This window comes from Sagittula sp. NFXS13, from assembly GCF_040148795.1.
In the GTDB taxonomy this organism is placed as follows: Bacteria; Pseudomonadota; Alphaproteobacteria; order Rhodobacterales; family Rhodobacteraceae; genus Sagittula; species Sagittula marina.
Genome location: NZ_JAGEMH010000006.1, coordinates 111,328 through 167,754, shown reverse-complemented (window position 1 = coordinate 167,754; position 56,427 = coordinate 111,328). Strand labels below are relative to the sequence as shown.

At 62.0% G+C, this 56,427-nt stretch carries 56 protein-coding genes (2 of these 56 cut by a window edge); 25 read left to right on the top strand and 31 right to left on the bottom strand.

Translation table 11 applies throughout. The features are described 5' to 3' along the window. The 14 genes from J4E08_RS14180 to J4E08_RS14115 form a co-directional block, all read right to left on the bottom strand. A protein-coding gene (locus J4E08_RS14180) for a hybrid sensor histidine kinase/response regulator (protein WP_349539056.1) crosses the window boundary here: on the bottom strand, positions 1-835 show its beginning. It extends 1,418 nt beyond the left edge of the window; the window shows 835 of its 2,253 coding nt (coding positions 1-835); its start codon is at positions 833-835; its stop codon lies off the left edge, out of view. After that, entirely contained in the window at positions 832-1,995 is a 1,164-nt protein-coding gene (locus J4E08_RS14175) for an FIST N-terminal domain-containing protein (RefSeq protein WP_349539055.1), read from the bottom strand. The genes J4E08_RS14180 and J4E08_RS14175 overlap by 4 nt, the downstream gene beginning before the upstream one ends. 15 nt (positions 1,996-2,010) lie before the next feature. Further along, positions 2,011-2,736, bottom strand: a complete 726-nt coding sequence (locus J4E08_RS14170; RefSeq protein ID WP_349539054.1) for a response regulator — start codon at positions 2,734-2,736, stop codon at positions 2,011-2,013. A gap of 107 nt (positions 2,737-2,843) precedes the next feature. Then, on the bottom strand, positions 2,844-3,467 hold the full coding sequence (gene gfa, locus J4E08_RS14165) for an S-(hydroxymethyl)glutathione synthase (protein ID WP_349539053.1): 624 nt from the start codon (positions 3,465-3,467) through the stop codon (positions 2,844-2,846). 91 nt (positions 3,468-3,558) lie between these two features. Continuing rightward, positions 3,559-4,755: a hypothetical protein gene (locus J4E08_RS14160; RefSeq protein ID WP_349539052.1), complete on the bottom strand. Its 1,197-nt coding sequence runs from the start codon at positions 4,753-4,755 to the stop codon at positions 3,559-3,561. Beyond that, complete coding sequence (locus J4E08_RS14155; RefSeq protein WP_349539051.1) at positions 4,752-5,420, bottom strand: hypothetical protein; 669 nt, start codon at positions 5,418-5,420, stop codon at positions 4,752-4,754. Before J4E08_RS14155 ends, J4E08_RS14160 begins: the two co-directional genes overlap by 4 nt. Next, positions 5,417-6,286, bottom strand: a complete 870-nt coding sequence (locus J4E08_RS14150; RefSeq protein ID WP_349539050.1) for a vWA domain-containing protein — start codon at positions 6,284-6,286, stop codon at positions 5,417-5,419. The genes J4E08_RS14155 and J4E08_RS14150 overlap by 4 nt, the downstream gene beginning before the upstream one ends. Continuing rightward, positions 6,283-7,242 carry a VWA domain-containing protein gene (locus J4E08_RS14145; protein ID WP_349539049.1) on the bottom strand — a complete coding sequence of 320 codons (960 nt, stop codon included), beginning with the start codon at positions 7,240-7,242 and terminating at the stop codon, positions 6,283-6,285. The genes J4E08_RS14150 and J4E08_RS14145 overlap by 4 nt, the downstream gene beginning before the upstream one ends. After that, positions 7,235-7,600 carry a hypothetical protein gene (locus J4E08_RS14140; RefSeq protein WP_349539048.1) on the bottom strand — a complete coding sequence of 122 codons (366 nt, stop codon included), beginning with the start codon at positions 7,598-7,600 and terminating at the stop codon, positions 7,235-7,237. Before J4E08_RS14140 ends, J4E08_RS14145 begins: the two co-directional genes overlap by 8 nt. Then, entirely contained in the window at positions 7,597-8,484 is an 888-nt protein-coding gene (locus J4E08_RS14135) for a DUF58 domain-containing protein (RefSeq protein ID WP_349539047.1), read from the bottom strand. Before J4E08_RS14135 ends, J4E08_RS14140 begins: the two co-directional genes overlap by 4 nt. After that, positions 8,481-9,437, bottom strand: a complete 957-nt coding sequence (locus J4E08_RS14130; RefSeq protein ID WP_349539046.1) for an AAA family ATPase — start codon at positions 9,435-9,437, stop codon at positions 8,481-8,483. Before J4E08_RS14130 ends, J4E08_RS14135 begins: the two co-directional genes overlap by 4 nt. 93 nt (positions 9,438-9,530) lie before the next feature. Further along, positions 9,531-10,454: a hypothetical protein gene (locus J4E08_RS14125; RefSeq protein WP_349539045.1), complete on the bottom strand. Its 924-nt coding sequence runs from the start codon at positions 10,452-10,454 to the stop codon at positions 9,531-9,533. Positions 10,455-10,647: 193 nt separating this feature from the next. Continuing rightward, the gene (locus J4E08_RS14120; protein WP_349539044.1) at positions 10,648-11,331 is read right to left on the bottom strand and encodes a response regulator transcription factor; all 684 of its coding nucleotides are present in this window, start codon (positions 11,329-11,331) and stop codon (positions 10,648-10,650) included. A 9-nt stretch (positions 11,332-11,340) separates the two neighbouring features. Beyond that, a complete protein-coding gene (locus J4E08_RS14115; protein ID WP_349539043.1) occupies positions 11,341-12,918 on the bottom strand; it encodes an ATP-binding protein in 1,578 nt (525 codons plus the stop codon). A gap of 154 nt (positions 12,919-13,072) precedes the next feature. Between J4E08_RS14115 and J4E08_RS14110 the strand changes: the two genes are divergently transcribed. From J4E08_RS14110 to J4E08_RS14080, 7 genes are all read left to right on the top strand, one after another. Next, complete coding sequence (locus J4E08_RS14110) at positions 13,073-13,285, top strand: hypothetical protein (protein ID WP_183968617.1); 213 nt, start codon at positions 13,073-13,075, stop codon at positions 13,283-13,285. A 109-nt stretch (positions 13,286-13,394) separates the two neighbouring features. After that, positions 13,395-14,627: a lytic murein transglycosylase gene (locus J4E08_RS14105; RefSeq protein ID WP_349539042.1), complete on the top strand. Its 1,233-nt coding sequence runs from the start codon at positions 13,395-13,397 to the stop codon at positions 14,625-14,627. Positions 14,628-14,793: 166 nt separating this feature from the next. Continuing rightward, the gene (locus tag J4E08_RS14100; RefSeq protein WP_183968613.1) at positions 14,794-15,507 is read left to right on the top strand and encodes an ABC transporter permease; all 714 of its coding nucleotides are present in this window, start codon (positions 14,794-14,796) and stop codon (positions 15,505-15,507) included. Then, positions 15,500-16,240, top strand: coding sequence for an ATP-binding cassette domain-containing protein (locus J4E08_RS14095; RefSeq protein WP_349539041.1), 741 nt, complete (start codon positions 15,500-15,502; stop codon positions 16,238-16,240). Before J4E08_RS14100 ends, J4E08_RS14095 begins: the two co-directional genes overlap by 8 nt. 24 nt (positions 16,241-16,264) lie before the next feature. Next, complete coding sequence (locus J4E08_RS14090; RefSeq protein WP_349539040.1) at positions 16,265-17,086, top strand: ABC transporter substrate-binding protein; 822 nt, start codon at positions 16,265-16,267, stop codon at positions 17,084-17,086. 21 nt (positions 17,087-17,107) lie between these two features. Next, on the top strand, positions 17,108-17,977 hold the full coding sequence (locus J4E08_RS14085) for a substrate-binding domain-containing protein (protein WP_349539039.1): 870 nt from the start codon (positions 17,108-17,110) through the stop codon (positions 17,975-17,977). A gap of 9 nt (positions 17,978-17,986) precedes the next feature. Next, positions 17,987-19,198, top strand: a complete 1,212-nt coding sequence (locus J4E08_RS14080; RefSeq protein ID WP_349539038.1) for an AGE family epimerase/isomerase — start codon at positions 17,987-17,989, stop codon at positions 19,196-19,198. Here J4E08_RS14080 and J4E08_RS14075 read toward each other — a convergent pair. The 10 genes from J4E08_RS14075 to J4E08_RS14030 form a co-directional block, all read right to left on the bottom strand. Then, a complete protein-coding gene (locus J4E08_RS14075) occupies positions 19,195-20,520 on the bottom strand; it encodes a sigma-54-dependent transcriptional regulator (RefSeq protein WP_349539037.1) in 1,326 nt (441 codons plus the stop codon). The two genes, J4E08_RS14080 and J4E08_RS14075, sit on opposite strands and share 4 nt — an antisense overlap. Further along, positions 20,521-20,649 (bottom strand): hypothetical protein, encoded by a 129-nt coding sequence (locus J4E08_RS14070; protein ID WP_281374900.1) that lies wholly within the window; start codon positions 20,647-20,649, stop codon positions 20,521-20,523. After that, the gene (locus tag J4E08_RS14065; RefSeq protein WP_349539101.1) at positions 20,646-21,893 is read right to left on the bottom strand and encodes a c-type cytochrome; all 1,248 of its coding nucleotides are present in this window, start codon (positions 21,891-21,893) and stop codon (positions 20,646-20,648) included. The genes J4E08_RS14070 and J4E08_RS14065 overlap by 4 nt, the downstream gene beginning before the upstream one ends. After that, on the bottom strand, positions 21,893-23,149 hold the full coding sequence (locus J4E08_RS14060; protein WP_502949273.1) for a formate dehydrogenase subunit gamma: 1,257 nt from the start codon (positions 23,147-23,149) through the stop codon (positions 21,893-21,895). The genes J4E08_RS14065 and J4E08_RS14060 overlap by 1 nt, the downstream gene beginning before the upstream one ends. A gap of 120 nt (positions 23,150-23,269) precedes the next feature. After that, the gene (fdh3B, locus tag J4E08_RS14055) at positions 23,270-23,863 is read right to left on the bottom strand and encodes a formate dehydrogenase FDH3 subunit beta (protein WP_349539036.1); all 594 of its coding nucleotides are present in this window, start codon (positions 23,861-23,863) and stop codon (positions 23,270-23,272) included. A 12-nt stretch (positions 23,864-23,875) separates the two neighbouring features. Then, on the bottom strand, positions 23,876-26,914 hold the full coding sequence (locus J4E08_RS14050; RefSeq protein ID WP_349539035.1) for a formate dehydrogenase subunit alpha: 3,039 nt from the start codon (positions 26,912-26,914) through the stop codon (positions 23,876-23,878). 151 nt (positions 26,915-27,065) lie between these two features. After that, positions 27,066-27,248: a twin-arginine translocation signal domain-containing protein gene (locus tag J4E08_RS14045; RefSeq protein WP_183968597.1), complete on the bottom strand. Its 183-nt coding sequence runs from the start codon at positions 27,246-27,248 to the stop codon at positions 27,066-27,068. 103 nt (positions 27,249-27,351) lie between these two features. Continuing rightward, positions 27,352-27,951 carry a TorD/DmsD family molecular chaperone gene (locus J4E08_RS14040; protein WP_349539034.1) on the bottom strand — a complete coding sequence of 200 codons (600 nt, stop codon included), beginning with the start codon at positions 27,949-27,951 and terminating at the stop codon, positions 27,352-27,354. Further along, positions 27,948-28,595: a DUF3306 domain-containing protein gene (locus J4E08_RS14035; protein ID WP_349539033.1), complete on the bottom strand. Its 648-nt coding sequence runs from the start codon at positions 28,593-28,595 to the stop codon at positions 27,948-27,950. The genes J4E08_RS14040 and J4E08_RS14035 overlap by 4 nt, the downstream gene beginning before the upstream one ends. Next, entirely contained in the window at positions 28,592-29,125 is a 534-nt protein-coding gene (locus J4E08_RS14030) for a DUF3305 domain-containing protein (protein WP_349539099.1), read from the bottom strand. The genes J4E08_RS14035 and J4E08_RS14030 overlap by 4 nt, the downstream gene beginning before the upstream one ends. Positions 29,126-29,495: 370 nt before the next feature. Between J4E08_RS14030 and J4E08_RS14025 the strand changes: the two genes are divergently transcribed. Continuing rightward, positions 29,496-31,439 carry a 4Fe-4S binding protein gene (locus J4E08_RS14025; RefSeq protein WP_349539032.1) on the top strand — a complete coding sequence of 648 codons (1,944 nt, stop codon included), beginning with the start codon at positions 29,496-29,498 and terminating at the stop codon, positions 31,437-31,439. On the opposite strand, the gene J4E08_RS14020 is transcribed toward J4E08_RS14025, so the two are convergent. Further along, positions 31,412-32,179 carry a hypothetical protein gene (locus J4E08_RS14020; RefSeq protein WP_349539031.1) on the bottom strand — a complete coding sequence of 256 codons (768 nt, stop codon included), beginning with the start codon at positions 32,177-32,179 and terminating at the stop codon, positions 31,412-31,414. The two genes, J4E08_RS14025 and J4E08_RS14020, sit on opposite strands and share 28 nt — an antisense overlap. A 56-nt stretch (positions 32,180-32,235) precedes the next feature. Between J4E08_RS14020 and J4E08_RS14015 the strand changes: the two genes are divergently transcribed. The 6 genes from J4E08_RS14015 to J4E08_RS13990 are packed head-to-tail and all read left to right on the top strand — an operon-like array spanning position 32,236 to position 37,160. Further along, positions 32,236-32,427, top strand: coding sequence for a DUF6494 family protein (locus J4E08_RS14015; protein ID WP_349539030.1), 192 nt, complete (start codon positions 32,236-32,238; stop codon positions 32,425-32,427). Continuing rightward, positions 32,393-33,484 carry an Mrp/NBP35 family ATP-binding protein gene (locus J4E08_RS14010; protein WP_183968585.1) on the top strand — a complete coding sequence of 364 codons (1,092 nt, stop codon included), beginning with the start codon at positions 32,393-32,395 and terminating at the stop codon, positions 33,482-33,484. The genes J4E08_RS14015 and J4E08_RS14010 overlap by 35 nt, the downstream gene beginning before the upstream one ends. Next, a complete protein-coding gene (locus J4E08_RS14005; RefSeq protein WP_349539029.1) occupies positions 33,481-34,182 on the top strand; it encodes a biotin/lipoate--protein ligase family protein in 702 nt (233 codons plus the stop codon). Before J4E08_RS14010 ends, J4E08_RS14005 begins: the two co-directional genes overlap by 4 nt. Next, positions 34,179-34,658 (top strand): DUF6505 family protein, encoded by a 480-nt coding sequence (locus J4E08_RS14000; RefSeq protein ID WP_183968581.1) that lies wholly within the window; start codon positions 34,179-34,181, stop codon positions 34,656-34,658. Before J4E08_RS14005 ends, J4E08_RS14000 begins: the two co-directional genes overlap by 4 nt. Next, on the top strand, positions 34,655-36,625 hold the full coding sequence (locus J4E08_RS13995) for a sensor histidine kinase (RefSeq protein ID WP_349539028.1): 1,971 nt from the start codon (positions 34,655-34,657) through the stop codon (positions 36,623-36,625). The genes J4E08_RS14000 and J4E08_RS13995 overlap by 4 nt, the downstream gene beginning before the upstream one ends. 28 nt (positions 36,626-36,653) lie before the next feature. Then, positions 36,654-37,160, top strand: a complete 507-nt coding sequence (locus tag J4E08_RS13990) for a DUF2478 domain-containing protein (protein WP_349539027.1) — start codon at positions 36,654-36,656, stop codon at positions 37,158-37,160. Positions 37,161-37,163: 3 nt separating this feature from the next. Here the strand turns inward: J4E08_RS13990 and J4E08_RS13985 are convergent, their stop codons facing one another. After that, positions 37,164-38,672: a malonate--CoA ligase gene (locus J4E08_RS13985; RefSeq protein ID WP_349539026.1), complete on the bottom strand. Its 1,509-nt coding sequence runs from the start codon at positions 38,670-38,672 to the stop codon at positions 37,164-37,166. Beyond that, complete coding sequence (locus J4E08_RS13980; protein ID WP_349539025.1) at positions 38,669-39,925, bottom strand: malonyl-CoA decarboxylase; 1,257 nt, start codon at positions 39,923-39,925, stop codon at positions 38,669-38,671. The genes J4E08_RS13985 and J4E08_RS13980 overlap by 4 nt, the downstream gene beginning before the upstream one ends. 191 nt (positions 39,926-40,116) lie before the next feature. Here J4E08_RS13980 and J4E08_RS13975 point away from each other — a divergent pair, with 191 nt between their 5' ends. The 10 genes from J4E08_RS13975 (at position 40,117) to J4E08_RS13930 (ending at position 51,485) form a co-directional block, all read left to right on the top strand. After that, complete coding sequence (locus J4E08_RS13975) at positions 40,117-41,160, top strand: C4-dicarboxylate TRAP transporter substrate-binding protein (RefSeq protein WP_349539024.1); 1,044 nt, start codon at positions 40,117-40,119, stop codon at positions 41,158-41,160. 72 nt (positions 41,161-41,232) lie between these two features. After that, positions 41,233-41,742 carry a TRAP transporter small permease gene (locus tag J4E08_RS13970; RefSeq protein ID WP_349539023.1) on the top strand — a complete coding sequence of 170 codons (510 nt, stop codon included), beginning with the start codon at positions 41,233-41,235 and terminating at the stop codon, positions 41,740-41,742. After that, the gene (locus tag J4E08_RS13965) at positions 41,742-43,079 is read left to right on the top strand and encodes a TRAP transporter large permease (RefSeq protein WP_349539022.1); all 1,338 of its coding nucleotides are present in this window, start codon (positions 41,742-41,744) and stop codon (positions 43,077-43,079) included. Before J4E08_RS13970 ends, J4E08_RS13965 begins: the two co-directional genes overlap by 1 nt. An 8-nt stretch (positions 43,080-43,087) precedes the next feature. Beyond that, a complete protein-coding gene (locus tag J4E08_RS13960) occupies positions 43,088-43,900 on the top strand; it encodes an IclR family transcriptional regulator (protein ID WP_349539021.1) in 813 nt (270 codons plus the stop codon). A gap of 12 nt (positions 43,901-43,912) precedes the next feature. Next, entirely contained in the window at positions 43,913-45,991 is a 2,079-nt protein-coding gene (locus J4E08_RS13955; RefSeq protein ID WP_349539020.1) for a 3-hydroxyacyl-CoA dehydrogenase NAD-binding domain-containing protein, read from the top strand. After that, a complete protein-coding gene (locus J4E08_RS13950; protein WP_349539019.1) occupies positions 45,988-47,163 on the top strand; it encodes an acetyl-CoA C-acyltransferase in 1,176 nt (391 codons plus the stop codon). The genes J4E08_RS13955 and J4E08_RS13950 overlap by 4 nt, the downstream gene beginning before the upstream one ends. An 11-nt stretch (positions 47,164-47,174) precedes the next feature. Beyond that, positions 47,175-48,371, top strand: coding sequence for an acyl-CoA dehydrogenase family protein (locus tag J4E08_RS13945; protein ID WP_349539018.1), 1,197 nt, complete (start codon positions 47,175-47,177; stop codon positions 48,369-48,371). 3 nt (positions 48,372-48,374) lie between these two features. Beyond that, positions 48,375-49,487 carry an acyl-CoA dehydrogenase family protein gene (locus J4E08_RS13940; RefSeq protein ID WP_349539017.1) on the top strand — a complete coding sequence of 371 codons (1,113 nt, stop codon included), beginning with the start codon at positions 48,375-48,377 and terminating at the stop codon, positions 49,485-49,487. Next, positions 49,484-49,903: a PaaI family thioesterase gene (locus J4E08_RS13935; protein ID WP_349539016.1), complete on the top strand. Its 420-nt coding sequence runs from the start codon at positions 49,484-49,486 to the stop codon at positions 49,901-49,903. The genes J4E08_RS13940 and J4E08_RS13935 overlap by 4 nt, the downstream gene beginning before the upstream one ends. 55 nt (positions 49,904-49,958) lie before the next feature. Then, positions 49,959-51,485, top strand: coding sequence for a class I adenylate-forming enzyme family protein (locus tag J4E08_RS13930; protein WP_349539015.1), 1,527 nt, complete (start codon positions 49,959-49,961; stop codon positions 51,483-51,485). Here J4E08_RS13930 and J4E08_RS13925 read toward each other — a convergent pair. From J4E08_RS13925 to repA, 4 genes are all read right to left on the bottom strand, one after another. After that, positions 51,470-52,078 carry a 2-dehydro-3-deoxy-6-phosphogalactonate aldolase gene (locus J4E08_RS13925; RefSeq protein ID WP_349539014.1) on the bottom strand — a complete coding sequence of 203 codons (609 nt, stop codon included), beginning with the start codon at positions 52,076-52,078 and terminating at the stop codon, positions 51,470-51,472. The genes J4E08_RS13930 and J4E08_RS13925 overlap by 16 nt on opposite strands. A gap of 76 nt (positions 52,079-52,154) precedes the next feature. Then, the gene (locus tag J4E08_RS13920) at positions 52,155-53,252 is read right to left on the bottom strand and encodes a helix-turn-helix domain-containing protein (protein ID WP_349539013.1); all 1,098 of its coding nucleotides are present in this window, start codon (positions 53,250-53,252) and stop codon (positions 52,155-52,157) included. Positions 53,253-53,439: 187 nt separating this feature from the next. Then, positions 53,440-54,396, bottom strand: coding sequence for a plasmid partitioning protein RepB (gene repB / locus J4E08_RS13915; RefSeq protein WP_349539012.1), 957 nt, complete (start codon positions 54,394-54,396; stop codon positions 53,440-53,442). Beyond that, positions 54,396-55,580 (bottom strand): plasmid partitioning protein RepA, encoded by a 1,185-nt coding sequence (repA, locus tag J4E08_RS13910; protein ID WP_183968550.1) that lies wholly within the window; start codon positions 55,578-55,580, stop codon positions 54,396-54,398. The genes repB and repA overlap by 1 nt, the downstream gene beginning before the upstream one ends. Before the next feature lie 552 nt (positions 55,581-56,132). Between repA and J4E08_RS13905 the strand changes: the two genes are divergently transcribed. Next, positions 56,133-56,427, top strand: the 5' end (the start) of a protein-coding gene (locus J4E08_RS13905) for a LysR substrate-binding domain-containing protein (RefSeq protein WP_349539011.1). It continues 593 nt past the right edge of the window; the window shows 295 of its 888 coding nt (coding positions 1-295); it begins with the start codon at positions 56,133-56,135; the stop codon falls past the right edge of the window.

Sequence of the window (56,427 nt, the reverse complement as noted above, 5' to 3'; positions counted from 1 at the left end):
GCTCATGGCGCCAGTCGTCCACCTCGCGCAGTGTATAATCCGCAATGAAACCGCGCACCGTCATCAAATTCAGCAATCGCGTCAGGGTCATACCCTTTTGCAGCGCGGTCATGGGCAGGCCCGTCAGCTGCCGAAACTGATGATTGTGCATCACCAACTGGCCGGTATCCGAAAAACTGCACACGCCGGACGTCATATTGTCAAAGACCGCCTGCAGGTAATCCGCTTGCCGGTCGATCAGATGCTCTTTCTCGGAGCGGTTCTGCCGCACAATGGCGGTGATGTCGGTCAGCAACAGCACCGTATTGTCGAGCGATGTGCGCTGCATCGACAATTGATACCAGCGGTCTTCGGTCAACTCGATCACAGAAGAGGCAGCGGGCACGCCCTCTGTTCCGCTGGCTCGAATTTGCCGGTCGGTGGACACGACGACCCGCGATTGCGCCATCAGATCGTAATATTCTGGCAGTGTCAGTCCCGGCACCACCTGTTGCGCCACATCGGGCAGGAGATGCTGGAACAGGTCGTTGCAGATGTCCAACTGGCCGTCGGTAAACAGCGCAAAGCCCTCGCCCATGACAGCCAGCGCCTCGTCGAGGCTTTTGCGCGTGCGCTCCCCCTCGAACCGGATGCTCTTGAGCTCATCGGCGGCTCGTTCCAGATCGCGGGTTTTTGCTGCGACCTGAGACTGTAATTCGATGGCGGATTGAAATGCGCTGTAAGCGGTCTGGCCGATCTCATTTTGGCGTGTGGCGCGACGCACCAGAGCCTCGATGATGCGGGTCTGTCGCAGCAGTTGCAGCTCAGGCGGTTCCAGCGGGTCAATCAGGTTCAAAACATGCGACTCCGTTTGCGATCATAAAAGGCAACGCCAACGAAAGTCTGGTTCATGTGCAACCCACAGTGCTGTTCACCATAGGTGTTAAAGCCGAGCACACGCCGCCGCCTGAACACGTCCGACACCTGATCACCCAATTGCTTTTGGTCGACCTCAAGCTTGCGCAGAACGCAATCGAAGCCGAGGATGAAATCCGGACGCTGACCAGCGGCGTCCAGCAGATCCAGCTCGGTCTCCAGCGTTTCGATCACGCCCTTCCCCCGGCCCAACACCATGACCAGCCCGTCGTCGATCGCCGCCAGAAAAGACAGCGTATTCTGATCAATGAGGCCGTGAATCGCACGGATATAGTGGTTCTGTTTGTGGCAGACCAACATGGGGTTCTCGGCAAAGACCTGCGGTGTCAGATCCTCGACCGCACAGCCCACGAGCCTTGCATATTCCTTTGCCGCGGGCGCGCCGTTGATCTCAGTGACCAGTCGTTCCTCGGTATTGGCCTCGGTTACAACCAGTTCGTTTCCGTCGGGCAGGAAGTGGTCAAAGGACAGACCTTCGAAATGCAGATCCGTCTCGATCAGCAAAACCAGCGCGGCGTTGTCCTGAAACCTGCCGTTGTGCAGAATCAGCGTGCGCTCAAACACCATCCCATCCGCCGCAGAGCCGCCAAAGACAGGGATATCCTCCAGAACGCTTTCGAGCACGGAGGCCAAAAGATCCTCTTGTTTCGACAGCCCATCTGCAAACACCAGCGCCAGACGGTTCCATCCTGCGGTCCGCGGAAACTTGGCGTTGGCCCGCGTCATGGTGTCGGAAATTCCGGTGATCGAGAGCGGTTTCAACGGCGCAATAAGGGTCGACGCACAGCGGAAGTGATCGCGCCCGAACCCGATCAGCATAAGCGCGTCGGCCTCATATCCATTTGGCGTAATCTGCCCGGCGGTGGTGCAGCCAAACATCGGAACGCTGTCCAGAACCTCGGCAAACACCCGTGCCAAGACATCCGTGTCGTGCCCCGGCGGTATCAGGGCAAGAACAAAACAGGTGTCATGGGTTCTGATGCCCTGCGCGGCCTCGCGCGCGGCGTGTTCCGGGTCCGGCATATTGGACCAGGACACTGCCACATGACGCGGCAGGCCGCTTTCAATCTCGTCTCTCATGGCAATGGCGTCGGATCAGTGACAGAGAAAACTATGAGCTTCGGGCTCTTCTCGGACTCCGGGCGTGCGTACATTTGCTTGCTCTACCATCAATGCGGCCTGTGTCCGGTTGTTCACACCCAGACGGCGCAAAAGCGCTGTGATATGCGCCTTGACCGTGGCTTCGGCCAGTTGCAGTTCATAAGCGATTTGCTTGTTCGGCTTGCCCGCACAGATCAGCTTGATGACCTTCTTCTGCTGCGGCGTCAGCGCCGCCAGCTTGTGATTGATGTCATCGGTCGAGGTTTCAGTGGCACAATACTGCTCGCTCTGTTGGAATTCCACTGGCACGTGTTTCCGGCCACGCACAACTTGGGTCAGCACCTTCTGAAGATCCTCTACAGGCGTGTCCTTGGTCACGAACCCCGAGGCGCCCTCGTCCATCAGGGCATGCACCAAGGCGCGCGAGGTCAAAGAAGAAATCACCAGAACCGGTATTTCCGGCACGCGGGCGCGCAGCGCGACAAAACCAGAAATCCCCTGCACATCCGGAAGTTTGAGGTCGAACATGACGAGATCGGGCAAGAAGCCAGAATCCAACACCCTCAACGCTTCCTTCAGCGACTTCGCCTTTTCGAACCGGCAGTCGGTGAAAACTCCCTCAAGCGCAGATTCCAGTGCATCGCTAAAAAGTGGATGGTCGTCGACAATCAGCACGGATGACACGCGGTCCTCTCGTGCTGCAACCTTGAAGTGTTGCATAGCTGTTCCTCCCTCGGCAGGAGGCTAAAGCAGCTGCGGCATAATGCAACAGCTTCAAGGGAGCACCGGCGCAAATTCACGCATGCCGATTTAACGAAGCAGAGGTTTCAGTTGCTTTTGGCGACGTGCGTGGCAATCGCGTCCATAAGAGGCGGCGACAGACAATCATAAGGTGTCAGGCCAAGCTCTGTCAGACGGCCACGGATCTCTTCCATACGCTCTGGTGGGACACCCGATTCGATAATCGACGAGACAAAGGCTGCAAACGTCGGCGCGGCCCATCCTGATTTGTCCGACAGCTCCGTGTGAACGAAATCAAGCCCGTGAAACGGATGGCCTGTGTTCTCGATCCGGCCATACATATGCACGCCGCACTCTCGGCAGGCATGGCGCTGAATCGCCGCACTGGGATCGACGACGTCAAGTTTGTCGCCGTTTTCGGTGACGGCCACCTGATCGCGGGCGACAACGGCAATCTGGCTGAAGGTCGCGCCAGAGGGCTTCCAGCATTTTGTGCAGCCACAGACGTGATTGTGGGCGGTTTGAGCTCCGACGGAGACCTTGACCGGCTTGCTGGAGCATTTGCAGCTCAACGTGCCACCGGCAAAGCTCGGATTTACCGGCGGGATACCGTTATCAACCTGAGGGTGAATTTTGACATGCGTGTAGCGAGGTGCGCTGGCCGCGGCTTGGTCCGCACCACCACCAAAGAATTTATCGAGCAGTCCCATATCATTCCTCCCAAATGAGTGCCCCGTTGGATCGGGTGCCTCCACGTCAAGGTGCACCGCCACCGGGCCTCGGACAACACAGCAGTAGGTCTTAAGCCCTTTGGCGACGCGCGCTCAGAAAGGCTCGGCAAAAAACGCGTAAATCCTGCCGGCTGGGGCGCACGGCAAAGACGGCGCGATCCAACCCGTCCAGAACGTGGCCCTCTCTGCCCAGTATACCGTCGCGCAGGATCAGCGCGCGTGCAGCGCGGCGCGTGTCGGGCAAGTTATCCGCCCACGCCGCACGTCTCAGCCGCCAGGCCTGCGGGTCAACCAGAGGCACTCGATGATACAGCCGTTGACGGTCAAGCCGCTGACCGCGCAGCCCCCAAATCGCCAGCGCGGCCAACACCCCTGTCCCAAGCAATGCCAAGGGCCAGCCGGGCAACGTGGCAGGCATTTCAGGCTTTGGCACGGGCGGCAGCTCTGCCGCGTCGTAAGCGACCCTCTGAGCAGAGATCACCACCTCCCGCGTCACCCGTTCCCGGGTATCAAAATATGTGAAACGGATCGGCTCCACGACGGCAGAGCGGCCGTTGGTCGGCTGGATCGTCCAGCGCCAGAACGCATGGGTCACCGGCCCCTCTGGCGACAATTCCAGCAGCCGCTTTTCGGGATGTGGGAACACCATACCCGAGGGGGAGGTCAGATCTGGCATGGGGGGTATCATCTCTGGCGTGACACCGAGGGCCTCGATGCGAACGATGCGCAGCACCCCCTCCCCCGGGCTCAGCTGATCCGGCGTGTTGGACCATTGATCCGACACTTTCAGCGATTTCACCGGGAACCACCAATCGCCCGTCGCAAACTCTGGCATCGGTGCAACCTCGATGCTGATAGGCTTGGAGGTGATCGTGTGTTCAAACCAGTCGTCACCCTCGTCGGTCAGCGTCAGGTGATGGGTAAATGCCCCGATTTCCAGAGTCCCCGCCCGTTCTGGATAGAGCGCCATGCGCCGTTCCAACACCTTCACCGCCTGCCCGCGCAGCCGTTCTTCGCGCCAGATGTCGGGGCCAAGCTGCGTCCAGTTGAACCCTTCCAGCTTTGGCTGTTCCAGAGTTTCGCGCGTGATGTGACGGCGATAAACCCCGCGAATGGTCAGCATGACCAGCTCGCGGGCAAAGGGTGTCTGGCCTGTGTCTTCGACCGTCACTGACAGTTGCAGATCGTCCGGGTCGACACTGCGGCTTTGCGCGAGCACGGCCATGGGCGCGAAACATGCCAAAAGTAACATTATCAAAAATCTCATGGTGACACCTCCGGCGGTGACAGACCAAGGGAGATGCGCCTTTTGCGTTCCAGCGCGATCCGTGCGGCGAGGTATTCGCCCGGGACGTCGGACAATTGCTCCAGCCAGCGATCATCGGCCAGCATGAACCGCTCGTCAAAGATGCGACGCACGCCTTGTTGGCCACGTGTGTCCAGTTCCGCCAACCCCAGCATGGTGTTGGTGTTTGTGACCTCGTCGCCACTGCCCGCCCCGCGCGCATTCCCTTGGGCGATTGGGGCCTCGCCAGTGGCTCCGTCCTTGTGCTCAGTCAGCAGGGCCAGCGCCTCCGGATCGATGCCCAGACCAGCGTAATATCCCGCGATCAGATCGAAATTCGCGCGGGCATCCACGTCGCCGCCGTGGATCACAAGGTCGTAGGCCTCCAAGGCCCTCGCATACCGCCCGCCGCGCGCAGCCGCCGTGCCAAGATTATAAAAGGCGCCCGCCTCGGCAAAGCTTGCCTCTGCCTCCTCGAACCGTTCCGCACGATACAGCGCGACGCCGCGCCACTGCGGGTCAGAGAACATCGGCACCGCGAACGAAGGCTGCCCCAAAGCCAGTAGAACGCGCCCGAAGGGAGCAGTGCCGCCAAAGACCAGCATCAAGACAAACGCGCAGACGGTTATGATCGAAAGCACCCTCATCCCGCGCGCCTCCTGAACAGGGTCAAGAGCGGCAGCAGGGCGATGGCCAAAATCCAAGGCCCCATGTCGCGCCAATACAGCAAGGGATAGTCCTGCGCCAACAGTTCAGCACGGCCGTCCGTTGACAGCCAGCGGGCCAGCGGCGCGCCTTCGGTCGGAAGAAAGCTGCGCCCTCCACCCGCCTGCGCCACCGTCGACAGATCTTGTGCGCCCAAGGCCACCACCGACAGCCGGGCTCCGCGTGCCGTGAACCGGTCCGCCATGCGCGCCGCCTCTGGCCCTACGGTGCGGGCAAGCAGGATCACGTCTCCATAGCGAGTCTCGGTCTGCTCCAGCATCCGCAGCGCCATAGCCAAACCAAGGTCGGCACGCTGACCCTCGTCCGGCACCGTCTCAGGCCCGATCAGCGACAGAGTTTGCCCCAATTGTTGCAAATCCCCTGTGACGTCGCTGGCCACATAGGCGTCGCCTGCATAGATCACCAACCCGCCGGGCCGTGTGCCGAGCGCCGCAATCCCCTGACGCCCCAGTGCCTGCACTTGCGGCCATATCGGCCCATCGACCACATCCGGGGTGGCCTCCAGCACAAAGATCGCCGCATCCAGATTGCGAAACGAAACCGTGTCGCGCCGCTCCACCGCCGGACCACCAAGCGCCAGCAGGATCAGCGACGCCGCCAGCCAGATCGCTCCGCCCCGCCGCCGTCCGCTGTGGGACACCCGGCCCATCGCCGCCATCGCGCGCAGCAGGGCCGGGTCGGTGGCGCGCTCCCATCCGCCAAGGCCTCCGGCCTGCCGCGACAGCCACCAGGCAAAGCCCGCGAGCAAAGGCAGCGCCAACAGCCATTCGGGGCGCAACAGGGTCATATCTGCGCCTCTCGCCAGCCCAGCCAAGCCAGCAACAGCGCGGCCAATCCGGCGGGCCAAAGCCACAGTGCGCGCCAGACCTCAGCCGCCAGCCCGTCACTGTCCGTCGCTTCCAGTTGATCAAGCGCCTCGGTCACGGCGAACAGGTCGTCGGTGGTTTTCACACGAAAGCTCTCGCCGCCAGAGATCTCGCTCATGGCCTTCAAGGTGGCAGCATCCACCGCGCCGCGCGCATCTTCGCCAGCGGTTTCAAGGTCTTCTGGCCCAAGCGCGATGGTATGAACCCTAACCCCCATCTGTGCGGCCAGTTGCGCCACACCGCGCGGATTGGTGGCGCCCGCATTGTTTTTGCCGTCCGAGAGCAGAATGACCACGCGGCTGGCCGCCTCAGATTTGGCCATTCGTTTCAATGCCAGCCCCAGCCCGTCAGATATATTCGTGGCCCGCCCGGACACGCCGATCTGCGATTTTTCGATTTGCTGGGCGATCCCCTCGACGTCGTATGTAAAAGGTGCGGCATAGTAGGCTTCAGATCCAAAAACGATCAACGCCACACGGTCCCCGGCGCGCCGACGTGCGAACTCCGCCCCGACCTGCGTGACGGCCTCTAGTCGGGTTACGGTGCGTCCATCAAGATAAAAATCTTCCCGCACCATGGATCCCGAAAGGTCGAGTACAACGGCCATATCCCGGCCTGACACCTTCAGCGCCGGAACCGGCTCCAGCATACGAGGTCCCGACAACGCCAGAACTGCCAAGACCCAGACACCCCAGCGCAGCCAATGCAGATCATGCACGGCGCTGCCCCGCGCGTCGTCGCCCGCCATGAGCGCATCGGCGATGCTGTCGGGCACCTCCAGCGCAGCCCCCCCATTCTGCGCAGCCGGCAGTAAGCGCGCGGCCAACCACGGCAGCGGCAAGAGCAGCAGCGCGAGGGGGAAGGCCAGCTCAGGCATGACGCCGTAACTCCGCTTCGAGCGTTTGCAGGTCTGGCGCGCCGTTTGCTTGGTACAGTGTCGCCTGAAAACTTGCGAAACGCTCCGGCGCATGTGCTTTTAACAGATGCAACAAAGCTGTGCGGCGTGCCGTGTCTTCCGTCGGCAAATCCGCCATAGCCGCTGACAAACCCGTCCGACGTTCGGAGCGTGTCCGGGATGCCAGTCGCCAAAGGCTCACCACGATCAACGCCAATACCCCCGCAATCGTCACAACAGCGGCAATATCCGCCAATCCGCCGCCAACAGCCTCCGCCGGAAGGCGAATGTCGCGCAATCCTGCTTGCAATGTGGCTTCCGCGATGGGTTGTTCGTTCATGGCACGCGATCCGTCGGAAAGGCTGCGGCCAACCGCTGGGCCAGTTGATCTATTGGCCAGGCCGCGTCCAGGCGCAGGGCGGCTTGGCCGGAGATGGTCGAGATGTCTGGCGGTGGGGCGGCCTTGCCGGAGACTGCCACCCGCAACCTTCGGCCATTCGCCAGACGGATGGGGTAGCGCCCGCGCGGCAGTCCCCCGGCCTCTGCGTCCGACAAGCGCAACAGATGCAGATATCGACAGCGAGACAGGTCGGCAAAACGATCATGCAGCGCACCGGGCGCATCAAACCCCGAGGCAATCACCACCTCCGCGCCTCGCGGTGCGATGCGGCCAACAGGGTCCAGCGCGACATCCAACGGCAGTGAGTGAGGGACCTTGAGCGCCTGCGCATGTGCCGTCACCAGCCCTCCGATAACCTCCAACATACCGCGGGCGCGCCCGCGAGGCCGCACCGCCACTGGCGTGCCTCCCGTAAGCGCCAGCAGGCCAACACGCCCGCCTTCCTCAACCGCTTGCCAGCCAAGCAGCACCAATGCCTCCGCCGCCGCGACCGAGCGAAAGGCACGTTTTAGCCCCCACAGCATCGGGGCCCTGAAATCAGCCACAAGCAAGGTCACGCGGTCACGTTCATCCATGAACTGCCGCACATGCAAAACGCCTGTGCGGGCTGTGCTGCCGCGGTCAAGGTGACGCAAATCATCGCCGGGCAGGTAGCTGCGCACATCTGCAATGTCTTGCCCATGCCCTTTGCGTCGCGTGACAAAACCGCCCGGCAGCGCCGCCATCACTGGCTGGCCCCGGACACGCAAGGCCACCTGCCGCAACGCTATCAAAGGATCGGCAGTCAGCGTGACGCCGCGGGTGGTTTGCGCGGGGGCGCTCACAACGGGTCAACCTCCTCGAGGATATCTGCCACGAGGTCGCGCGCACTGCGACCTTCCGCCACCGCTCGCCATGACAGGACCATGCGATGCGCCAGTGCATCGGCGGCCAGCGCCTCCACGTCCTCGGGCAGCGCGTGATCGCGGCCCCGCAAGAACGCCCGCGCCTTTGCCGCAGACGCCAGCGCCAGAGAGCCGCGCGGTGATACCGCGTGGTCCACCTCTGATGCCCGCGTCTCGTCGCGGGTCGCCATGACCAGCCGCACAATGTAGTCGCGCAGTTCCGGCGCTAGGTGCGTGGCCATGGCCCGCTTGCGCGCGGCATTCAGATCGGCCAGCGACAGGCGCGGCGCTTGCAAGGCCGGCGTCTGCCCTTCGGATTCGACCAGATCGAGGATCTTCCGCTCTGTCTGCGCGTCAGGCAAGGCGAGCCGCACGTACAGAAGAAACCGGTCGAGCTGTGCCTCGGGCAAGGGAAACGTGCCGTCCTGTTCAATCGGGTTTTGCGTCGCCACGACCAGAAACGGATCCGGCAGCATATGCGTCGTCGGCCCGGCGGTAACTTGATGTTCGGCCATCGCCTCCAGCAACGCAGATTGCACCTTGGGCGGAGCGCGGTTGATCTCATCCACCAGCACAAGGTTGTGGAACACCGGGCCCGCCACGAACTCGAACTCGCCCGATTGTGGTCGATAGACCGGAGTGCCTGTCAGGTCGGCCGGCATAAGATCCGGCGTGCATTGTATCCGGGCAAAGCTCCCCTCCACCGAGGCCGCCAGCCATTTCACCGCGCGCGTCTTGGCCAATCCCGGAGGTCCCTCTACCAGCAGATGCCCACCGGACAGCAAGGCAACCAGAAGTCGCTCTATCAAAACGTCGTGGCCCACCAGCCCTTGGGACAGATGATCCCAAAGCTGCCGCAGCCCGCCAAGCGCGGTCTCGGTGTGCGTGGTCATGTCTCCTCCCTCCCGCCGATGCGGCGGTCCTCGGAGGTGATCCTAGTCCGAGCACCCGGTAGACACCTATTCAGCCGAAAGTCGCAACTTCGCTCAGGGACGGTAGGGTTGACAGTCCGGGTCCAGCAGCAAGCTTAGATTTGGATCTGCCATCGTGTCCTGCGCCATGAGGTCAAGCCGGTCGAATGCCTCGTCGATAAAAGCCAGGAACCCCGGTTCGGTGGTCTGCTCTACCGGCGCTTCGGCCACCGCGTGCATCATGAAAACATCGAAGGCGCAAAGCCCCGCAGGGTTCGTACTGACAAGTGCCGCCTTAAAGGCCTCCGACCCCCAGGGCAGTCGGTGAATGTTCAGCGGCACCTCTTGCAGCTTCGATTGGAAAACCGGGGGACGCTGCAACATCAGGATATCCATGCCGAACGTAAAGCTCTGGAACAACTCCTCGATCAGGATGGAGCGAAAGAACACCTCTGACAGCGGATCATTCAAAGTCGCGTCTGCCTGTTGCACGAGGAGATGCGTTGCCGACCCGCGCCTGCCGAAAAAGGTCTGGGCCTGCCCCGGTGATCCAGCGGCGTAGCTGCGCCCCTTTGGCAATCCCAGCCCGTAGGCCGCGTTCATCCAGCCGATGTCGCGGCTTAGCGCGCCATTTGGCGGATACCCTGAGTACAATCGCAACACGACGATGCGCCGCGTGCCGCATCCGGTTGCCTCTTCGCCAGCATAGCGCATAGGCACCGGACGCCCGAAGACCCGCCGGGTCAACGCGCTGAAACTGTTCAGAACGGCTTGAGTTCGTGCGTTGGGACGCTCGCCGACGACACACAGGGCCGAACCGGACAGATCACGCCCATTAATTCGCACCGGGATCGACATATCCCGCCGCAACATGGTGGATCGCAGTTGATAGCCCCAGCCGCTGCGCGCAAGGTCGAGGTAAATGGCGCGATCCCCTGCCTTCGCGGGCGCCGCCGACAGAACAAGACAGCTAAAAAGGGCCACAAATATCGCATGCATGGCTCAAGATTAGCGCAGAAGCGCCCCGCGTCCAAAGCGTGCCGCGTATCATGTTTGCGCGCAGGTGATCGGTGGCCAAGGGGAGACTGCCGGTATCCGGCCACCTGCGCGATCAACGAGAGTGTGTTCCATCAATTTGATCGCACCGTGACAGAAAGGGAATTCTTATTTTCTGAGAGGGGCTTCGCGGTCGCTATTCACCCACCAATACGGGCGCGACCCCATCTAGGCAAAAACCGCGGTTGCGGATCGTCTTGATGCCGAAGCCCAAATCCTGCGTTGCCAATTTCTTGCGAATATAGCCGATATAGACATCGACCACATTTTCGCTTCCGGATCCTTCTGCCGCCCAAAGCCGGTCAAAGATCTCGCTGCGAGCCATCGGTTCCGGCGCGGCCTTGCGCAACAGTCTCAACAGATCGGCCTCACGTTCTGTCAGCGCGATTTCCGCTGCTCCACGGCTGACGGTGCGTTTGCGCAGATCGAACTGGGGCGCAATCGGGCGACGGGTTTCGGCCCGACGGGTTTGCACCTTCAGCCGCGCCACAAGTTCGGCAAAGTCGAACGGTTTGATCACATAATCGTCAGCCCCGGCTTCCAACCCTGCGGCGCGATGTTCGACCTCTGACAGGGCCGACAGCATCAGGATGGGCAGGGTCACGCCACGGGCACGGGCCGTGCGGACCACCTCGATCCCACTGTCTTCCCCCAGCATCACATCGACGATGGCGGCGTCGTGATGCTCCTTCACCAGCCGGTCCAGAGCTCGATCGGCACGGTTTTCCGTGAACGTCTCATAGCCCTGCAAAGCCATGCCCCGCGCCAGTGCGCCGGCAATACCCGGATCGTCGTCAACAATGAGAAGCCGCATCTTCATGTCGCTCTTCTATCTCACTACGCGCGGGAGGCGAAGGCGGATTCGCGTGCCCGGCGCGTCAGACAAAGGCGCGGCGACCGGGCTTTCCACGGTAATCTGGCCGCCATGTTCCTCGATGACCCATTTCGCCAACGCCAGACCAAGGCCAAATCCGGCCTGGTTCGGCGCAGCTTGTTCGAAGCGCTGGAAGATACGGGCCTGTTTGTCGGAGGGGATACCCGGCCCGGCGTCTGTCACCGACAGGTCCACGTTTTCCGCAGCCAGATCGCAGGACAGTCGCACCTGGCCGCCCGTCCGCCCGTGGCGAATGGCATTGCGCACCAACCCCACCAACACTTGTCGCAGCCAGTTGCGGTCTGCAAGAACCTCGCCCGGACCGGGTGCAAGATCGAGCACCATCCCGGCAGAGGCACATTCGGCGCGCACTTCCTCGCCGACCTCCTCCAGCAACGCTGACAGGGAGGTCTCCTCCAGTGACAAAGCCAAAGAGCCACTGTCAGACCGCGCGACACGCAAAAGATCGTCGATGCGACGGTTCAACCGTGCGGCGCGGGTCTCAATCGTCTCTAAGACCTCGCTCGCCTCTGGTGCAGTCTGGCGACCCAATTGCGCCTCCATCAAGATCACCGTCAGAGGCGTGCGCAATTCGTGGCTGATGTCGGCAAACAAACGGCGGCGGCTTTCGTCGACGGCTTCCAGGCGCGCATTCGCACTGCGCAATGCTACCGTTCGGTCGTAAATAACTTCGTTCAGGCGGTCCCAATCCGCCTGAACGTCTGCCTGCCGTTCGGCCAGGGCCTGCGCAGCACGATTGGTTTCATCGAACAGCGCGCCGATTTCATCCTTGCGCGTGTCCGGCAGAGCCACGGCAAAATCCTGCGTGCCAATCTGTCGCGCGGCGCCCCGCAGAAGATCCAGCCGCCGAAACTGCGGATGAATAAGCCCGAAATAAAACGCGGCGGCCATGACCAGCGACAGACACGCCATGAATATGGCCGCCCACGTGAACCGGAACCGCAGGCTTTCGATGCCCACCAGAGTTTCGCGCCGGAACAGGGCTTCGCCGTTGATCGCCTCGTTCAGCAAGGGATCAAAACTGTTGGCGAAGTTGTCCACAACAGGGCGCAATTGAGCTGCGTCGCGTCCGTATTGCGACAGGCCGCGCAGACTTTGGTCCAAAGCGGCATGCATCCGTGCCAGTGTCAGCGACTGGGTGGCGTGCCGGGACTGTCGGTCGATGCCCACGGCCCTTGCATCGGTTACGGCGGCTTCCAGATCGTGGTTCAACCGCACAAAAGTGCGCTGGATGCTGTCGACCACAGGCGCCAGACGGTCGGCGCGAACCTCTGCGGGCAAGTCACGCTGAAGCGCTTCGGTCGCCACCACCAGAAAGGTCGACACCTGCGTCGACAGCGTGGCATAGCGCGCCATGCGCGCCTCCGCTGCCAACGCGGCTTCGATCCGTGATCCCACCTGCGCCATTCCGAGCAGAAGTGTCACCGCCGTCAACACCGTGCCAAAGGTCAGCGCCACAGCTCCGGCAGCCAGCCTTGTCCGTAACGAAAAGCCTTTCCGTGGCCTTTTCATATCGCCCCTTTCTCATGCAGTTCTGCAAAAATCGTCCGTTTCTGCATCGCAGCATGGATTTCCCCCAAAGCGCCACACACAAAATTAACTCGACGCTGATTGGTATTTCGACAGACTTAAACTGCGACTAAAGGATGTATTAACGAGGTCCCTCATGATCGAGCTTATCTTTGTCACGTGCTTATTCGGCACTCAGTCTCAGGCCGCTGATTGCATGCAACGCAGCCTGCTGTTCACCGATGTCACCCCGATGGCCTGCATGATGGGCGCACAGCCGCAGCTTGCAAAATGGGTCAACGAGCACCCGGGCGAACGTATCCAAAGCTGGAAATGCAAAGTGGTGAACCTCTCCGAACGGGAAGCCTGAGCATCGTTTCGGAAAAACCCCGCTCATCCCCGCCGCAAAAGGATGACATGTTGGCGCAAGACACTACCCTGCTTCGAACACCACAGATGTCGGAGCCCCTTTTGTGACCTTGCGCACCCTTTTCGTGATCCTTGTTTTCGCACTGTTGCCCTTGTCCGCTGCGGCACAGGATCGGTCCTCTGTGGAACAGCAGTTTCAGGCATGGTTGCGCAACACGGTTTGGCCGGAAGCCGAGCGTAAAGGTGTCTCGCAGCAAACATTCGATCAGGCCTTCGATGGAGTGCATTTGAATTGGCAGCTGCCAGATCTGGTGCCTCCGGGCAGCCCTGCGCAGACGCCGAAACGTCAACGACAGGCGGAATTCGGCAGTCCTGCCAAGTACTTCAATCGTGGGTCTCTGGATGGTGCAACAGTACAGGGCCGTCGCATGATGCGCGCATATGCCGGGGCCTTGGCCGAGGCAGAGCAGACCTACGGCGTGCCAGGACGCATCATCCTGGGCATTTGGGGCCGTGAAAGCGCTTACGGCGCGGCCAAGATTCCACACAATGCGTTCGAAGTCTTGGGCACCAAGGGGTTCATGTCCACGCGTGCATCTTATTTTACCGACGAGCTGATTGCCCTGTTGCAGATCGCCGAGGCCGGCCATGCCCCGTCACAGGCCATGCGCAGCAGTTGGGCCGGCGCGCTCGGACAGCCTCAATTCATGCCGAGCAACTTCCTGAAATATGCCGCCGACGGCAACGGTGACGGTCACGCAGACATCTGGCGGTCCGAGGCGGACACTATCGCCTCCATCGCGCGCTATCTGCGTCAACACGGTTGGCAGACCGATCGCGATTGGGGCTTTGAGGTCAAAGTGCCCGATGCCGTGTCCTGCACGCTCGAAGGTCCGGACCAAGGTCGCCGGATTTCCGATTGGGCGGCGATGGGTGTTGCTCGGGTAAATGGCAGAGCCTTCCCGGAACACGAATCACGCGGCGAAGGCTATCTTCTGATGCCTGCTGGACGGCATGGCCCAGCCTTTATCGTGACGCCAAATTTCTACGTTTTGAAAGATTACAATATGAGCGACCTCTACGCGCTGTTTGTCGGCCACGTGGGCGACCGTATCCAATATGGCTTGGGTGATTTCAGTGCGAAGTGGGGCACCGTCGGGGGACTGTACCGGTCCGATGTGGCCGTGATGCAGCGTACACTTGAGGCCGCGGGCAATGACGTTGGCGGTGCAGACGGATTGGCAGGCTTCAAGACGCGACGGTCCATTGGACGCTGGCAAGAGGCCAACGGACAGCGCGCGACGTGTTTTCCAGACGCGGCCATGAAGGCACAACTGCGCTGATACGCCTTGCAAATAGCTGCATAATTTCCCAGCCACCCGCCACAGCGCGGACAGCATGTCCCCAATCGCCCTCCGCGGCCGCCCCAACGGGACAAGCATTCCCTTGCGATAGCGCTCCTTAAAACGATACCTTGGCATCAGATTGGCCGGGAGGGCTACGGAGAATATGCAGGACTTTGGGGACGCCTTTGGGCTCGCTTTTGGGCTGGTGCTCAACCCCTCCGCCGATCTGATTGAGATCGTCGGTCTGTCCCTGCGTGTCAGCTTGTCGGCCTGCCTGCTGGCCTGTTTGATCGGACTGCCACTCGGCGCTTTGCTGGCGATCACGCGCTTTCCGGGACGGGGCGCGGCTCTGGTCGTCGTGAACGCGCTCATGGGTCTGCCGCCAGTTGTCGTGGGCCTGCTGGTTTACCTCGCCTTGTCACGTGCCGGCCCCCTTGGATTTCTTGGACTTCTCTACACGCCAACAGCAATGATTGTCGCACAGACAATCCTGATCGCGCCCATCGTGGCCGCGCTGTCGCGGCAGGTTTTGGAAACCTTGCACGACGAATATGCAGAACAGTTCCGCTCTCTTTGCCTGACCCGCTGGCAGATCATGCAAGCGTTGCTCTGGGATGGGCGTATGGCGCTGATCACCGTTGCCCTGGCGGGATTTGGCCGCGCCGTGGCAGAGGTCGGCGCGGTGATGATCGTCGGCGGCAACATCGACCATCTGACCCGCGTCATGACCACCGCCATCGCGCTGGAAACGTCCAAGGGCGAGCTCGCGCTGGCGCTGGCGCTGGGACTGGTGCTGATGATCATCGCGCTTGGCGTAAATGCACTGGTGCAGGGCCTGCGGATGCGCGGCGCGGCGCAGGAGGTGGCCCATGCGTGACATGACCTTCCCGGCGAACAAAAGCGCGCAACAGACAGCGCCCGCATTGCGGATGCGGGACGTAAGGCTGTCGCTTGGTGGCCGTCATGTTCTGGACAGCTTGAACCTCTGTATCGACACGCCCGGGGTGACGGCCTTGATGGGCCCGAACGGCACGGGCAAGACACAGACGCTGCGCCTGATGCACGGGTTGATCCGCCCCACCGCCGGCAAAGTGACATGGAATGATACGCCCGCCGAGGCCAAGACCTCCACCCAGGCGCTGGTGTTCCAGAAGCCCGTATTGCTCCGCCGGTCCGTCGCCGCAAACATTGATTTCGTGCTGAAGGCGCGGCGCGGCGACCGCTCTCGCCGTGATGCGCTTTTGGATCATGTCGGACTGCTGGACAAGGCCCGCCAGCCGGCCCGCGCCCTGTCAGGCGGCGAAGCGCAGCGGCTTGCTCTGGCGCGCGCCTTGGCGCTTGACCCGCAGGTGTTGCTTCTGGACGAACCGACTGCAAGCCTCGATCCCGGTTCTGTGCTCGCCATCGAACGCATTATCACGCAAGCCGCCCACCAAGGTGTAAAGGTGATCCTTGTCACCCACGACGTCGGTCAGGCCCGCCGCCTTGCCGATGATGTGGTGTTTCTGCACCGCGGCCATGTGGCGGAACACAGCCCCGCACATCAATTCTTTCCCCGACCGCAAAGTGCTGTGGCGCGGGATTTCATCAACGGCAGGATCGTCGTTTGATTGCTAAAACCACTGGGAGAAAATATGAAACTTACGAAATTGACGCTGGCAGCCGTGCTGGTGACGGCCCCCATGTACGCACTGGCCGATGAGTCCATCATTGTGCAGTCCACCACCTCGACCGCAAATTCGGGTCTGTACGACTATCTTTTGCCGATTTTTACCGAAGCGACAGACATCACCGTCAACGTGGTCGCCGTCGGCACGGGTCAAGCGATCAAGAACGCGGCCAACTGTGATGGCGACGTGCTTCTGGTCCATGCGAAACCGGCAGAGGAAAAGTTTGTCGCGGATGGCGGCGGCACCACGCGCACCGATCTGATGTACAACGACTTTATCATCGTCGGACCGGCGGATGATCCTGCAGGCGTCGCGGGCATGACCGATGTGGCGCCTGCAATGGCGACCATCGCCGAACAGGGCGCGCTGTTTGCGTCCCGCGGCGATGACAGCGGCACACATAAAAAAGAGGTCGCGCTGTGGAAGGCCGCAGGCGTAGACACTGCCAGCGGGTCGGGCGACTGGTATCGCGAGACAGGCTCTGGCATGGGCGCAACATTGAACGCGGGCCTCGGTATGGGCGCCTACGTCATGACCGACCGCGCCACATGGATCAACTTCGGAAACAAGCAGGATTATCAGATCGCCGTTCAGGGCGATGATGCCATGTTCAACCAATATGGCGTGATCCCTGTGAACCCGGAAAAATGTCCCAGCGTGAATGTCGAGGCGGCTCAGACCTTCAACGACTGGCTGATCTCGGACGAGGGGCAAGAGGCCATCGCCGCCTACATGGTTGACGGCCAGCAGCTGTTCTTTCCCAACGCGCCGGAACAGGGTAGCTAAGACCCCAAAAGGGGTTGAACCATGAGCGAGCCGGAATTTCTGACGGTGCCAGAACTGGCAGAGCTGCTGCGGATAAAGGAGCGCAAGGTCTATGACCTTGCCTCCACCGGCGAGGTGCCATGCACGCGCGCCACCGGCAAGCTGCTGTTCCCGGCCCAAGGGGTTCGGGCGTGGCTCGATGCGCATTCCGAAGGCGCCGTCAGCAAACCACCTCGGCCCTCAGTCGTCCTGGGCAGCCACGATCCCTTGCTCGACTGGGCCATCCGGGAATCCCGCTGTGGGCTGGCGAGCTACTTCGACGGCTCATCCGACGGGTTGGCACGCTTTCGCAGGCGCGAAGGTGTGGCCGCCGGTTTGCACATTCTCGACGCCGACGGGCGCGCATGGAACATTCCGCGCGTTGCCCGGGACTGTAGTGGCCAGAACGCCGTCCTTGTGCGTTTCGCCACCCGCTCTCGTGGGCTGGTGCTCGGCCGTGACGTGCAGGGCATCGCGGCCATGGTTGACCTGAAGGGGCGGCGTATCGTTCCACGACAACCGGACTCCGGCAGCGGCGTTCTGTTTCGTCATCTGGCAGAGCGTGCCGGGTTGCCGCTCAACACCCTCACGCAAACAGACATCGCCCGCACCGAAACAGAAGCCGTACAGACCGTGGCGCGCGGCGATGCCGATGCCACGCTTGGTCTGGAATCCGTGGCGCGGGACTTCGGCCTGCCGTTTGTGCCGCTGATCGACGAACGTTTTGATCTGTTGGTGAACCGCCGCGCATGGTTTGACACCCCGATGCAACGGCTGATGACCTTTTGCCAGTCGGAAGCTATGATGTTCCGCGCCGAGCGTATGGACGGCTATGATCTGTCCGGTCTTGGCACGGTACGCTGGAACGCCTGAGGAGACGATATGATTGGACACGACACCGCGCACCGCTGGCTGGATGACGACGCCCACCGCGCGGCCCTGCGCGCCGATGCCGAACGGCAATTCGCCTTTTTCCGCAAAGCAAAGCGGCCTGCGGGTGGATTTTACCAGTTGGAGCTGGATGGCACGCCGATGGGCACGAAGGTTCAGGAGCTTCACGCGACAACACGCATGGTGCACAGCTTTGCCTTGGGAAAGCTGGCGCGGCTGGATGCGGGCGACGACATGATCCAGCACGGGCTCAGCACCATCGCGCATCAGCATCACGATGCCGATCACGGCGGCTGGCTCTGGGCGGTGGACGACAACACAGTGCACGACGCGCGCAAGCTCGCTTATGGGCATGTCTTTGTCCTGCTCGCCGCCAGCAGCGCCTACGCCGCCGGGCACTCTCAAGCGCTTGGCCTGCTGGATCAAGCCGACCAAGTGCTGACACAGCGCTTCTGGGAGGACGACAACGGCCTTTTCGCCGATGAATACACCCGCGACTGGCAGCCCTTTTCGGACTATCGCGGCATGAATGCCAATATGCACGGAGTGGAAGCTCTGCTTTCTGCATTCGAGGCCACCGGGCGCAAACATTTCCTGGACCGCGCCGGACGCATTCTGGATTTCTTCGTGAACAAGACGGCGCCGCAGTACGACTGGCGCATCCCGGAACATTACAATTCTGACTGGCAGGTTGACCGCGCCTATGCGGGCGATCCGATGTTCCGCCCCGCCGGGCACACGCCGGGGCATTCGCTGGAATGGGCGCGGCTTTGGATGCAATGGGGCGCCCTGACTGACACAGACGTCACAGAGGGCGCGCGCAAGATCATCTATCGCGCCTTGCACGACGCGTGGGACGAGGCGCGCGGGGGACTGATCTACACGATCGATTTCGATGGCGCGCCCGCCATCACCGACCGCTACTGGTGGCCCGTGACAGAAGGCATCGGCGTCTTGGCCTCCCTGCTGAAAGCCGGCGGGACCGAGGAAGACGCGGCGTGGTATCGCAAGCTATGGCAGTTTGCCGATGCGCATCTGATCGACAAAACCCATGGCGGCTGGTTCCCGGAACTGGACGACGACAACCGCCCGACGGGACGGCAATTCATCGGCAAACCCGACATCTACCACGCTCTACAAGCGGACCTGCTGCCGCTGACCCCTGATCGCGCTCAGATTTACGAGGGGCTGCGCGGGCTCTAATCCTCCCAAGCGGAAACGCGGCGGTCGATGGTCTTTCGCGAGACCCCAAGCCGCCGCGCGGCCTCGGCACGGTTGCCGTCGCACAGGTCAAGCACATGCAAGATATGCCGCTGCATGACCTGTTCGAGGTTCTCCACCGCGCGGGCGCCGGTCACCTTTGAGTCGCCCGCGAACTCCTGCGGGAATTCCCCAAGGATCACCGAACGTTCGATAAGGTTCTTCAACTCCCGTACGTTGCCGGGCCAGTGGTAGCGCGACAGTTTCAGCAGCGTGTCCGCAGACAAATCCAGCGCGGGAAGCCCCAAGGATGTCGCCGATTGCTGCATGAACAAAGCCGCCAGTTCGGTGATGTCCTCCAGTCGATCTTTCAACGGCGGCATGTCTATACGCACAACATTCATGCGGTGATAGAGGTCAGCGCGGAACCGCCCCTGCGCCACGGCCTCCTCCAGATCAGCATTGGTGGCGAACAGAAGACGCAGGTTCAGAGGGAACTCACGCTCTGCGCCGACGGGTCGCACACGCTGATCCTCCAGCGCGCGCAACAGTGCCGCCTGAACGACCTCGGGCATCTGCGCCACTTCGTCCAGAAACAGCGTCCCGCCATCCGCCAACAGGAACAGCCCCGGTTTCAGATCATCCCCCGGCCCGTTGATGCCGAACAGCTCCTGCGCGATATGATCCGGTGCGATGGCGGCACAGTTCACCGCGACAAAGGGCCGTTCCGCCCGATCCGACGCCTGATGCAAGGTTCGCGCGGCGAGTTCCTTTCCCGTGCCGGAAGCCCCGGTGAAGAGCACCGGCGTCGGCAGCGGCGCGAGTTTTCGCAACAGGCTCCGCACTTCGGACAATGCCGCGGAGGTTCCCAACAGCTTGCCCTGCCCGTCCACTTTCAGTTCATGGCGCAGCAGGGTATTGTCGCGCCGCAGATACTTACGGTCCAGCGTGCGCGCCACGGAGCCAAGGATCTGGTTGGCGCGAAACGGCTTCAACACGAAATCCGACACACCTGCCCGCAGGGCCGCGATGGCCGTTTCAAGGTCCGCATAGGCCGTGATCAGGATCGTATCCGCGAGAAACCCCAGCTTTCGCTGTTCCGTCACCCACTCCAAGCCTGTTTTGCGCGGCATCACATTGTCGAGGATCACGAGGTCGAAATGGCACTCGTCCAGCTTGACCGAGGCTTCCTCGGGCGAACTGGCCAATTCCACGCGCTTGACCCTCGGCTGCAACGTCTTGAACAGAAAGTTGCGCATCCCCGGTTCGTCATCCACCACAAGGATGGACGCCCCCGCCAGGTCGCTGCCGTAGTCTCCTGCCATTCAGTCCAGCCTGACGCTGCGATCATCCGCATGGGACTGGGCCGTCGTCAGGTCCAGCGAATTGAGCACGAACCACGCGCCCACGCCGATCACCGCCGCGGCCAGTATGCCGAGTATGACTGCCTTCATTTCTCACCTTCTTCCGTATGGGCCGATGTGGCCGATTTCAGCCATGACAGCAGATCGGCGCGGTCCTGCGCGCCTGCGATCACTTGCATGGGCATCTTCGAGCCGGGGATATAGTAATCCGGCCCTTGGTCGAACAATGCGTTGATGGTGGCCTCCGTCCAGACGATCCCGGCCCCCTTAAGTGTGTCAGAGTAGATATATCCCGGAACTGTCGCGGCAGCGCGCCCAAAAACCCCGTACAAGGTTGGACCCGCTTTCCGACTGGGTCCAGGGGTCAGCGCATGGCAAATAGAGCATTTGCGCATGAATTGCCTTTCCCCGTTTGACATGGTGTCAGCGTCGCGCAGAAAACTGCGGTCGCCGGATATACCGGGGGTGAAAGCGTCCAACGCCTCCACCGGCCAGCCGTAGACAACGTCATCGAGGCCGCCGGCCCATATCGTTTGCCCATCCGGCGAAAAGGCCAGTGCCCACACCGGACCTTGCCGCGTGGCGCGAAAATCTCGGCTGATCTGCCAATCTCGCGTGTCCAGCATCATGATGTAGCCCTGCCCGTCCCCCACGGCGAGCTGATGGGTCGCAGCGTGATAGGCCATGGCCAGGATCGGACGGCGGTCCAGCGTCACATCGGCAATTTCTGCCCCGTCATGGTCGATGATCCGGGTGCCGCCGTCCACTGCGCCGTAGGCGATCCAGTCGGGGGTGACGATCAGTTCGTTGATACCAAAGCCATGCTGCACCAATGGCAACGCCGCGCCGTCTGCATACCGCATCAATGCTCCGGCGGAGGTGCCGGCAAACAGCGCGCCCTCGCCAAAGGCCACGGCATTCACACCGTCCCGCGCATTCAAAACCTGCACGCCCGTCTTTGATGTCAGATGGATGGTCCCGTCCCAACTGCCGCTGGCAAGCATTCCTCCCTGAAGCGCCAGAGATGTCACCTTGCCCCTGTGCTGCGCGATGATCTGCCCCTCGGGCCACCCCCGAACAGTGAAATCATCCGCACCGGATATGACGCCCCGGGGACCAAAAATTACCGTGTTCACGGCAGCCTCGTGCCCCTCCAGCCACTGCGGTTCACTGCTATCCCAAAGTCCGACAGAGTTGTCGAAACTGGCCGTTGCAACACGCCCCTCAGGTGACACGGCAATGCCCATGATCGGCCCGCCGTGTCCCTTGAGCGTGGTGAACTCCTGCGCCGACACGGGTGACGCAAGAGCAAGGACCAGCGCCAGCCAGCGCATCATTCCGCCGGTTCTGTGCGCGTTACGGCCTCCGACGGCGCGGTCGCCTCTCCCTTTGCCTTCTTCTTCTCGTACCAGATGGAGTGGTGCTGTTCGGCCCAGTTCTCGTCGACTTGCCCGCTGCCCATGGCATCGAACGCGCCTTCCATTCCCACCGAGCCGATGTAGATGTGCGCGATGATTACTGCCATCATTACAAAGGCGATGATCGCATGCCACAGCTGCGCCAACTGCATCTCTTCTTGCGGGGCCATGGCGGCAGGCAGCGGGTCCATCCCGATCAGCGACGGCAGGCCCAGATCATTTGCAATGCCAAAGGTCTTGGCAAACAGCGGCAGATCCATCGGAAACAGCAGCGACAAACCCGACACCGACAGCGATGCGCCAAAAAGCACCACGGACCAAAAGATCATTTTCTGACCGGCGTTGAATTTTTCAGCCGGTGGGTGGTTCTTGCCCACAATGCCGCCGTATTGTTTGAACCAGACGAGGTCCAGCTTGTTGGGGATGTTGTGCGCAACCCACATCACGAACATCAATATGATGCCCAGCATGAACGCCCAGGATACGTTGTTGTGGATGTATTTCGACACGGTCAACAGCACCGAGTTGGCGTCGTGCCCCATGATCGGAATCAGAAATTTGCGACCAAACAACGTGAAGAGCCCGGTGAAGCCCAGCAGCAAAAAGGACGCTGCGGTCATCCAGTGGTTCACACGCTCGACCATGTGAAAACGTTCGACTGTGTGGCCCGTTTTGCCACCGTCAATCATGACGCGCCCGCGCAAAAAGAAAAATAGCGCCAGCAGGCCGATGGTGCCCAGCAGCAGCCAGCCGCCATAGGTGCGCAATGGACCGGCCCGGAATTGCAGCCACGCCATACCACCATCCTGGATCATGACCTGACCCACTTCGGTGTCGGTGGACACCTGGGCGCCCGGCAGTTTGTCGTAGCGAATGGCGCGCCACAGATCGGCATCCGAAGATGTCCCCAACGGAGACAGATTGCGTGGCGGAACCGCGTCTCCCCCCACATTGTCGGACCGGAAGCTGTCGTCGACGGGCAGCCCCTCCTGACGGCGCAGGATATCCTGCAGCGTTTGCGCGCCGCCGGTGGCCTCGCGCGCCTCGGCCAGATCGGTGGCGACCGTCGTCGGCACTGTTGGCGCCATCACAAAGGAAAAAACGGCGAGGGCAGCCATCACCAGAAGCAGGGCCCAAAATCCGCGGGAAGTGCGCTTGGCACGGTCTGTCATGTTGAACCTCGTCGCTCAGCGTCGCTTCTGGACGCCACATAGGTCATAGGCGCGGCCCTAATGTGGACCGCGCCCGTGGTGCGATGTTGTAGGCCGGGGCGACCCCAGCCTACCAAGCGGTCAGCCGCCCTTTTGATCGTAAGCGGTGCCCCAACCCCAGGCGCCGGAGCCGAAACCACGCGCGACGACGCGCTCGCGGTAAATGCCCGACACCACGTCGCCGTCACCGGCGAGCAGGGCCTTGGTGGAACACATCTCGGCGCAGATGGGCAGCTTGCCCTCGGCGATCCGGTTGCGTCCGTATTTGGAGAACTCCGCAGCGGAATTGTTCTCCTCCGGGCCGCCGGCGCAGAAGGTACACTTGTCCATCTTGCCGCGCGACCCGAAGTTGCCCGCCTGCGGATACTGCGGCGCACCGAAGGGGCACGCATAGAAGCAGTAGCCGCAGCCGATGCACAGGTCTTTTGAGTGCAGCACCACACCGTCGTCGGTCTGGTAAAAGCAATCCACCGGGCAAACGGCCATACAGGGCGCGTCTGAGCAGTGCATACAAGCCACGGAAATCGAGCGTTCGCCCGGTTTTCCGTCCTGAATGGTCACCACGCGTCGGCGGTTGATGCCCCACGGCACCTCGTGCTCGTTCTTGCAGGCGGTGACGCAGGCGTTGCATTCGATGCAACGTTCGGCGTCACAGAGGAACTTTGCTCTTGCCATGTGTGTCTCTCCTTATGCCGGCATGATCTTGCAGAGCGTGGCTTTGGTCTCTTGCATCTGCGTGACAGAGTCATAGCCGTAGGTCTGCGCCGTGTTGGTGGATTCACCCAAGACGATTGGGTCTGCGCCCTCGGGATAACGGGACCGCAGGTCTTCGCCTTGGAAATGGCCGCCAAAGTGGAACGGCATGAAGGCTACGCCCTCACCGACGCGTTCGGTAACCATCGCCATCACTTTGACCTTGCCGCCTTCGGGACCTTCGACCCAGCACATCGCACCATCACGCACACCAAGGTTGTTGGCATCGCGCGTGTTGATCTCGATGAACATGTCCTGCTGAAGCTCCGCAAGCCATGGGTTCGACCGGGTTTCATCCCCGCCGCCCTCGTATTCCACCAGTCGCCCGGAGGTGAGGATGATCGGGTAGTCCTGTGAAAAGTCCTGCTTCTGGATCGACGCGTACATGGTCGGCAGACGGTAAAACTTGCGGTCCTCGTAGGTCGGGTAATCCTCGACCAGATCGCGCCGGTTGGTGTACAAAGGTTCGCGGTGAACCGGAACCGGGTCCGGGAAGGTCCAGACCACCGTCCGCGCCTTGGCGTTGCCATAGGGCGCGCAGCCGTGCTTGATCGCCACCCGCTGGATGCCGCCCGACAGGTCCGTCTTCCAGTTGACGCCGCCAGCCTTGGCATTGAAATCCGACGGGAACGGAGACATGGACTGTTCGCCCACTTCCTCTGCCGCACCTTGCGTGCCATCGCCCTCGGACAGGCCGTTCGGCTCGGCCGATGGATCACCTTCCATGGCTTCTGCCATCTGGATGCCCGCCACTGTCGCGATGGAGCGTTTCTCCTCCTCGGTCAGGTCGCCGTCCCAGCCCAGATCCACCAGCATCTGATAGGTGAATTCGGGGTAGCCGTCCTGGATATCCGCACCGGGGTTGGACACGCCTTCCGCCAGAAGGTTTTCACCGTTGCGTTCAACACCGTAGCGCGCACGGAACGGCAAGCCGCCGTCCTTCACAGGCAGGTTGATGTTGTACAGGTTGGGCGAACCGGGATGCTTGATATCAGCGGTGCCCCAGCACGGCCACGGCAGACCATAGTAGTCCCCATCCGCAGGCCCACCCAGCGCGCGCAGTGTCGTGCGGTCAAAGGTGTGCTGGTTCGCCATATGCGTCTTCAGCCGTTCCGGAGTTTGCCCGGTGTAGCCGACGGTCCACATGCCACGGTTGAACTCGCGAGTCGTGTCCTCGATATTCGGGGTCACGCCGTCGTCCTCGATGGCAATATTGCGGAACATACGGTCATGGAAGCCGAACTTCTTCGCAAAGCGACCGATGATTTCGTGATCCGTCTTTGATTCAAAGATCGGGTCGACAACTTTCTGACGCCATTGGATCGACCGGTTAGAGGCTGTGACAGACCCTTCGGTTTCGAACTGCGTGCAAGCCGGCAACAGGTAAACACCATCGGTGCGCTCGTGCAACACGGCGGAAACGGTGGGATACGGGTCGATCACGACCAGCATGTCCAGCATCTCCATCGCCTTCTTCATCTCGACCATACGGGTCTGAGAGTTCGGCGCGTGCCCCCAAAGCACCATGGCACGAACCTTGTTCGGCTGATCCATGTTCTCCGCGTCTTCAAGAACACCGTCGATCCAGCGCGACACCGGGATACCGGTTTCGTACATCAGATCCTTGTCCTTGCCGTCAGCGCCCTTCATCTTGGTGAACTGAGCGTTCAGCCAGTCGAAGTCTTCGCCCCAGACGCGGGTCCAGTGCTGCCACGAGCCCTTTGACAGGCCATAGTAACCCGGCAGTGTGTGGGACAGGACGCCAAGATCCGTCGCGCCCTGCACGTTGTCGTGGCCACGGAAAATGTTGGTGCCGCCACCCTCGGTGCCCATGTTCCCCAGAGCAAGCTGAAGGATGCAATACGCGCGGGTGTTGTTGTTGCCGGTGGTGTGCTGCGTGCCACCCATGCACCAGATCACAGTGCCAGGACGGTTGTTTGCCAGGGTCCGCGCCACGCGTTCCAGCTGGGAGCCGGGAACGCCGGTGACCCGCTCGGTCTCCTCGGGGTTCCACTTGGCGACTTCTTCGCGGATCTGGTCCATGCCCCAGACACGGGTGCGGATGAACTCTTTGTCCTCCCACTCATTCTCGAAGATATGCCACAGCAGGCCCCAGACCAGCGCCACATCCGAACCGGGACGCATCCGCACGAACTCGTCCGCGTGTGCGGCAGTGCGGGTAAAGCGTGGGTCGCAGACGATCAGCGGCGCGTTGTTCTGCTCCTTCGCCTTCAGCACGTGCTGGAGCGACACCGGGTGCGCTTCGGCGGGGTTGCCCCCGATGATGAAGATCGCGCGGCTGTTGTGGATGTCATTGTAGCTGTTGGTCATGGCGCCGTAGCCCCATGTGTTCGCAACACCCGCAACGGTGGTCGAGTGACAGATCCGCGCCTGGTGGTCGACGTTGTTCGTGCCCCAGTAACCCGCGAACTTCCGGAAGAGATACGCCTGTTCGTTGTTATGCTTGGCCGAACCGAGCCAGTAGACCGAATCCGGGCCGCTTTCCTCGCGGATCGACATCATCTGGTCGCCGATCTCGTTGATCGCCTCTTCCCAAGAGACACGAACCCACTCCCCGGCGACTTTCTTCATCGGGTACTTCAGGCGGCGTTCGCCGTGGGCGTGCTCGCGCACCGATGCGCCCTTTGCGCAGTGAGCGCCAAGGTTGAACGGGCTGTCCCAGCCGGGTTCCTGTCCGGTCCAGACGCCATTTTGCACTTCGGCAATCACGGTACAGCCCACAGAACAGTGGGTGCATACGGATTTCTTGATCTCTGTGTTGCCAGTGGCCGCTGTCGCTGCGCTGGCCTGCTGAACGGTTCCGCCTGTGGCAGCAATCGCGGCCAAGCCGCCAATCGCCAGACCAGACCCACGGAGGAACCCGCGGCGGTCAACCGAGGTCTTTGCAACCTCGGACAGGATCGAAGTCCGCTGGGGGCGTCGCGCAACCCCGTTGGTCTTTTTCCTAAGCATGTGTCTCTCTCCCTTGCGCGCTTTGGGCGTCACGCCCTTGCTTGCTTGGTTGGCTCAATGACGTCGGGCAGTCGGGCCTCACGCAACCAGTCGCCTCTCGTCGGTTGGCAGGTCCGCCGGGCGGCGGGCGCTGAAGTCTTTTATCCGGCCCTCAGAAACGAGCGCTGGCGTAATACGCACGGGTGTGCGCGGTGTCCTGCATCGTGTTCGATGACAGATCGGGTTCTGCGGCCTGTGCCTCGGTGCCGCTTGTGGCAACAGCCACGGCAGCAGCGGGGGCAGCGGTGCCGGCCAATTTCAGGAAATCGCGGCGCGTGGCCTGTTTTTCTGACATGGTTTTCTCCCTTTGGGGATTGCGCCATCTGAGATCGCGCAGTCGGATTCCGGCACGTCTGCATGCCGCTCGTTTGGCCAGGCTGTCCCGACCGGTTCAAAACTCAGCTGAGGCGGAACGCCTCTGTCTCGACCTCCATGAAGGCCTGACCGATGCGGCCGACCGGCGCGTAGAATACTGACCCCTTGGCCCCTTCGAGATCGTTAAAGAAATGACCCGCCCAAGGAGCGATATGCTTGTTGAAAAAGTCGCGCTGCTGACCCAGGTCCGCAGGCGTGCCGAAGCGGCCGACGATCAACGCGCCCATCATTTCCATCAAGGAGGCAATGTTATCCTCCGGCTCGAACACGGTTTCAGCGCGAGCCAACCCCTGCCGCGTCATATCCTGGCGCAGCGCGGCAAGTGGTTTTTCATTCAAAAAACCTGTCATGTAATAGGATGCATAGGGCAGCAGTTCGCCGCGTCCCAGACCAATGAACAGCGCATTGTATTCAGCGGTGACTGTCTTCGGCTTCGTGACTTTCGCCATTTTGGCCAGCGTGGTGATCCCCTGCCCCAAGGGCGTGTCGTCGCCTGACAGAGACGCCGTTTGCTCCAGAAGCATCTCATCGGGCGGGTTCGACAGGATCAGGCCCAGAAAGTTATAAAGGTCCGCGCGCAGGCGGTCTTCTTCGGCAATGGTGGCGGCGGGTGCAGCGGTCATGTGCGTCCTTCCATGTCATCGAAACGGAACCGCATCCGGCGCGCGGTGACGGGCAGCGGCGGTTCTTCGATATCTGTCTCGTAGGCGAAATGATCTGGCGCTGTGTCTTCAGCGTTGGGCTCAGCCGTGGCAAGCTGCGTCGGCGGATCGGGCAATTCGTCATCGCACCTTTGCGATCCCTCGGGCGCATCCGCGTCGTCGGACAGATCATCGAGCTTCGCCAAAGCGTCCTGCGCCCGGGCCTCCGCCGCGCGCGCGGCCTCTTCGGCCTTGTCGAACATGCCCTTTCCGACCTGATAGACAGTTTGCATGTTTTCAATGACAGTTGCGGAGTCGGTGTAATCCTCGCCGTACTCCAACAGCCCATCCAGATTCGCCAAAACAGGGTTCAACCGCCAAAGACGCCGCAGCGCGCGGGTTTTCAGCCTTTGCGGCAGAGTTGACTTCAAGAACGCCTGCACCTGCTCTGCGCTGGCCAGCGCATCCGGCTCTGGCATACCAGCCTCTGCCAAAAGGTCATCATCCGAGCGCTCGGCCAAAGCCTGTTCCTGCGCGGCCTCGACAGCGGCCACCTGCGCCGCCTCTTCGGCCCGGGCCTCTTCGACGACGCCTGCGCGACGGCGTTCCCAGAAACTGCGGCTCATTGGATCCGCCTCCGCTTTTGCGCGGGCGACGCATAGATGTCAGCCGCCTTGTCGACGCGTGGATCACCGACACCGTCCTGCACCAGATCGACCCGCTGCCGATCCCGTTTGCGCTTGATGAACACCTCTTCCTCGTAGAATTCCTCGACGAAGGAGCGAACCCACGCGATCAGGCCGTGCGGCATTGGCACCTTTTCAACCAGCTCCTCGCCGCTGTCGGTGTAATCCTGCGCTTCATACGGCGAAGCCGTGACCCGGAGCACCTCATAGGGCCACTCGCCCTCGGCTGCGCGCATCACAACGTAAAGACTGGGAATCTCCGAACTCAACCCGCTCAAGTAGGCTTCAGCCTCTGCGCCATGCAGCTCCAGGACCGGTGTGTCGGCGTGGTATTCCACAGCCTCATCCTCGCGGCGCAATTCCCTCCACGATGCAGGGCCGGCACCGGGCAGAACGGCAACCACGTTCCAGGCCCATTTCGCCCAACGGGTAACACCGGGCGTCCGTCTCAGGACGACCCCCACCCGCATTGTGCGATAGGCCTTCGGGTTTTTGATCACGGCGGTCCTCCCTGTGAGTTGACCGTGGCGCAGGATCTCCGGCGGCGAAAGCAATTTCGCACACCACGGCACACCGAACGCGATTTCGGGACACTTTGACCGGACAATACAGTCGCCCTGGGCCCATTCGGACAATCTGTCCAACTCGACTTTTTCGCTCAGAAAAAGAGCAATTTGCGAATCGCCGAATCAGTCGCGCTCTAGGGACAGCGGACAGCGGGATTTTGACCGTATCCACGGATCGGAAAGCGGTTGTGACCCCCCTCGAATCATGTGTAGCTAGCCTGAATATCGCGCGCTCCGGACCCCGGCAGAGGCCGATCTGACAGGGAGAATATTCATGGCTAAAACCTTGATAACATGCGATTGTCTCGGCACCTACGATCTGGATGCCGATGGCCTGTCGCAGGCCAGTGGACTCGACGTGCGCGCCCCCTGCTCGGCGCTCTGCACCCGAGAGATCGACCTCGCGGCAGAGGCGTTGACCTCGGGGGATGTGATTTTCTCCTGCACCCAGGAAGAGGCCACCTTCACCGCTCTGGCAGACGAATTGGGCCTCGCCCCGCCCGCCCTGCTCGACCTGCGGGACCGGGCGGGATGGTCCGATGATGGCGCTACAAAACTACCCAAAATGTCCGCATTGCTGGCAGAGGCGCAGCTGCCCGCCGCGCCGGAAAAGACGTTCGACATACTTTCCGAAGGCATGTGCCTGATCCTTGGCTCGCCGGACGTGGCTCTCGCCGCAGCTGACCAGCTCAAGGATCACCTGGGTCTTACCGTCCTGCTGCCCGATGGCGCAGAGGTGCCCGACACCCGTGCCTTTGACGTCATCACCGGGACTCTACGCCGCGCCAGTGGTGCGCTTGGCCGGTTCGAGGTGGTCATCGACGCCCTGCGCATGGTTGATCCCGCCGGGCGTGGCCCGCTGACGCTGACAGACCCGCGCGACGGCGGCACTGCCACCTGTGACATCCTGCTGGATCTGCGCGGAGAAAGCCCGCTCTTTCCGGCTCATGAAAAGCGCGACGGCTACCTGCGCGCCGATCCCGGAAATACCGGCGCGGTGACGGCGGCGCTGCTGGCCGCTTCGCATCTGACCGGCACCTTTGAAAAGACGATGCATGTGCGCACCGAAGCGCTATTGTGTGCCCATTCGCGTGCGGAACAAGTCGGCTGCACGCGGTGCCTCGACCTGTGCCCCACGGGCGCGATCACCCCGGATGGCGAGCACGTCTCTGTCGATCCGGCAATATGTGCGGGCTGCGGCGCGTGCTCAGCGGCTTGCCCATCCGGCGCAATCAGCTTTGACGCGCCGCCGGTCGATCTGGTGATGCAGCGGGTGCAGACCCTGGCCAAAGCCTACCTCGACGCGGGCGGCACCGCACCGCGCCTTCTGGTCCATGACGCGCACGGCGCAGAGATGATCCGCCTCTCGGCCCGCCACGGACGAGGTCTCCCCGCCGATGTGATCCCGATGGAACTGCCGAAGGTTGGCGTCTTTGGCCATGCCGAGATGGTGGCCGGGCTGGCGGCTGGTTTTGCCTCCGTGTCGCTGCTTCCGGACCGCGCCGCAGACCTTGATGCCATCACCGCGCAGGCCCAGCTGGCACGCGCCATCGGTGGCGCCGAAACGGTCCAGATCATCGACACGTCCGACCCGGACGCCCTGAGCGACGCGCTGTTTGACGAAACTGCGCCCGCGCCGGTGGCCACCCCCGTGCGCCCTTTGGGCACCCGTCGCCAGATCACCAGACAAGCGGCCCGAGCCTTGACTGACGCGCCGGTCCTGCCCTTGCCCGAAGGCGCACCCTACGGTGCCGTGGTGGTCGATGACAGCGCCTGCACCCTCTGCCTGTCGTGCGTGTCGCTTTGCCCCTCAGGTGCGTTGGGCGACAACCCCGACCGGCCAGAGCTGCGCTTCCAGGAAGACGCCTGCCTGCAATGCGGTATCTGCGCCACCGCCTGCCCGGAAAATGCCATTACGCTGGAACCGCGTCTGGATCTGACGCCACAGGCCCTGACACAGCGCGTGCTCAAGGAAGAGGAACCGTTCCCCTGCGTCGAATGCGGCGCGCTCTTTGGGGTGAAATCCACGGTCGAACGCATCACGGCCAAGTTGGAAGGGCATTCCATGTTCGGCGGGGAAAAGTTGCGCATGATCCAGATGTGTGACGACTGCCGCGTGAACGCGCAGGTACACTCCGAAAACAACCCCTTTACCGGGGCCGAGCGGCCGCGCCCACGCACCACCGACGATTATCTCTCAAAGCGGCGCGACCATTGATCCTGCTGGCTTTGCAAGGGAGCGCCCAGATCAGCAGGGGGCAACCCTCCGACATAGGCAAGCACGGCCTCCACCTCCTCCAGCGTCATTCGGATGGGGGAGATGGGGCTGGGGCGCGCCGCGTCAAAAGGCGGCGTCACCTCGTCGATCTGGGTAAAGGCCGGGTGCGGGTTCAATGCATAAAATCCGATGAACCGCGCTTGCCAATCTGCAAAACCGCGCAGCAGCGCGAAACTGGGGGTGGAGCCGATGTCGGTCAGTCGCGTGTCTTCATCGACCGCGTGACAGCGCGCGCATTTCAGACGCGACACCTGCAGCCCCAGCGCCGGGTCACCCACCAGATCAACCTCGACCACGGGCTGCGCGACCTTTGGCGGAGGCCTGAAGACTGCAGTTTCATCAGGCGCATAGGACAAAATCGTATCGCGCCCGATCTCACCGGCCAGCCAACCGGCAAAGCGGTCCGTCCAGCCACCGGGCTGCGTCACTTGGAACGCCCATACCTGACCGGCCCCCTCAAAGACCGGCGTGCCCGCGTCGCCCAGAACCACTTGCGCCTGCGCCGGATCATCGACCAACTGCACCGCGATCTGCGTCTTCAGCTTGAACCGCGGCAGGATGTAGGACATCACCCCTGTTTCCACCAAAGCTGGTGGGGAGAACAACAAGACCTGTCTTTCCTGTGCCGCGACCTTGAAGGGCAGCACCGCAAGGGCCAGTATCAACAACCAGATGCGCATGGCAGCCAGCCTATTCGCCGCCAACCCCATGCGTCAACGTCCACAGGAGTCTCCTCATGAGCGACGAATTCAATATGTCCATGCGCAAGTTCCTCAAGCAGGTCGGCGTGACCTCGCAGCAGGCCATCGAAGACGCCATGCGCAACGCCGAAACCGCTGGCCAGACTTACGCCGTCAAGGCCACCATCACCATTCCCGAGCTTGGCCTGACGCATGACGTCACGGGCGAGATCAAGGGTCAGGAGTAATCCATTGGCAACCCGTGAAGACGTTCTAGACATCCTGAAAACAATTGACGCCCCGCAGGGTGGCGACATTGTGGCCGCTGGTGTGGTGCGCGCCCTTGGCGTGGCCGACAGCGGCGTGCGCTTTGTGCTCGAAGTGCCGCCTGGGCAGACCGAAGCCTGGGAGCCGATCAAGGCCAAGGCCGAAGCGGCGCTGGCCAAGGCCGGCGTGGGAACGGTCAACATCGCGCTGACCGCCGACGCCCCGCCTCCCGGACTGGGTGCCAAAAAGGAAAAGCCGAAGCCTCAGGGCCCGCAAAAGGTGCCGGGCGTGGATCACATCATCGCCATCGCCTCGGGCAAGGGTGGCGTGGGCAAATCCACGGTATCCGCCAACCTCGCCTGTGCCTTGGCCGCAATGGGCCGCCGTGTGGGTCTGCTGGACGCCGATGTTTACGGCCCGTCGCAGCCGCGCATGCTTGGCGTGTCGGGGCGTCCCGCCTCCCCGGATGGGAAGACAATTCTGCCGCTGCGCAACCACGGCGTCACCATGATGTCCATGGGCCTGATGACTAATGAAGGTCAGGCCGTCGCATGGCGCGGTCCGATGCTGATGGGGGCTTTGCAGCAGATGCTGATGCAGGTGCAGTGGGGCGCGCTTGACGTGCTCATCATCGACCTGCCGCCCGGCACCGGCGACGTACAGATGACGCTGGCCCAAAAGACCGAGGTCGACGGCTCCATCGTCGTCTCCACCCCGCAAGACGTGGCACTGCTGGATGCGCGCAAGGGCATCGACATGTTCCGCCAGATGAATGTACCGCTGCTGGGCATGATCGAAAACATGTCCACGCACATCTGCACCAACTGCGGGCATGAAGAACATCTGTTCGGCCACGGTGGCGTCGCGGCAGAGGCTGCCAAGCTCGGAGTGCCGCTGCTGGCGGAAATCCCGCTGGATCTGCAAATCCGCCTTGCGTCGGATGGTGGCGCGCCCATCGTGGTCAGCCAGCCCGACAGCCCGCAGGCGCAGGCCTTCATGAAAGTGGCGCAGGCGCTGGTGGACCAAGGCGTCGCATGAGCAATCTGGCCTTTCCTCCGGCGATGTATGGCGAGGCGGTCTCTGGCGATCCGGCAGAGACCGCCATCATGCGCGCCATTCAAGGGGTCGATGCCGGACTGGTGACGCACCGAATTGCCGCGGATCAGGTGGGGGCGGCCATCGTCATGACGCCAGAGGTGCCTCTGGCCAAAGCCATGACCATGCTGCCGCTTTGTGGCGTCGGGTTTCAGAACGCACTTGGCGCACTGGCTCCGCCAGAGGTGTCCGTGCATCTAGAATGGGGCGGCGCGATCCGCGTGAACGGGGCGCGCTGCGGACGGTTACGGGTCTTTGCCTCGGACACCGATCCCGCTGCGGTGCCGGACTGGATCGTCGTGGGATGGGATCTGGCATTGCTGCCGCTTGACCCGGAAACCGGCAATGACCCCGACCGCACCGCGCTATATGCCGAGGGCTGCGCTGATGTGGACCCCGCCACGCTGGTCGAAGCATGGGCACGGCACAGCCTGCTCTGGATCGCCCGCTGGGAAGACGAAGGCCCCCGCCCACTCAACGCCGAATGGCGCGGGCTGGTGCATGGCGTCGGCGAAGACATCACTCAGAACGCCCACAGCGGCACATTCCTTGGCGTCGACGAGGACTTTGGCATGTTGATCCGCGACAACACCGACACGCATCTGGTGCCGCTGACCACCCTTTTGGAGGACACACCGTGAAACTGGCCCGCGCCATACATTTCGACGAAAGCGACACCTTCGTCTTTGCCAAACCTGCGCGCACCGGCGAATGGTGCATCACTGGCGGCTTCGAGTTTTCCGATTGGACCGAGGACGACCTGACCGGCAAGCAACGTCAGGCTTTTGCCAACGGCTGGCTTGGGCTGGAAACCGGCGGGCGCGTGACATTTGTCGCCGTGACCAGCATCGAAGCTGCGGAGCTGGCAACGCTGGAGGTCACGCTGGCCGAGCATTTCGTCACCTACTACGGTGCGCCGTCGGTCGATGCCGCCCGCCCCGTCGCACGTGAGGAGCTGTTCCACATGGCCGACCTGTGCGAAGAGCATGATCCCAACACGCTGTTGACCGTTGCGCGGGAACTCGCAGACGGCGGCGTGCGCGAGGTGTTTCGCGTGATCGAGGCGCCGGAGGCAGAGCTTGACCAGCTTGCCGTTCATATGACGCCGGACGAGTGAGGCGGCTGGCGCGAACGCGGCATCGACTGGTCGGCTCAATCCGGGTCCGCCTGCTGTTCCTCGCGCTTGCGCCGCTGGTGCTGCTGACGCCACTTTTGCTGCTGCTGGGCGCGACACGTTGGTCCGCCGACTACGACAAGGTTTTGATCGCCAACGTCGATTCGGACTTACGCATCGCTGAACAATATTTGTCGCGCATCCTGTCCACCACCGGCGATGAGCTGACCGGAGTTGCGGAATCCGTGGAGTTCGCCGAGGCGATAACCGCGCCATCAAGTGCCCGCGAAAGCTTCTTTGATGCCAAGCGGCGCGCACTCGGTCTGGATTTTCTCTATTTTGCACCTCAGGAACAGGCCGCAGCCGATTGGCCGGTGATCGCTCGCGCGCAAAAGGGCCAGCCCGCCACGGCCATCGACATCTTTTCTGCCGAGCAGCTCTACAGCCTGGATCCCAGTCTAGCTTCGCGGGCGCGTGTACCGCTGATCGACACCCGTGCTGCCGTGCCCACAGACCGCACAGTCGAGGACCGCGGCATGGTGGTGCATTCCGCCGCTCCCGTCCGGTTGAACAAAGCCAATGGCGTGCTGGTCGGCGGCATCCTTTTGAACCGAAATCTTCAATTCATCGACACCATCAACGCTCTAGTCTACCTGAACGCCGTCACCGGCGGCAACCGTCAGGGCACAGCTACTCTGTTTGTCGAAGACGTTCGCGTGTCCACCAACGTGCGACTGTTCGAGGACGTGCGCGCCCTTGGCACCCGCGTGTCCGCCGAGGTCCGCCAGGAAGTTCTGGACGAGGGGCGCACCTGGCTAGACCGTGCGTTTGTGGTGAACGACTGGTATATCTCCGGCTACCTCCCCCTGCGCGACAGCTTTGGCGACCCGGTCGGGATGCTCTACGTCGGCTTTCTCGAAGCCCCCTTTGCCGCCGCCAAACACCGCGCGATCATCACCATGCTGGCCGCCTTTGCCGGGATCGTCGCGCTGTCCGCGCCACTTTTCCTATGGCTGGCCAAGGGGATCTTTGCGCCGCTGGAACGCATGACCCAGACCATGCAGCGCGTCGGTGAGGGCGATCTGTCTGCCCGCAACGGCGCGGTGCGGGCGTCCAATGAAATCGGGCAAGTGGCCGGCCATCTCGACGATCTACTCGATCAGGTGCAAGATCGCGACAACCGCCTGCGCGCCTATGCCTCAGACCTGACCACCCGCGTCGAAGAACGCACGGCCGAGCTACAAGAGGCCAACGCCAAGCTCGAAGACACATGGCGGCAACTGGTGATGAGCGAAAAGCTCGCCTCCATCGGGGAAATCACCGCAGGTGTTGCGCATGAGATCAACAACCCTGTCGCCGTGATTCAAGGCAATCTCGACGTGCTGCGTGACAGTCTGGGCGAACGCGCCACCGATGTCGCCACCGAAATCGAGCTGATCGACGCTCAGGTCGTGCGCATCAACGCCATCGTCGGCAAGCTGCTGCAATTTGCGCGCCCCAACGATTTTGCCGCCACAACCGCGCTGGATCTCGCTCCAGTGGTCACAGACTGCCTGGTCCTTGTGGGGCACGTGCTGTCGCGGTCCGGCATCGACGTGTTGACCGATCTGCCCGATGTGCCGCAAGTTGTTATGGGCAGGGGCGAGATGCAGCAGGTTGTCATCAACCTGATTGTCAACGCCGCCCAAGCGATGGGGGAATCCGGACAGCTGCACTTGTCACTGGCCGAAGCCGAAAGGCACGGGGCTGCTGGCGTTGCTCTGATCGTTTCTGACACGGGACCCGGCATTCCCGAATCGTTGCTCGACACGGTCTTTGACCCGTTCTTCACCACCAAGCAGGCAGAAGGGACCGGTCTGGGGCTGTCGATCTCGCAAACTCTGGTGCAGCGCGCCGGTGGACGCATCAGCTATCGCAACCGCCCCGAGGGGGGCGCCGAATTCACCGTCTGGCTCCCGATCGCGGGCTAGGATACTCACGTCACAGGAGGAGCGCCACATGCTGGGATACATCACCGCCGAGGGGCGCGGCGCGGGCGACGTGCTGCTGGCCGACATCGCCGACACCCTGCGCGCCCAGGGTCTGTCGCTCGCCGGGGCCGTGCAGGTGAACCGCGACACCGATCCCGCCCTCAAATGCGACATGGACCTGCATATCCTGTCCGGCAAGGACGTGATCCGCATCAGCCAGAACCTTGGCACACTCTCCAGCGGCTGCCGGTTGGACCCTGCGGGGCTGGAACAGGCGGTGGGCCTTGTGACGGCAGCATTGGACCATGCCCCTTCCCTTTTGATCGTGAACAAATACGGCAAACAAGAGATCGACGGCCGCGGCTTCCGCCCCGTGATTGGCGAGGCACTGATGCGCGACATTCCCGTCCTGCTGTCGGTCAACGCCGGGAACGAAGCGGCCTTCCTCGACTTCGCCGGCGAGCTTGCTCAGCGAGTGCCGGCCACGCGGGACGGCATCCTGAGCTGGGTCAGCACGCAGGCGATGGCCGCCTGAAACTCAGGTAAACAGTCCCTTGTAATCCTCGCGCAAGGCGTTCTTTTGCACCTTGCCCATGGTGTTGCGCGGCAGCTCTGGCAGCGTGATGAACTGCCGGGGATGTTTGAACTTCGCCAGGCTGTCGGTGCAGGCCTGCATCAGGGCGGCCTCCCGAGGCGTCTCACCTTTTTGCGGCACGATCACAGCGACAACGGTTTCGCCGAAATCGGGATGCGGCACGCCGATCACCGCGCTTTCCAGCACCCCGGGGCAGTCGTCCAACACCAGCTCTATCTCCTTGGGGTAAATGTTGTAGCCCCCGGAAATGATAAGATCCTTGTTGCGCCCGACGATTGTGACGTAGTCGTCCGGCCCTTGGGTCGCCAGATCGCCGGTGATAAAGAACCTGTCATCGCGAAGTTCAGCGGCGGTCTTTTCCGGCATCTGCCAATAGCCTTTGAACACGTTGTCGCCCCGCACCTCCAGCACGCCGACCTCGCCGCGCGGCAGTGTCTCTCCGGTTTCGGGATCGCAGACCTTGGCCTCCACTCCCGGCAGTGGCAGACCCACAGTCCCCGCGCGACGTTCGCCATCGTAAGGGTTCGACGTGCTCATGTTCGTCTCAGTCATCCCATAGCGTTCAAGGATGCGGTGCCCGGTGCGGTCTTCGAACCGCTGATGCGTTTCCGCCAGCAAAGGCGCGGAGCCGGAGATGAACAACCGCATACCCTTGGTCAAGTCGCGGTCGAACCGCGGATCGTCCAGCAGACGCGTGTAGAAAGTTGGCACGCCCATCATGGCCGTCGCCTTGGGCAGCATGGCTATCATCGCGTCCTGATCGAACTTCGGCAAAAAGATCATCGACCCACCCGCCAACAGCGTGATGTTCGACGCCACGAACAGACCATGCGTGTGAAAGATCGGCAGCGCGTGCAGCAGCACGTCGTCAGCCGTGAATTTCCAGTAGTCCGCCAACATGTCCGAATTGGACAGCAGGTTGCGCTGGGTCAGCATTGCACCCTTCGACCGCCCGGTCGTCCCGGAGGTATACAGGAACGCGGCCAGATCATCCTCGCTGCGCGCCACGGTGTCGAATTTCTCTGGCTGGTCTGCGGCGGCCTCGGTCAGCGTACCCGAGCCATCGCCCGCCAGCGTCATCAGCGTCGCCCCCAGGCTTTCGACCATGTGGCGCAGATCGTCAGCGTTCGCTGGATCCCCTACCACCAGCTTTGCGCCGGAATTCTCCACGAAATAGGACAGCTCATCGCGGGTGTATGCCGGGTTCAGCGGCAAGAAAATCACCCCCGCCTGCACACAGGCGGCGTAGAGCGCCAGCGCCTCCGGCGACTTGTCCACCTGCGCGGCCAGCCTGTCGCCCGGCTGGAGCCCCGCGCCCACCAGCACGTGCGCCAACTGCGCGGCCTGTCCCACGAACTGCGCATGGATCAGGGTCTCCCCCGACATCAGATGCAGAAAGGGCGTGTCTTGGTCTGCGTGTTTGCCAAAGAGACGGTCGTAAAGCGGGTTCATGGGCTGGGGTCCTTTCGGGTCGTCTGGGACGCAGACGCAAGGCTACGCACCTCAGAGGAGGTCACAATCTCGCGGCTGTCTGCGTATTTCTCGTGGTTTTGGGACACGCGCTGAAGGTCGTACAAGTAGTTCACCATGACGCCAAGCGACTGTTTCTGCCCTTTTTCAGAAGTATCCGCCCACGCGTGCAACGCATGGACCTGCGCGCCGTTGCCAAGGTGGAACCGCGCCACCGGGTCCAACGGTTGGCCATCCCCCCGCTTGCCGCGCGTCAGATAGCGTGCCGCAAGCCGCCGCAACTGCGTATCATCACCGGCATCCGGCTCTAGCCCCTCCGCCTCAAGCCAGCGGGCAAAACCCGGCAAGGGCGACAGCGTGACAAACGACTTCAATCCCGGCAGCGCCATGGACAGGTCCGCAGCCACCTGTTTGATCAGCGAATTGCCAAAAGAGATCCCCGCCAATCCCGCCTGACAGTTTGAGATCGAGTAAAACACAGCCGTATCCGCCTGCTCGGCGGTCAGGGGTGCGCGCTCTTCGGCCAGAACGCCCTGCACAGATTTGGGAATGCCACGGGTCAGCGCGACCTCCACAAATATCAGCGGCTCATCCGGCATCGCCGGGTGGAAATAGGCAAAGCACCGTCGATCCGCCGGCTGCAACCTTCGCCGCAGATCGTCCCAGCTGTCGATCGTATGGACCGCTTCATAGGCGATGATCTTGTCAAGGATATGCGCCGGGCTTTCCCAATTGATCGGGCGCAGCACCAGAAAGCCCCGGTTGAACCAACTGACGAACAGGTGGCGGAAATCCACGTCCAGCGCCATCAGCGCCTCATCCTCACGTCCCAGCCGCAGCAAATCCGCCCGCATCCGCACCAGTTGCCGCGTCGCACCGGGCACCATGTTCAGGCGGCGCAGCAGCTCTTGACGCGGGGGTTCCGCCACAGTGGCAAGATGGCGGTAACTGGCCTTGTCCCGGTTGGCCTCATAGGCCTCGAGCGCCGCCCGCACCTCCGTCACGTCCAGATCCATATCCGCCGCAAGGTGATGAAAGAATCCCGACTTCTGCGCGTCCTCCCAACCGGCGTAGCGGTCGATGATCTGCCGCGCGACGGATTGACCGCTCACCTCGCCCGTGGCGCTGACCAGATCTGCGGTCAGATCCTCGATCCTGCGCCCGTCCTGCCGGGCCAGCCCGAACCGATAGCGGTTCTCGAACACAGTGGACAAAAGGTCCGCAAACAAACTCATGCCAGCGCCTCCTTGGTTAACAACTATCTGGCGAAGCAACGCGACGAAGACAAGGCCGCCCGCACCGAAGAGACCCAGGGGCGCGCGCATATCATCGCCTTTTACCTCGGGAGGGGGTTGCCACGCGCCCCCGAGTCGTGCCTACTATGACGAATAGCATTCCACATAGTGGAACTATAAGGGAGGAAGACATGAAACTTTTGAGAACAGCCGCCGTGTGCGCGCTGATGGCTGCGGCGTCCGTGGCCTCGGCTGAGACGACTCTGATCCTTGGGGAGGCCGGACCAAACCGTGGCGCACGCGCTGCCGCGATGAATTGGTTTGCAGACAAGGCAACAGAAGTCTCCGGCGGTGATTTGCAATTCGACATTCAATGGGGCGGTGCCCTGTTCAAGGCCGGCGCGGCCCTCAACGGCATCGCCGATGGCGTGGCCGATCTCGGCACGATCATCTCCGTCTATTTCCCGCAGGAAATGGTGGCCTATGGCATCGCGGACCTGCCGCTGCAAAACGATGATGCCTGGGTCGGCATGAAAGCCACCGACGAGTTGATGCGCACCAACGAAAGCATCCAGGCCAACCTCGCGGACATGAATCTGGTTTATATCGGCACCTTCACCACCTCTGCTGTCCACATCGGCTGCAAGGGTGCGGCGATCCGCACCGTGGATGACATCGAAGGTCTGAAGGTCCGCGGCGTCGGCGCATATGGCGACACGTTCAAGGACATGGGCGCGAACATGGTCCCGATGTCGGTCTATGACGCTTATCAGGGTCTCGACAGCGGTCTGCTGGATTGTTCGCAGGGCTACAGCTACGCCACCGCCGCGTTGAAGCAGCACGAAGTCATCGACAGCTACACTCTGCTGAATTGGGGACAGGTTGGCGCGCTTGGCATCCTGATGAACAAGGACATGTACGACAGCCTGTCCGAAGACGAACAGGCCGCTCTGATGGAAGCGGGCGAAGGCATGGCCGACGAACTGGGCCGTCTGATCACCGCCGACAATGACAAGGCCATCGAGACGATGAAAGCCGCGGGCGTCGAGATCATCACCCTGCCCGATGCCGACCGTGAAAAGCTGGTCGAAGGTGGCGCCCCCTACGTCGAAGCATGGATCGAGCGCGCCAATGGCGTCGGCCTCGACGGCCAGGCGATGCTGGACGAGTACAAGGCACTGCTGGCGAAATACGCCGCTGAGCGTGATGAGCAGGGTTATCCCTGGACACGCTGACCGCGTCAGATCCCTTGGCCGGTCCTGCATCGGGACCGGCCCTTTCCCCTTCATAAGAAGACAGGTGTCACCATGCTGCGCCGGGTCGAGCGTCTGCTCATCGATCTTTCTATTTGCGCCGTTCTGGGCCTTGGGCTCGTCATTACGGCCAACGTCCTGCTGCGGGCGCTGTTCAACTCGGGACTGCCTGACAGCACCGTCATCGTGGCCGAACTGATGGTGGCCGCGGTGGTCCTGCCTTTGGCCGCCACCACCGCCAGCAGGTCGCATATTGCCGTGGAATTTGTCACCAATCGTATGCCACCCCGCGTGGCCGACGGTCTGATTGTCTTCGGCTCGCTGTTCGGGATGCTGGCGCTGGCACCCCTGATCTGGGCTGGTGGGCGCGAAGCGCTCGGGGCCATCGAAAAGAGCTCCTTCTTCTTTGGCGAGCTTCATTTGCCAAAATGGCCCGGCCGGGTGATCTTTCTTGTCGGCATGGTAATCGCGTGGCTGCGGCTGGCCGTCATGGTCTTCACTGACATTCGCACGTTGAAATCAGGGGGACGTCTGACTGACGATCACCCGAAGGAGGCTGTCTGATGGACGGAACCCTCGTCGGCCTTGTGGCCTTTGCCTCCCTTTTGTTGTTGCTGGGGCTGCGGGTGCCCATTGCATTTGCGCTGGCCGCTGTGGCGACCATTGGCACCTTCGTGATGTTCGCATTCCGCACCGGGGCGTTCACCCCGGACCGCGCGATCCGCCCGACCTCCTCGCTCGTCTTTTCGAACTCCTTTGACCTGATCCACAGCTACGATCTGTCGATGATACCCCTGTTCGTGGCCCTGGGTCACATCGCCTACAAGGCGGATATTACGACGAAAATCTACCACGCCGCCCGCGTCTGGCTGGCCTCTATCCCCGGCGGTGTGGCCATGGCATCGGTCGTCGGCTGCGGCGGGTTTTCCGCCATCACCGGGTCGTCGATCGCCTGCGCGTCGACCATGGGCCGCATCTGCGCCCCGGAAATGCTGCGCATGGGCTACGACAAACGACTCGCCACCGCATCCGTCGCGGCGGGCGGCACCCTGGGGTCGCTCATCCCCCCGTCGGTTCTGTTCATTATCTACGGCATCTTCACCGAAACCTCGATCTCCTCACTGTTCCTTGCGGGCATCCTGCCGGGGCTGATCTCTCTGGCCGGCTTTCTGCTGGTGATCTGGCTTTGGGTGCGCCGCGACCCTGCTGCCGCCCCTGCCTTTGATGGGCAGATCACCGGGCGCGAACGCATGCAGGCCGCGCTGGACGCATGGCCCGCCGTACTGCTGTTCGTCATCATCGTCGGCGGCATCTACGGCGGCGTCTTTACCGCGACCGAGGCCGCAGCGGTCTGCGTCTCTGCCGCGCTGCTGATCGGCTTTGCGCAGCGGAAACTGACCATCCGCGCCGTCATCGACGCCCTGCGCGAAACCGTGATTCAGACGACCTCGATCTTTGTCATCGCGGCGGGGGCCAAGATCTTTGTGGCTTTCATCGCGCTGACCGGCGTGGCGGGCGACATCGTCGGCGCGGTGCAGGACGCCAACCTAAATGTCGTGGTCTTGATGCTCGCCATCGCGCTGATCTATCTGGCGCTTGGCATGTTTCTCGACCCCATCGGGATCATGGTGCTGACGCTGCCGCTGCTCGTACCGCTGGTTGAAGGGTACGGGCTGGACCTGATCTGGTTCGGCGTCGTGGTCATCAAACTGCTTGAGATCGGGTTGATCACACCGCCCGTGGGCCTGAACGTTTTTGTCATCGCATCCGTTGTGGGCAAAGAAGTGCCGATTGACCGGATCTTCTCTGGCATCGGGCGGTTCTTGTCGGTGGACGTGATCGTGCTGGCGCTCATCATGGCCTTCCCGATACTGTCTCTGCTGATCCCGAATTCGATGTGAGTGCCGCCATGATGACCGCCAGCCCAGACGCCACCGACCGTCGTTTCGCCACCACCCTTGCCAAGGGCCTGAGCGTTCTGCGCGCCTTTCGCGCCAGCGACGACGGTTTGGGCAACGCCGAAATCGCAGAGCGCACAGGCCTGCCCAAAAGCACCGTGTCGCGGCTGACCTTCACCCTGCGCAGCCTCGGCTACCTGACCCATGCCCGGCGCAATGACCGCTACCGGCCCGGTCCCGCGCTGCTGGCGCTGGGGAATGTGGCGCAGGCGTCGATCTCTTTTGTCGAGCTGGCAGGCCCGATCATGCAGCAGCTGGCAGATGACACCGGCACGCTCTCGCTGATGCTGGCGCGTGACAATGCAAAACTGTTGATCGTGCGCACCTGGCGGCCGCGCGGCATGTCTTCCCTGTGGCTGGAGACCGGGCACCGTCTGCCATTTCACGGCACCTCCTCGGGCCATGCCATGCTGGCCGCCATGACCGAAGAGCTGTTTGAAACCACCGTCGCCAACGCCCAGGAAGACCGGGGCCTGACGTTGGACATCGCCAAACAGGCCCGCCGCAACGCCTACGACCAACTGCGAACACGGGGGTTCAACATCACGTCCCCGGATCAGTATTTCGCCAGCAACATTCACGCTGCCTCGAAACCGTTTCACGCCCGCGACCTGACTGAACCGGTGGTCTTTTCCTGCGGGGCCATGCCCCAGGATCTGACTCTCGACCGGCTGGCCAATGAAGTTGGCCCCAAACTCAACGACGCCGTACAAGAGCTTGAGCGCATGATGGGCCAGCCCGCAATGCTTACTCTGCGCGACTGAACAGGAGACACTATGACATCCCCCGTCCGCTACGACGTGACCGGCGAAATCGCCGTCATCACCATCGCCAATCCGCCTGTAAACGCCCTTGGCCACGCCGTACGGCAAGGTCTGTGGGACGCCATCGACCGATTTGATGCCGATGCAGAGGCGCGCATTGCCATCATCCTAGGCGAAGGTGCGCTGTTCCTTGGAGGTGCCGATATTTCCGAATTCGGAAAGCCGCCCAAGGAACCGCACCTGCCCGACGTCTGCACACATATCGAACGCGCGTCCAAACCTGTGATTGCCGCTGTGCACGGTCCTGCTTTGGGCGGCGGATGCGAAGTCGCCCTTGGCGCCCACTACCGCATGGCCATCAAGGGCGCGCGCTTTGGCTTTCCAGAGGTGCAGCTGGGCTTGATCCCCGGCGCGGGCGGTTCCCAACGTATGCCGCGCCTCACCGGCGTTGGCCCGGCGCTGGACATGATGCCGGCCGGCGGTTCCGTCACCGCAGATCAGGCGCTGGAGAACGGTTTTATCGACCATCTGGCCGACGGCGACGTCCACGAACAGGCGATGATCTACGCCAAGGGTCTGCTGGCGGATGGTGTGGACGTCCGCCGCGTCGGTGACCTGCCCTGCCCCGCCTATGAGGCCGATGCATTTGACGCGGCCCGCACGCTGTGGACGCGCAAGGCCCGCGGCGAAGTCGCCCCGCTGACCGCAATCGACGCCGTGGAGGCCGCCACCCGCCTGCCATTCGACGAAGGCATCAAGGAAGAGCGCCGCCTGTTCCTGTCCCTGATGGAAACGCCACAGCGCGCTGGCATGATCCATGCCTTTTTCAACGACCGCAAAGTCTCGAAGCTGCCAGAGCTGAAGGGCGTGGCCCCGCGTGATATCGCCTCTGTCGGGGTGATCGGCGGCGGCACCATGGGCGCGGGTATCGCCACCGCCTGCTTGCTGGCAGGCCTCCCCGTGACACTGGTGGAACGCGACGAAGCCAGCGCGGAAAAGGCCCGCACCACGATCACCGGCAACCTCGACGCTGCCGTGAAACGCGGAAAGCTGAAGGACGCCGAAAGCACCCTGACCAAGCTGACCACGGTCACCGACTACGCCGCGCTGTCCGACGTGGACCTCGCCATCGAAGCCGTGTTCGAGGACATGAGCGTCAAGCACGACGTATTCACCAAACTCGACGCGGTGATGAAGCCCGGTGCGGTTCTTTCCACCAACACCTCCTACCTGGACGTGACCGAAATCGCTGCGGCGACCTCTCGTCCTGCCGACGTGATCGGACTGCACTTCTTTTCCCCGGCGCATGTGATGAAGCTGCTGGAAATCGTTGTGCCGGACACCACCGCGCCTGAGGTGACAGCCACCGCTTTCGCTCTGGCCAAGCGGTTGAAAAAAACCGCCGTAAAGGCTGGTGTCTGCGACGGCTTCATCGGCAACCGGATCCTCGCCACCTATCGCGGTGCGGCGGACAGGATGATCCTCGCCGGTGCCTCCCCTTGGGAGATCGACGCGGCGATCAAGGCGTTTGGCCTGCCCATGGGGCCGTTCGAGATGGGTGACCTGGCTGGTCTCGACATTGGTTTCATGACCCGGCAGCGCAAAGCGCCCGACCGCGACCCGCGCGACATCGTGCCCAAATGGGCCGATGCCATGTATCACAACGGTTGGCTGGGGCAGAAAACCGGACAGGGGTATTACACCTACGAGGGTCGCAAGGGTACACCGAACGACGCAGTGAAACCGCTGATCGACGAGGCCCGCGGCGACCGCCCGCAGCTCGACTTCACCCCGGAAATGATTCAGCGACGCTACATGGCGGCCATGGTCAACGAGGCCGCCAAGGTCGTCGGCGAAGGCATTGCCGCCCGTCCGCTCGATGTGGATGTGACGCTGCTCTATGGCTACGGGTTTCCACGCTGGCGCGGCGGCCCGATGCATTGGGCCGACAGCGTCGGGCTGGACGCGCTGCTCGACGACATCAAGGGCTGGGCCAAGGACGATCCCTATTTCTGGCAACCCGCTCCGCTGCTCGAACAGCTCGTGGCCGAAGGCCGCACCTTCTCCGACCTGAACGAGGCCTCAGCATGAGCCGCGCCGTCATCGTCTCCACTGCTCGCACCGCCATCGGCAAGGCCGCGCGTGGGGCGTTCAACCAGACCCACGGCGTCACGATGGCGGGGCATGTCGCCCGCCACGCCGTCGACCGCGCCGGGATTGACCCCGCCCTGATCGAGGACAGCATCTGGGGCACCGGCTATCCGGAGCATGTCACAGGCGGCAACCTTGGCCGTCAGGCGGTGATCCGTGCCGGGCTGCCCGTCACCATCGCCGGAACAACGGTGAACCGCTTCTGCGCCAGTGGCTTGCAGGCCATCGCCATGGGCGGTCGCGCCATCAATGAAGGCGCGCGCGCCATGTTGGTCGGCGGAGTCGAAAGCATCTCCATGAACCAGCCCACGCCGCGCCACGCCCGCGAGGCGTGGATAGAGGCCAACAAGCCCGACCTCTACATGACCATGATCGACACCGCCGACACCGTTGCCGCGCGCTACGGCATCTCGCGCGCGGCGCAGGATGCGCTGGCCGTCGAAAGCCAGCGCCGCACCGCCGCCGCACAGCAAGCCGGGCTGTTTGACGATGAAATCGTGTCAATCGACGTGACCAAAGCGGTGAAGGACAAGGAAACCGGCGAGGTCACGCATCAGGCGCTGACCCTGGCGCTGGACGAATGCAATCGCCCCGGCACCACGCTGGAAAGCCTCTCCGGCCTGAAACCAGTGATGGGAGAGGACAAGTTCGTCACCGCAGGCAATGCCTCGCAACTCTCTGACGGGGCCGCGAGCCTCGTGATGATGCACGAGGAGGAGGCCGCCCGCGCCGGCATCGCCCCGCTGGGCCGCTATCTTGGCTACGCGGTGTCAGGCTGTGAACCCGACGAAATGGGCATCGGCCCGGTCTTTGCCATTCCGCGGTTGCTGGACCGCCACGGGCTGACGGTGAGCGACATCGACCTGTGGGAGCTGAACGAAGCCTTCGCCTCTCAGGTCATCTATTGCCGCGACACGCTTGGCATCGACGACGCCAAGCTCAACGTGAACGGCGGCTCGATTTCCATCGGGCATCCGTTCGGCATGACAGGGGCGCGCATGACCGGGCACCTGCTGCGCGAAGGGCGTCGCCGTGGCGCAAAACTTGGCGTCGTCACAATGTGTGTCGGCGGCGGCCAAGGCGCGGCCGGCCTGTTTGAAATCTTCCAATAAGGGGTATCGAGATGGACCTTGGCTACACCGATGAGCAAAAGGCGTTCCGCGACGAAGTCCGCGCCTTCCTGAACGACGACCTGCCCAAACGCCTGTCCGACAAGGTTGCAGGCGGCAAGCGTCTGACCAAAGAGGATTACGAGGACTGGCACGCCATCCTCAACGAGCGGGGTTGGCTTGGGGTCAACTGGCCCAAGGAGCACGGCGGCACCGGCTGGAACGCCGTGCAACGCCACATTTTTGAGGAAGAAACCACCAAGGCGCACGCCCCGCGCATCGTACCCTTTGGCCTGGCGATGCTTGGCCCGGTGTTGATGGCCTTCGGCTCGGACGCGCAAAAGGCACACTACCTGCCGCGCATCCTGAACGGCGACGACTGGTGGTGTCAGGGCTATTCCGAACCCGGCGCCGGGTCGGATCTGGCCAACGTGCAGACCATGGCCGTGCGCGACGGCGACGACTACATCGTCAACGGGCAAAAGACATGGACCACGCTCGGCCAGCACGCCAACTGGATCTTTTGCCTTGTGCGAACGTCAAAGGAAGGCAAGCGGCAGGAGGGGATCTCCTTCTTGCTGATCGACATGAACACGCCGGGGATAGAAGTCCGCCCCATTGTGCTGATCGACGGCGAACCGGAGGTCAACGAGGTCTGGTTCAAGGACGTGCGCGTGCCTGCGGCGAACCTCGTAGGCGAGGAAAACAAGGGCTGGACCTACGCCAAATACCTGCTGACCCATGAGCGCACCAACATCGCCGGTGTGGGCTTTGCCCGCGCGGGACTGTCGGCGCTCAAACGCATCGCAGGCGGCCAGATGGAACATGGCAAGCCGCTGATCGAAAATCCCTTCTTTGCCGCCAAGGTGGCACAGGTGGAAATCGATCTGATGGCTATGGCGACCACCAATCTGCGCACCATCTCTGCCGCCGCCGAAGGACAGGCCCCCGGCGCCGAAAGCTCCATGCTCAAGGTCAAGGGCACCATCATCCGTCAGGAAATCAACGCTCTGGCCAAACAGGCGATTGGCCCCTTTGCCGCGCCATTCATCTCCGAGGCGCTGGACGAGGGCAGCAATGTTGAACCTGTCGGCCCCGATGCGGCGATGCCCGCCACGCAGGCCTATTTCAACAACCGCAAACTCTCGATCTACGGCGGCTCCAACGAGGTGCAGCGCACGATCATTTCCAAAACGATGCTGGAGCTCTGAGACATGGATTTCAACCTCACCGAAGAACGCCAGATGCTTCAGGACGGCCTGCGCCGCTATCTGGCCGACGCCACCGACCACGACAAGATCGCCACCACCACCGATGGCCCCACCGGGCTCGACACCCCACTTTGGGACGCGCTGACCGAAATGGGCCTGCCCGGCGCCATGTTCACTGAGGATCAGGGCGGCTTTGGCGGCGCCGGTTTTGACATCATGGTCGTGGCAGAGGAACTCGGCCGCGCAGGTCTGCCGACGCCGTTGATCGATTCCGCGCTGCTGTCGGGCACCGTCATTGCCCAGACGCGCCCTGATCTGGTGGAGGACCTTGTGGCAGGCCGCATCCTTGGCTTCGCCCATGCCGAAGCAGGAGCGCGCTATGACCTGTCGCATGTGACCACACGTGCCGAACGCACGGCCGACGGCTGGCGGGTCACAGGGACCAAATCGCTGGTACAGTTTGCGATGGCCGCTGATGGCTTTGTCGTCAGCGCGCGCACCTCGGGCGATGTGACATCGCAGGACGGCATCAGCCTGTTTCTGGTCCCCGGCGATCAGGTCACCCTGCGCGATTACCCGCTGAACGGCGGCGGTCGGGCGGCGGAGATGACCATCGACGCGACCCTGCCTGAAAACGCACTGCTGGGCGAGGCAGGCACTGCATACACGCTGCTGGACACCGCTCACGCCCGCGCCACCGCCGCGCAATGCGCCGAAGCGCTCGGCCTGATGGAAACCATCAAGACGCTGACCGTCGAATACCTGCAACAGCGCAAGCAGTTCGGCCAGCCCATCGGCAAATTTCAGGCGCTGCAACATCGTATGGCCGATGTGCTGATCGAGATCGAACAGGCGCGATCGAGCGTCATCAATCTTTGCGGCAATCTCGACCAACCAGAACGCGATCTGCATGTGTCTGCGACCAAGAACCTGATCGGCCGTGCAGCTCGTCTGGTGGTCGAAGAATCCATTCAGATGCACGGTGGCATCGGCATGACGCAGGAATATGCGCTCGGTCACTTTGCCAAGCGGCTGTCGATGATCGATCACCGCTTTGGCGACGTCGATTACCATCTGGAACGGTTCATCCGCCTGTCCATGGAACGGGCCGCATGATTGAACGGATCAATGGCGAAACCGGCACCCAGCGCACGCTGGGCTACACGGTCGAGGTCGGGCACCCGGACGGCGGCGCACGCTGCTGGCTGGACGTGTCTGACGCCCATGTGAACCGCCATGACGTGTTGCATGGCGGGATCGCGGCAACGCTGCTGGACAATGCCATGGGGGCAACGTCATCGCTGACCGCCGATGACACCGGGCGCGTGCCCTTTCTGACGATCTCGATGACAACGCAGTTCATGGCCCCTGCCTTTGCAGGGAAACGCGTGACCGCAGCGGGCCGCGTCACTGGCGGTGGGCGATCACTGCTGTTCCTCGCTGCCGATCTGATTGACGAAGACGGACGTCTCATCGCCTCTGCCACCGGGGTGTTCAAACGCGCGCGCCTCGACACCGGTGGCGACGCCTGAGGCATCCCGACGAACAGTTCGGCGCAGACACAATGCGCACACTCTGGGAGGAGTCATGACACACCATACTGCGCCAACGCGCATTCACCATTTGATCGACCACAACGCCGCCGTGCGCCCCGACGCCCCCGCCATCAAGGATTGCGACGGTCGTGTCTATTCATGGGCGGAGTATGCCAAGCTGACCGAAGACGCGGCACGCCTGCTGGCCAATCACGGTGCCGCTCCGGGCGAACGCGTTCTCATCGTGGGCGAAAACTGTCTGGCCTTGCCGGTGTTGATCAATGCGGCCTCGCGCATCGGCGCCTGGGCCGTGCCCGTGAACGCGCGCATGTCCGCGACGGAGGTTGCCCGCATCGCCGCCCATGCGCAGCCCGTGGTGACGCTGTTTACCAGCCACATTTCGCGCGAGGCCGCCAATCACGCAGGCGATGCGGCCCCCTGCCCCACCAGCTTTGGCGCGCTGCACGTCGTGCCCGGCCTGCCTGACCCCGAACCTGTGGTCGACAGCGCCGACACACCTGCGATCCTGCTCTACACGACCGGGACCACCGGCGACCCCAAAGGCGTCATGCTGTCCCACGCCAACCTTCTGTTCGCCGCCGACGCGTCGATGACCCTGCGCAGCCTCGTGCCCGAGGATCACGTCTACGGCGCGCTGCCGCTGACCCATGTGTTCGGCGTCGCCTCCATGATGATGGCCGCAGCATGTGCCGGGTCGATGATTGAACTGGCCACACGGTTCAATCCGGCAAAGCTGTTCGAAGCCCTGCGCGCCGGGGCCACCGTCATGCCCGCCGTGCCGCAGATGCACGCATTGCTCATGGCCCATGCCGAAGAGCTCGGCGAAACAACGCTCGGTGCGCCCCGCCTCCGCTATATTTCCTCCGGGGCAGCGCCGCTTGATCCCTCGTGGAAGCGCAAGGCAGAGGCGTTCTACGGCCTGCCGCTGCAAAACGGCTATGGCATGACCGAAAGCACCGCGGGCGTGACCGGGACCCGAAATGCGATTGGCGATCCCGACGCGTCCGTCGGCCCACCTTTGCCCGGCTGCGAGGTCAGGCTGGACCTGACCTTTGGCGAAGACCCGGAAGTCGGCGAGGTCCTCACCAGAGGGCCGCATGTCATGGTTGGGTACTTCCGCAACCCATCCGCCACGGCGCAGACGGTTCAGGACGGTTGGCTGCGCACCGGCGATCTGGGCCGCATTGATCCGCAAGGGCGCCTGCACATCGTCGGTCGGTCAAAAGAGCTGATCATCCGCGGCGGTTTCAACGTCTATCCGCCAGAGGTGGAGGCCGCTTTGAACGACCATCCAGACGTGGTGCAATCCGCTGTCATCGGGCGGAGCCGCGGCGGTGACGAAGAGGTCATCGCCTTCGTCCAGCCCCGTGCCCCCGGGGTGGTGGATCCGGAGACCCTGCGCAGTTTTGCCGCCGACAGGCTGGCTGGGTACAAACGCCCCAGCCGTATCTTCGTGGTAGACAGCTTGCCGGCTGCGGCCACGGGCAAGATCCTCAAACACCAGTTTGCCAAGCATTTTGTCGACCTGCTGGCGGAAGAGGATCAGCCTTCCGTCTGAGCGTCGTAAGCCGCGACGATGGTTTTGGCACGGTCTTCGACCTCCCCGGCGGACAAGCCAGGGGTATAAAGCGCCGTGCCAATGCCAAAGCCATCTGCACCGGCCTTGATCCATTCGCCAAAGTTATCGGTCCCCGCGCCACCAACGGCAAACACAGGCACCTCCTTGGGCAATACGGCCCGCATCGCCTTTAGCCCGGCGGGCCCAATCAGAGAGGCAGGAAATATCTTAAGCCCGTCTGCGCCCGCCCTGAGGGCAGAGAATGCCTCCGTGGGAGTCATAACGCCGGGATAGCTGGCAAGGCCCAAGGCTTTGCTGCGTGCAATGACGTCCGTGTTCGCATCCGGGGATACGATCAATCGACCGCCTGCTGCGGCGACGTCGTTCACTTGGTCCACACTCAAGACGGTCCCTGCCCCGATCTGCGCCTGGTCACCGAACTTCTCGACCATCAAACTTATTGATTTCAAAGGCTCCGGTGAATTCAGAGGCACTTCGATGCGGTCAATGCCGCTGTCTATGAGCGCCGCCGTGATGTCTAACGCTTCGCTGGGTCTCAGACCTCTTAGGATGGCAATGATTGGTCTGGACACGATGAAGGCTCCTGTTTTGCGTCGCAATTTTACGTCAAGTAATTGATATTACTTGATAAACGGCAATATCTAAGTGTCATGCTGCGAACTTGGATCTTGGTGAGTGTATAGTTTGTGACAAAAGCTGGCGCCAGTTCAAACTGCCATTCTCTATGTCTCTGACAAGGGCCAAGGCATAACGTCTCGCATTGCGCACCTTGTCGCCACGTTCCAAGATGTATCCCAACAACAGGAAGCTCATAGCGGGTCCTTTGGCGCATAGCTTTGGCCAGATCTGTGTGAGACCCAAACATGAGGCTATGTGTTCCAATCTGTCAGCGCATTCGCGTTGTGTTGTAGCGGTTCTTATTTCGGCACACAGGGTTGGGAATGACGCTTTTACGGTGTTCTCGTCCAAATGGATATCTGATGTGTTTGTCGAACTTACTGATGGGTTTAATTCTGGTTCTTTGTGCCCCTCAACCTTAGTGTCTGGGACCATCAATTTGGCAGCTTCGGGATCGTTATCCTCAGGCTTACCCACGACTTTCTTTGATAGCGTTTTCAGCAGTTCGTTCAGGGCATCCTCACATGGAGCGCGTCGCAGGAGACGTGCGGCGTGTTGGTAGAAGGCATCATCTTTCGAAAGACCCATAGTGTTCTTGACATGGGCCAGTGCGAGGGCACAGCGGTCCCTGAGCGTGCGCAAACGCTCCGCGAACACCGCATACTCTTCTGCAATGTCTGAGAGCTCTTGGTGACGGTCCACCATAGGCAGGACACTCAAACCGCTGGCCAGGACCACCCTGCCCTTCCGGTCTCTGCGGGCCCAACGTTTTCCATTGCCGCTGCACACGCGCTCCACGAGCCCGAGATCCACCAGCCGAGAGATATGGCGCTCCACGGTTTGGACGCTTACATGGGCGCGTTCAGCAAGGCTAGCGTTCGAGGCGAAACAAATGTGAGTATCTACCTTAGCTGGGCTGACGCGATCAGCCCGCATGAAAGACAGCATCGCGCGCAACAGCGTCAATGACGTTGACTTTAGCCCAAGCGGCACGCGGGCGGCTTCCACGGTTCGAAGCAGATACCATTTGTCTGGGGCCGTTACGGATCCGTTGGACACAGCACTGTAGTGCCCTGCCGATGCGACAGAGCTTCCCCCATTGGGGGGCATTCCTGAAAATTTGGTCATATTTGGCCAGCAGGCAAAGAAATCCCGTCCGCACAGGTGCGTTTTTTCTTGTTCAGTGATTCGAGTGCTGCTAACCTCTAGGTGTCAAGCTAAGGGCGCTTTCAGCGCTACAGCCCTCGAAGCCTCCGGTTTCGGGGGTTTTTCTTTACTTTGCATCCTCCTTTCTGCTCTTCCTCGATGTTTGATTTCAGTCTTCTGGATCGTTTACAGCTGTAAACGACCGGAACTGATCCTGAATGATTCGATCGATATTAGCGTCCAACCACTGGCCAAATTCTGCGTTGGCCCCTGTTTTGGCGATGGATACTGATACCGCGCCGCGCCCGGATTTCACGATCACGCCCTCAACGGGCGTTGTTTCGCGGCTTTGAGTTGGCCGCGCACCGCGCCGTGAGATCTCTTTCAAAAGCTCGTCCAGACGCTCGTCAGAAGATGCCTCTTTGATCTTGGCGAGGATCGCGATGGCCGCGCTCTCGGTCACCTTTGCCGCGACAAAGGCTTCGGCCAAGGCGGTCCATTTCGGTCGGCCCGATTTTGGCGCTGCCCCGATTTCGTCGCCTACCGCGTCTGGCACGTTGTCAGTCACTTTCGTGAGGTGTGACAACTGCGGGGCGCTGAGGCCAAGAACCTTGCGGGCTGTTTTGGAGTCGTGTCCCGCAGATAAAATGACAGCCGCAAACCTCGCCTTTTCGTAAAACGACAGATTGCGCCGCGCCGCGTTCTCCAGGCCTTTGGCCAGCAAAGCGGCGGCATCGTCGAGGTCCTGCACGTTGGCACGGACTTTGACGCCGAGTTCTCGACATGCTGCAAGACGGCGCCTGCCGTAGATGACTTCGAACCGCCCCTCGGTCCCAGTGCGCCTGACAAGGATCGGGACTTGCTGACCACCGTCACGAATGCTGTCGACGAGTGCATCAAAGCCCTCCCCGTCGTCCTCGGATTTTACAACTGTAAACCCTTCCATCCTGTCCTTGGGTCCCCAGTCGTCGATCATCGCGGGGTCGATCTCTCGTATGGCGGACAAAGATCCCTGAAGCGCGCCAAGCGCCGGGGCGCTGGATCGGGTCGGGCGCTCCTTGCTTGGGCCAGAGCGTGCAATCGTGTTGGCAATGCCGGACATGCCGCCAAGAGTTTTACGTGCCATCAGCTACGCCCCCATGCTTTCTGGACCATTGTTTCAATCTCGAGACCGACAGCATCCATCGACTGCTTGGCGCGATCATACGTGGCGCGCGTCATGTCTGATCGGACGACTTCGTAAATGGATTGCTTTAGCATCGTCGCGTCGCTGATCGCGGTGGACTTCAACGCGGTGGAGGACATGACGCGATCTTGAAACAGCGCGCGCATGAAGCTGGTCAACTGCTGCGAAGGAACGTCCGTGGGTTCGTCCCGAGTGATCAAGAACCGAAAGTTGTCGTAGTGCAGTTTGGCGCCGGCGTCTTCGATAACGCCCATGTAGGCTCCGACGAGCTCCATGAACTGAGCGGTTGAGGACACATCCAACATGGATGGCGTCAATGGCACGATCAACGATGTGGCGGCTGCCATGCCGGATATTGTCAAGAACCCAAGCTGCGGCGGGCTGTCCATCAGGACGATGTCGTAATCCGCTTCGACTTGCTCCAGTGCTGATCGGATCCGGGTAAAGAACGGTTGATCTGGCGCAGAGTGAACCGCGGATTCCGTCTCGAATTCCGACAACATCAGGCGGGACGGGGCCAGCGATAGCCCCGGGAAATACGTCTCTTGGATGACGTCGGCCAAAGGCACCGGGTCCTCGTATCGGATGGCGTCATACATGGTGAGGCCGTCGAATTCGATCTCCGGAGAAATGCCGCACATCGACGTCAAAGACCCCTGCGGGTCGAGGTCCATCACCAGTACTTTGTAGCCGCGAAGGGTCAGGTAGTGCGCCAGGTGGATCGTCGTGGTGGACTTGGACGATCCGCCTTTGAAATTCATCAGCTGCCAAACCTGTAGCTTGTCGCCATCGCGCCGGCCGGGAAGATACCGGCCTTTCTTACGAGACGTGGCTTCCAGAATGTGGCGCGCCTCGCGCAGTTCGGTCACGGAATAATACCGGCGTCCGCCGCGAATGTCAGCGGGCTCGGGCAAGGTCTCTTCGGCGTGGGCCTTGCGGAGGAATTGAGCCGACACCCCCAGAAGCTCTGCCGCCTCTGGTGCAGAAAACGCGCGCAACGACTTTGTGTTGTCCGGCGCGAACGCAGACATGAGGTGTTCGCGGATTGCGCTTGTGAGGCGCTCTGATATATCCGTTGCCAACTCTGACGGACGGTCTGCTTCGATGGGTGTCACCGGAATCATGTAGTTGCCCCAATTTGCCGATTGTGGCCTTTTTCGCGCCACTTGGGGATAAAAGGTTCGATTCAGAGGTCTAAGTCAATGGGTTTTTGTCGAAATAGTGACTATTTCGCCTTAAATGCAATGGCTTCCGTTGCGAGGTCCGGCGTTTACAGCTGTAAACAATTCGGCCGAGACACCGCTTTCTGCCGCTCTTTAGGCCCGTGATCGCATTCAGATTTACCCGGACCTTCGAATTTCGGGTGAAGTCTCTAAAGGGCGGGAAAGCAGATGAGGTTCGCTAAGCATGAAAATCGCTTCCGAAGAAGTGGTTCGGTTGCTCATCCGGAATTTTTGTCAGGCGTTATGAGGCGTGGTGCAGAGACTTCGCAACACGGTGCGAGGTGGTGATGTCAGTTTACATTGGTCCCTGTCGTCTGCGGCTTGCCGCGCATGCGTACCTGAGCGCTTTGAAGCCAGGCGAAGGGTGTCGGTTTTGGCCTGCCACGCTCTTACCGAGATTGCATTATAGCGCCGATTTTGATACCTATTTCAATGATAGTCGGAGGTTTACCAATGGAATTGCGGCGTCTGACATACTTTCTAGCGGTGGCGGAAGAGCTGCATTTCGGACGCGCCGCGTCCCGTCTCGAAATCGCGCAGCCCCCTTTGTCACGACAGATCGCTGCGCTTGAAGCCGACATTGGCACATTGTTATTCGACCGCTCGCGTAGCCAAATCCGGCTGACCCAGGCGGGGACAGTGCTGGAACGGCATGCGCGCGTGCTCGTTGACCGATTGGAAGCCGCGTATAAAGAGACGCGGCTGGTGGGCGACGGCGGGGCAGGGCGGTTGCGTGTGGCGTTTGTGG

Excerpts from the sequence above, each read along its gene's own strand:
- J4E08_RS14030 (WP_349539099.1), bottom strand. The coding sequence starts at position 29,125 with ATGCGGGTGGGGGTCGTCCTGAGACGGACGCCCGGTGTTACCCGTTGG.
- J4E08_RS14130 (WP_349539046.1), bottom strand. The coding sequence starts at position 9,437 with ATGACCACGCACACCGAGACCGCGCTTGGCGGGCTGCGGCAGCTTTGG.
- J4E08_RS14035 (WP_349539033.1), bottom strand. The coding sequence starts at position 28,595 with ATGAGCCGCAGTTTCTGGGAACGCCGTCGCGCAGGCGTCGTCGAAGAG.
- J4E08_RS13945 (WP_349539018.1), top strand. The coding sequence starts at position 47,175 with ATGGACCTTGGCTACACCGATGAGCAAAAGGCGTTCCGCGACGAAGTC.
- J4E08_RS14005 (WP_349539029.1), top strand. The coding sequence starts at position 33,481 with ATGAGCAATCTGGCCTTTCCTCCGGCGATGTATGGCGAGGCGGTCTCT.
- J4E08_RS14050 (WP_349539035.1), bottom strand. The coding sequence starts at position 26,914 with ATGCTTAGGAAAAAGACCAACGGGGTTGCGCGACGCCCCCAGCGGACT.
- fdh3B (WP_349539036.1), bottom strand. The coding sequence starts at position 23,863 with ATGGCAAGAGCAAAGTTCCTCTGTGACGCCGAACGTTGCATCGAATGC.
- J4E08_RS14065 (WP_349539101.1), bottom strand. The coding sequence starts at position 21,893 with ATGCGCTGGCTGGCGCTGGTCCTTGCTCTTGCGTCACCCGTGTCGGCG.
- J4E08_RS14080 (WP_349539038.1), top strand. The coding sequence starts at position 17,987 with ATGATTGGACACGACACCGCGCACCGCTGGCTGGATGACGACGCCCAC.
- J4E08_RS14155 (WP_349539051.1), bottom strand. The coding sequence starts at position 5,420 with ATGAGGGTGCTTTCGATCATAACCGTCTGCGCGTTTGTCTTGATGCTG.
- J4E08_RS13960 (WP_349539021.1), top strand. The coding sequence starts at position 43,088 with ATGATGACCGCCAGCCCAGACGCCACCGACCGTCGTTTCGCCACCACC.
- J4E08_RS14160 (WP_349539052.1), bottom strand. The coding sequence starts at position 4,755 with ATGAGATTTTTGATAATGTTACTTTTGGCATGTTTCGCGCCCATGGCC.
- J4E08_RS14175 (WP_349539055.1), bottom strand. The coding sequence starts at position 1,995 with ATGAGAGACGAGATTGAAAGCGGCCTGCCGCGTCATGTGGCAGTGTCC.
- J4E08_RS13980 (WP_349539025.1), bottom strand. The coding sequence starts at position 39,925 with ATGAGTTTGTTTGCGGACCTTTTGTCCACTGTGTTCGAGAACCGCTAT.
- J4E08_RS14145 (WP_349539049.1), bottom strand. The coding sequence starts at position 7,242 with ATGCCTGAGCTGGCCTTCCCCCTCGCGCTGCTGCTCTTGCCGCTGCCG.
- J4E08_RS13955 (WP_349539020.1), top strand. The coding sequence starts at position 43,913 with ATGACATCCCCCGTCCGCTACGACGTGACCGGCGAAATCGCCGTCATC.
- J4E08_RS14100 (WP_183968613.1), top strand. The coding sequence starts at position 14,794 with ATGCAGGACTTTGGGGACGCCTTTGGGCTCGCTTTTGGGCTGGTGCTC.
- J4E08_RS13990 (WP_349539027.1), top strand. The coding sequence starts at position 36,654 with ATGCTGGGATACATCACCGCCGAGGGGCGCGGCGCGGGCGACGTGCTG.
- J4E08_RS13970 (WP_349539023.1), top strand. The coding sequence starts at position 41,233 with ATGCTGCGCCGGGTCGAGCGTCTGCTCATCGATCTTTCTATTTGCGCC.
- J4E08_RS13985 (WP_349539026.1), bottom strand. The coding sequence starts at position 38,672 with ATGAACCCGCTTTACGACCGTCTCTTTGGCAAACACGCAGACCAAGAC.
- J4E08_RS13940 (WP_349539017.1), top strand. The coding sequence starts at position 48,375 with ATGGATTTCAACCTCACCGAAGAACGCCAGATGCTTCAGGACGGCCTG.
- J4E08_RS14125 (WP_349539045.1), bottom strand. The coding sequence starts at position 10,454 with ATGCATGCGATATTTGTGGCCCTTTTTAGCTGTCTTGTTCTGTCGGCG.
- J4E08_RS14020 (WP_349539031.1), bottom strand. The coding sequence starts at position 32,179 with ATGCGCATCTGGTTGTTGATACTGGCCCTTGCGGTGCTGCCCTTCAAG.
- J4E08_RS14045 (WP_183968597.1), bottom strand. The coding sequence starts at position 27,248 with ATGTCAGAAAAACAGGCCACGCGCCGCGATTTCCTGAAATTGGCCGGC.
- J4E08_RS14060 (WP_502949273.1), bottom strand. The coding sequence starts at position 23,149 with ATGACAGACCGTGCCAAGCGCACTTCCCGCGGATTTTGGGCCCTGCTT.
- J4E08_RS13935 (WP_349539016.1), top strand. The coding sequence starts at position 49,484 with ATGATTGAACGGATCAATGGCGAAACCGGCACCCAGCGCACGCTGGGC.
- J4E08_RS14015 (WP_349539030.1), top strand. The coding sequence starts at position 32,236 with ATGAGCGACGAATTCAATATGTCCATGCGCAAGTTCCTCAAGCAGGTC.
- J4E08_RS14070 (WP_281374900.1), bottom strand. The coding sequence starts at position 20,649 with ATGAAGGCAGTCATACTCGGCATACTGGCCGCGGCGGTGATCGGCGTG.
- J4E08_RS14170 (WP_349539054.1), bottom strand. The coding sequence starts at position 2,736 with ATGCAACACTTCAAGGTTGCAGCACGAGAGGACCGCGTGTCATCCGTG.
- J4E08_RS14110 (WP_183968617.1), top strand. The coding sequence starts at position 13,073 with ATGATCGAGCTTATCTTTGTCACGTGCTTATTCGGCACTCAGTCTCAG.
- J4E08_RS13930 (WP_349539015.1), top strand. The coding sequence starts at position 49,959 with ATGACACACCATACTGCGCCAACGCGCATTCACCATTTGATCGACCAC.
- repA (WP_183968550.1), bottom strand. The coding sequence starts at position 55,580 with ATGATTCCGGTGACACCCATCGAAGCAGACCGTCCGTCAGAGTTGGCA.
- J4E08_RS14120 (WP_349539044.1), bottom strand. The coding sequence starts at position 11,331 with ATGAAGATGCGGCTTCTCATTGTTGACGACGATCCGGGTATTGCCGGC.
- J4E08_RS14025 (WP_349539032.1), top strand. The coding sequence starts at position 29,496 with ATGGCTAAAACCTTGATAACATGCGATTGTCTCGGCACCTACGATCTG.
- J4E08_RS14115 (WP_349539043.1), bottom strand. The coding sequence starts at position 12,918 with ATGAAAAGGCCACGGAAAGGCTTTTCGTTACGGACAAGGCTGGCTGCC.
- gfa (WP_349539053.1), bottom strand. The coding sequence starts at position 3,467 with ATGGGACTGCTCGATAAATTCTTTGGTGGTGGTGCGGACCAAGCCGCG.
- repB (WP_349539012.1), bottom strand. The coding sequence starts at position 54,396 with ATGGCACGTAAAACTCTTGGCGGCATGTCCGGCATTGCCAACACGATT.
- J4E08_RS13950 (WP_349539019.1), top strand. The coding sequence starts at position 45,988 with ATGAGCCGCGCCGTCATCGTCTCCACTGCTCGCACCGCCATCGGCAAG.
- J4E08_RS14010 (WP_183968585.1), top strand. The coding sequence starts at position 32,393 with ATGACGTCACGGGCGAGATCAAGGGTCAGGAGTAATCCATTGGCAACC.
- J4E08_RS14040 (WP_349539034.1), bottom strand. The coding sequence starts at position 27,951 with ATGACCGCTGCACCCGCCGCCACCATTGCCGAAGAAGACCGCCTGCGC.
- J4E08_RS13975 (WP_349539024.1), top strand. The coding sequence starts at position 40,117 with ATGAAACTTTTGAGAACAGCCGCCGTGTGCGCGCTGATGGCTGCGGCG.
- J4E08_RS13965 (WP_349539022.1), top strand. The coding sequence starts at position 41,742 with ATGGACGGAACCCTCGTCGGCCTTGTGGCCTTTGCCTCCCTTTTGTTG.
- J4E08_RS14075 (WP_349539037.1), bottom strand. The coding sequence starts at position 20,520 with ATGGCAGGAGACTACGGCAGCGACCTGGCGGGGGCGTCCATCCTTGTG.
- J4E08_RS14140 (WP_349539048.1), bottom strand. The coding sequence starts at position 7,600 with ATGAACGAACAACCCATCGCGGAAGCCACATTGCAAGCAGGATTGCGC.
- J4E08_RS14095 (WP_349539041.1), top strand. The coding sequence starts at position 15,500 with ATGCGTGACATGACCTTCCCGGCGAACAAAAGCGCGCAACAGACAGCG.
- J4E08_RS14150 (WP_349539050.1), bottom strand. The coding sequence starts at position 6,286 with ATGACCCTGTTGCGCCCCGAATGGCTGTTGGCGCTGCCTTTGCTCGCG.
- J4E08_RS14085 (WP_349539039.1), top strand. The coding sequence starts at position 17,108 with ATGAGCGAGCCGGAATTTCTGACGGTGCCAGAACTGGCAGAGCTGCTG.
- J4E08_RS14090 (WP_349539040.1), top strand. The coding sequence starts at position 16,265 with ATGAAACTTACGAAATTGACGCTGGCAGCCGTGCTGGTGACGGCCCCC.
- J4E08_RS13920 (WP_349539013.1), bottom strand. The coding sequence starts at position 53,252 with ATGACCAAATTTTCAGGAATGCCCCCCAATGGGGGAAGCTCTGTCGCA.